The 57,671-nt window shown below is 68.1% G+C and carries 50 protein-coding genes (2 of these 50 cut by a window edge); 23 read left to right on the top strand and 27 right to left on the bottom strand.

Annotation, left to right across the window (positions count from 1 at the left end; all coding sequences use genetic code 11):
• From LK10_RS17395 to nirB, 3 genes are all read right to left on the bottom strand, one after another.
• Positions 1-280, bottom strand: partial view of a uroporphyrinogen-III synthase gene (locus LK10_RS17395; protein WP_231567819.1) — the 5' portion only. The gene continues 851 nt to the left of window position 1, outside the view; only the first 280 of its 1,131 coding nucleotides appear in the window; the start codon lies at positions 278-280; its stop codon lies off the left edge, out of view.
• 85 nt (positions 281-365) lie between these two features.
• Entirely contained in the window at positions 366-1,433 is a 1,068-nt protein-coding gene (gene cobA / locus LK10_RS17390; protein ID WP_043126408.1) for a uroporphyrinogen-III C-methyltransferase, read from the bottom strand.
• A gap of 1 nt (position 1,434) precedes the next feature.
• Entirely contained in the window at positions 1,435-4,116 is a 2,682-nt protein-coding gene (nirB, locus tag LK10_RS17385; RefSeq protein WP_231567818.1) for a nitrite reductase large subunit NirB, read from the bottom strand.
• A 204-nt stretch (positions 4,117-4,320) separates the two neighbouring features.
• Between nirB and nirD the strand changes: the two genes are divergently transcribed.
• A complete protein-coding gene (gene nirD, locus LK10_RS17380; protein ID WP_043126405.1) occupies positions 4,321-4,716 on the top strand; it encodes a nitrite reductase small subunit NirD in 396 nt (131 codons plus the stop codon).
• 40 nt (positions 4,717-4,756) lie between these two features.
• Here nirD and LK10_RS17375 read toward each other — a convergent pair whose 3' ends face one another.
• Positions 4,757-6,523 carry a phospho-sugar mutase gene (locus LK10_RS17375; protein ID WP_043126403.1) on the bottom strand — a complete coding sequence of 589 codons (1,767 nt, stop codon included), beginning with the start codon at positions 6,521-6,523 and terminating at the stop codon, positions 4,757-4,759.
• A gap of 9 nt (positions 6,524-6,532) precedes the next feature.
• Complete coding sequence (locus LK10_RS17370) at positions 6,533-7,336, bottom strand: purine-nucleoside phosphorylase (protein WP_043126401.1); 804 nt, start codon at positions 7,334-7,336, stop codon at positions 6,533-6,535.
• 123 nt (positions 7,337-7,459) lie between these two features.
• On the opposite strand from LK10_RS17370, the gene LK10_RS17365 reads away from it, so the two are divergent.
• Together LK10_RS17365 and LK10_RS17360 are read left to right on the top strand one after the other, a co-directional pair.
• Entirely contained in the window at positions 7,460-8,869 is a 1,410-nt protein-coding gene (locus tag LK10_RS17365; RefSeq protein WP_043126399.1) for an NAD(P)H-quinone dehydrogenase, read from the top strand.
• Between the two features lie 44 nt (positions 8,870-8,913).
• Positions 8,914-9,387 carry a hemerythrin domain-containing protein gene (locus LK10_RS17360; RefSeq protein WP_043126397.1) on the top strand — a complete coding sequence of 158 codons (474 nt, stop codon included), beginning with the start codon at positions 8,914-8,916 and terminating at the stop codon, positions 9,385-9,387.
• A 189-nt stretch (positions 9,388-9,576) separates the two neighbouring features.
• Here LK10_RS17360 and LK10_RS17355 read toward each other — a convergent pair whose 3' ends face one another.
• The 3 genes from LK10_RS17355 to LK10_RS17345 are packed head-to-tail and all read right to left on the bottom strand — an operon-like array spanning position 9,577 to position 14,724.
• A complete protein-coding gene (locus LK10_RS17355) occupies positions 9,577-11,178 on the bottom strand; it encodes an FAD-dependent oxidoreductase (RefSeq protein ID WP_052207516.1) in 1,602 nt (533 codons plus the stop codon).
• A gap of 5 nt (positions 11,179-11,183) precedes the next feature.
• Positions 11,184-13,304 carry a molybdopterin oxidoreductase family protein gene (locus LK10_RS17350; RefSeq protein ID WP_043126394.1) on the bottom strand — a complete coding sequence of 707 codons (2,121 nt, stop codon included), beginning with the start codon at positions 13,302-13,304 and terminating at the stop codon, positions 11,184-11,186.
• Position 13,305: 1 nt separating this feature from the next.
• Entirely contained in the window at positions 13,306-14,724 is a 1,419-nt protein-coding gene (locus LK10_RS17345; RefSeq protein ID WP_043126393.1) for an MFS transporter, read from the bottom strand.
• Positions 14,725-14,986: 262 nt separating this feature from the next.
• Between LK10_RS17345 and LK10_RS17340 the strand changes: the two genes are divergently transcribed.
• Positions 14,987-16,402 carry an MFS transporter gene (locus tag LK10_RS17340; protein WP_052207515.1) on the top strand — a complete coding sequence of 472 codons (1,416 nt, stop codon included), beginning with the start codon at positions 14,987-14,989 and terminating at the stop codon, positions 16,400-16,402.
• Between the two features lie 113 nt (positions 16,403-16,515).
• On the opposite strand, the gene LK10_RS17335 is transcribed toward LK10_RS17340, so the two are convergent.
• From LK10_RS17335 to LK10_RS17300, 8 genes are all read right to left on the bottom strand, one after another.
• Positions 16,516-18,357 (bottom strand): acetyl/propionyl/methylcrotonyl-CoA carboxylase subunit alpha, encoded by a 1,842-nt coding sequence (locus LK10_RS17335; protein WP_043126390.1) that lies wholly within the window; start codon positions 18,355-18,357, stop codon positions 16,516-16,518.
• Positions 18,358-18,438: 81 nt separating this feature from the next.
• The gene (locus tag LK10_RS17330) at positions 18,439-19,068 is read right to left on the bottom strand and encodes a Maf family protein (RefSeq protein ID WP_043126500.1); all 630 of its coding nucleotides are present in this window, start codon (positions 19,066-19,068) and stop codon (positions 18,439-18,441) included.
• Positions 19,069-19,167: 99 nt separating this feature from the next.
• A complete protein-coding gene (locus tag LK10_RS17325) occupies positions 19,168-21,678 on the bottom strand; it encodes an MMPL family transporter (RefSeq protein WP_043126387.1) in 2,511 nt (836 codons plus the stop codon).
• A 52-nt stretch (positions 21,679-21,730) separates the two neighbouring features.
• On the bottom strand, positions 21,731-22,351 hold the full coding sequence (locus LK10_RS17320) for a TetR/AcrR family transcriptional regulator (protein WP_043126385.1): 621 nt from the start codon (positions 22,349-22,351) through the stop codon (positions 21,731-21,733).
• A 283-nt stretch (positions 22,352-22,634) separates the two neighbouring features.
• Positions 22,635-24,056, bottom strand: a complete 1,422-nt coding sequence (locus LK10_RS17315) for a dicarboxylate/amino acid:cation symporter (RefSeq protein ID WP_043126382.1) — start codon at positions 24,054-24,056, stop codon at positions 22,635-22,637.
• Positions 24,057-24,208: 152 nt separating this feature from the next.
• Positions 24,209-25,960: a DUF885 domain-containing protein gene (locus LK10_RS17310; RefSeq protein ID WP_081998637.1), complete on the bottom strand. Its 1,752-nt coding sequence runs from the start codon at positions 25,958-25,960 to the stop codon at positions 24,209-24,211.
• Between the two features lie 378 nt (positions 25,961-26,338).
• On the bottom strand, positions 26,339-26,614 hold the full coding sequence (locus LK10_RS17305; RefSeq protein ID WP_043126379.1) for an acyl-CoA carboxylase epsilon subunit: 276 nt from the start codon (positions 26,612-26,614) through the stop codon (positions 26,339-26,341).
• Positions 26,611-28,206: an acyl-CoA carboxylase subunit beta gene (locus LK10_RS17300; protein WP_043126376.1), complete on the bottom strand. Its 1,596-nt coding sequence runs from the start codon at positions 28,204-28,206 to the stop codon at positions 26,611-26,613. Before LK10_RS17300 ends, LK10_RS17305 begins: the two co-directional genes overlap by 4 nt.
• A gap of 224 nt (positions 28,207-28,430) precedes the next feature.
• Between LK10_RS17300 and LK10_RS17295 the strand changes: the two genes are divergently transcribed.
• Genes LK10_RS17295 through LK10_RS17260 form a run of 8 tightly spaced genes read left to right on the top strand, consistent with a single transcriptional unit; the run spans position 28,431 to position 36,502 of the window.
• Positions 28,431-29,306, top strand: coding sequence for an SDR family oxidoreductase (locus tag LK10_RS17295; RefSeq protein ID WP_043126374.1), 876 nt, complete (start codon positions 28,431-28,433; stop codon positions 29,304-29,306).
• 50 nt (positions 29,307-29,356) lie between these two features.
• On the top strand, positions 29,357-30,253 hold the full coding sequence (locus LK10_RS17290) for a biotin--[acetyl-CoA-carboxylase] ligase (protein WP_043126372.1): 897 nt from the start codon (positions 29,357-29,359) through the stop codon (positions 30,251-30,253).
• A 22-nt stretch (positions 30,254-30,275) separates the two neighbouring features.
• The gene (locus tag LK10_RS17285) at positions 30,276-30,848 is read left to right on the top strand and encodes a PH domain-containing protein (RefSeq protein ID WP_197061980.1); all 573 of its coding nucleotides are present in this window, start codon (positions 30,276-30,278) and stop codon (positions 30,846-30,848) included.
• An 11-nt stretch (positions 30,849-30,859) separates the two neighbouring features.
• Positions 30,860-32,032, top strand: a complete 1,173-nt coding sequence (locus LK10_RS17280) for an adenylate/guanylate cyclase domain-containing protein (protein ID WP_156144234.1) — start codon at positions 30,860-30,862, stop codon at positions 32,030-32,032.
• A 23-nt stretch (positions 32,033-32,055) separates the two neighbouring features.
• On the top strand, positions 32,056-32,844 hold the full coding sequence (locus LK10_RS17275) for a PP2C family protein-serine/threonine phosphatase (protein ID WP_052207514.1): 789 nt from the start codon (positions 32,056-32,058) through the stop codon (positions 32,842-32,844).
• Between the two features lie 6 nt (positions 32,845-32,850).
• Positions 32,851-35,139 (top strand): NAD-dependent DNA ligase LigA, encoded by a 2,289-nt coding sequence (gene ligA, locus LK10_RS17270; RefSeq protein ID WP_052207513.1) that lies wholly within the window; start codon positions 32,851-32,853, stop codon positions 35,137-35,139.
• Positions 35,139-35,975 (top strand): inositol monophosphatase family protein, encoded by an 837-nt coding sequence (locus LK10_RS17265; protein WP_043126367.1) that lies wholly within the window; start codon positions 35,139-35,141, stop codon positions 35,973-35,975. Before ligA ends, LK10_RS17265 begins: the two co-directional genes overlap by 1 nt.
• Complete coding sequence (locus LK10_RS17260; protein ID WP_043126365.1) at positions 35,972-36,502, top strand: GNAT family N-acetyltransferase; 531 nt, start codon at positions 35,972-35,974, stop codon at positions 36,500-36,502. Before LK10_RS17265 ends, LK10_RS17260 begins: the two co-directional genes overlap by 4 nt.
• A 105-nt stretch (positions 36,503-36,607) precedes the next feature.
• Here the strand turns inward: LK10_RS17260 and LK10_RS17255 are convergent, their stop codons facing one another.
• Both LK10_RS17255 and LK10_RS17250 read right to left on the bottom strand, forming a co-directional pair.
• Positions 36,608-37,267, bottom strand: a complete 660-nt coding sequence (locus tag LK10_RS17255) for a response regulator (protein WP_043126362.1) — start codon at positions 37,265-37,267, stop codon at positions 36,608-36,610.
• The gene (locus LK10_RS17250) at positions 37,264-38,985 is read right to left on the bottom strand and encodes a sensor histidine kinase (RefSeq protein ID WP_197061979.1); all 1,722 of its coding nucleotides are present in this window, start codon (positions 38,983-38,985) and stop codon (positions 37,264-37,266) included. The genes LK10_RS17255 and LK10_RS17250 overlap by 4 nt, the downstream gene beginning before the upstream one ends.
• 154 nt (positions 38,986-39,139) lie before the next feature.
• On the opposite strand from LK10_RS17250, the gene LK10_RS17245 reads away from it, so the two are divergent.
• From LK10_RS17245 to LK10_RS17220, 6 genes are all read left to right on the top strand, one after another.
• A complete protein-coding gene (locus LK10_RS17245; RefSeq protein WP_043126360.1) occupies positions 39,140-40,567 on the top strand; it encodes a CitMHS family transporter in 1,428 nt (475 codons plus the stop codon).
• A gap of 157 nt (positions 40,568-40,724) precedes the next feature.
• A complete protein-coding gene (gene gatC / locus LK10_RS17240) occupies positions 40,725-41,021 on the top strand; it encodes an Asp-tRNA(Asn)/Glu-tRNA(Gln) amidotransferase subunit GatC (protein WP_043126359.1) in 297 nt (98 codons plus the stop codon).
• 8 nt (positions 41,022-41,029) lie between these two features.
• Positions 41,030-42,565: an Asp-tRNA(Asn)/Glu-tRNA(Gln) amidotransferase subunit GatA gene (gene gatA / locus LK10_RS17235; protein ID WP_197061978.1), complete on the top strand. Its 1,536-nt coding sequence runs from the start codon at positions 41,030-41,032 to the stop codon at positions 42,563-42,565.
• Positions 42,565-44,070 carry an Asp-tRNA(Asn)/Glu-tRNA(Gln) amidotransferase subunit GatB gene (gatB, locus tag LK10_RS17230; RefSeq protein ID WP_408021467.1) on the top strand — a complete coding sequence of 502 codons (1,506 nt, stop codon included), beginning with the start codon at positions 42,565-42,567 and terminating at the stop codon, positions 44,068-44,070. Before gatA ends, gatB begins: the two co-directional genes overlap by 1 nt.
• A gap of 86 nt (positions 44,071-44,156) precedes the next feature.
• Positions 44,157-44,528, top strand: coding sequence for a VOC family protein (locus LK10_RS17225; RefSeq protein ID WP_043126355.1), 372 nt, complete (start codon positions 44,157-44,159; stop codon positions 44,526-44,528).
• 93 nt (positions 44,529-44,621) lie between these two features.
• Positions 44,622-45,122, top strand: coding sequence for a hypothetical protein (locus LK10_RS17220; protein ID WP_043126352.1), 501 nt, complete (start codon positions 44,622-44,624; stop codon positions 45,120-45,122).
• Here the strand turns inward: LK10_RS17220 and LK10_RS17215 are convergent.
• From LK10_RS17215 to LK10_RS17185, 6 genes are all read right to left on the bottom strand, one after another.
• Positions 45,070-46,032 carry a LysR family transcriptional regulator gene (locus tag LK10_RS17215; RefSeq protein ID WP_043126351.1) on the bottom strand — a complete coding sequence of 321 codons (963 nt, stop codon included), beginning with the start codon at positions 46,030-46,032 and terminating at the stop codon, positions 45,070-45,072. The two genes, LK10_RS17220 and LK10_RS17215, sit on opposite strands and share 53 nt — an antisense overlap.
• Before the next feature lie 40 nt (positions 46,033-46,072).
• Positions 46,073-46,642, bottom strand: a complete 570-nt coding sequence (locus LK10_RS22410) for an ABC transporter ATP-binding protein (protein ID WP_197061977.1) — start codon at positions 46,640-46,642, stop codon at positions 46,073-46,075.
• Between the two features lie 17 nt (positions 46,643-46,659).
• The gene (locus tag LK10_RS22405; RefSeq protein ID WP_197061976.1) at positions 46,660-47,361 is read right to left on the bottom strand and encodes a hypothetical protein; all 702 of its coding nucleotides are present in this window, start codon (positions 47,359-47,361) and stop codon (positions 46,660-46,662) included.
• Positions 47,362-48,552: 1,191 nt separating this feature from the next.
• On the bottom strand, positions 48,553-48,984 hold the full coding sequence (locus tag LK10_RS17195; RefSeq protein WP_043126345.1) for a hypothetical protein: 432 nt from the start codon (positions 48,982-48,984) through the stop codon (positions 48,553-48,555).
• Between the two features lie 165 nt (positions 48,985-49,149).
• On the bottom strand, positions 49,150-49,704 hold the full coding sequence (locus LK10_RS17190; protein WP_043126342.1) for a stage II sporulation protein M: 555 nt from the start codon (positions 49,702-49,704) through the stop codon (positions 49,150-49,152).
• A gap of 15 nt (positions 49,705-49,719) precedes the next feature.
• On the bottom strand, positions 49,720-49,989 hold the full coding sequence (locus tag LK10_RS17185) for an uberolysin/carnocyclin family circular bacteriocin (protein WP_197061975.1): 270 nt from the start codon (positions 49,987-49,989) through the stop codon (positions 49,720-49,722).
• A gap of 596 nt (positions 49,990-50,585) precedes the next feature.
• On the opposite strand from LK10_RS17185, the gene tdh reads away from it, so the two are divergent.
• The gene (gene tdh, locus LK10_RS17180) at positions 50,586-51,632 is read left to right on the top strand and encodes an L-threonine 3-dehydrogenase (RefSeq protein ID WP_043126337.1); all 1,047 of its coding nucleotides are present in this window, start codon (positions 50,586-50,588) and stop codon (positions 51,630-51,632) included.
• A gap of 32 nt (positions 51,633-51,664) precedes the next feature.
• The gene (locus LK10_RS17175; protein ID WP_043126336.1) at positions 51,665-52,900 is read left to right on the top strand and encodes a glycine C-acetyltransferase; all 1,236 of its coding nucleotides are present in this window, start codon (positions 51,665-51,667) and stop codon (positions 52,898-52,900) included.
• Between the two features lie 7 nt (positions 52,901-52,907).
• On the opposite strand, the gene LK10_RS17170 is transcribed toward LK10_RS17175, so the two are convergent.
• The gene (locus tag LK10_RS17170) at positions 52,908-53,216 is read right to left on the bottom strand and encodes a transcriptional regulator (protein ID WP_231567815.1); all 309 of its coding nucleotides are present in this window, start codon (positions 53,214-53,216) and stop codon (positions 52,908-52,910) included.
• Between the two features lie 111 nt (positions 53,217-53,327).
• Here LK10_RS17170 and LK10_RS17165 point away from each other — a divergent pair, with 111 nt between their 5' ends.
• A complete protein-coding gene (locus tag LK10_RS17165; protein WP_043126331.1) occupies positions 53,328-54,452 on the top strand; it encodes an NAD(P)/FAD-dependent oxidoreductase in 1,125 nt (374 codons plus the stop codon).
• 11 nt (positions 54,453-54,463) lie between these two features.
• Positions 54,464-55,708, top strand: a complete 1,245-nt coding sequence (locus LK10_RS17160) for an amidohydrolase family protein (RefSeq protein WP_043126329.1) — start codon at positions 54,464-54,466, stop codon at positions 55,706-55,708.
• Here the strand turns inward: LK10_RS17160 and LK10_RS17155 are convergent.
• Positions 55,705-56,385 carry a histidine phosphatase family protein gene (locus LK10_RS17155; protein ID WP_043126326.1) on the bottom strand — a complete coding sequence of 227 codons (681 nt, stop codon included), beginning with the start codon at positions 56,383-56,385 and terminating at the stop codon, positions 55,705-55,707. The genes LK10_RS17160 and LK10_RS17155 overlap by 4 nt on opposite strands.
• A 29-nt stretch (positions 56,386-56,414) precedes the next feature.
• Here LK10_RS17155 and LK10_RS17150 point away from each other — a divergent pair, with 29 nt between their 5' ends.
• A complete protein-coding gene (locus LK10_RS17150) occupies positions 56,415-57,200 on the top strand; it encodes a CPBP family intramembrane glutamic endopeptidase (protein ID WP_043126322.1) in 786 nt (261 codons plus the stop codon).
• Positions 57,201-57,314: 114 nt separating this feature from the next.
• Here LK10_RS17150 and LK10_RS17145 read toward each other — a convergent pair whose 3' ends face one another.
• Positions 57,315-57,671, bottom strand: partial view of a VOC family protein gene (locus LK10_RS17145; protein WP_043126320.1) — the 3' portion only. 282 nt of this gene lie beyond the right edge of the window; the window shows 357 of its 639 coding nt (coding positions 283-639); its start codon lies off the right edge, out of view; the stop codon is at positions 57,315-57,317.

Genomic DNA, 57,671 nt, shown 5'->3' with positions numbered 1-57,671 from the left:
GGTCGTCGCCGAGCCCCGCAGCGTCGGCGACGTCCAGCCACCGCCGCATGCCGTAAGCCGTGGTGACGATGCAGATGTCAGGGCGAACGGCGATGGTGCGCCTCGTATCCTCGATGACGCCGAGGTCCTGGTCCACGGGCGCGATCGTGAGGACCGGCGCGTGCAGCACTTCGGCGCCCCGGCGCTCGAGCGCCTCGATGAGGTCTTCCGCGCGCCGGTGGGCCGTGACCCCGACTCGGAAGCCCTTGAGCAGGGTCTCGAGCTCGGCTTCGCGTGTCATGCTCTCATCCCCCGCTGCGGCGTGCATCGCCCGTGCTGCTCCCTTCATCGGCAGTTCGCTGTCCCCTCCCATGCTCCCAGCCCCATCACCCATCTGCGAGCGCGTCAGCGAGTTCCCGCAGGCCCCGGCCACCGACGTCCTCTCCGAGTGCGCTCGCTAGGCGGACGACGTCGCCGATCACGATCACCGCCGGATTGCCGCAGCCGGAGGTATCGGCCTCGGCACGGGCGAGGCTCGTCACAGTAGTCCGCTGCCCGGGTTGGTGCCCGCGTTCGACGACGGCGAGCGGGGTCGAGAGGGGGAGGCCGGCCCGGCGGAGGCCAGCGGCGAGGTGTGGGAGGTTGGCGATGCCCATGAGGACCACGAGGGTGCCGCCGGCGGCGCCGAGGCCCGCGAGGTGGTCGTGTTCCTGAGAACTGAGCGGCGCGTGGCCGGAGACAACTGTGAAGCAGTGGCTCTTGTCCCGGTGCGTCACTGGGATGCCCGCCGCGGCGGGAACCGCGATCGAGCTTGAGATGCCTGAGATCATGCGCACGGGCACTCCCGCCGACGCGCATGCTGCCATCTCCTCGGCGCCACGGCCGAACACGAAGGGGTCGCCGCCCTTGAGCCGGACGACGTTGAGGCCGCGCCCACCTCCGCCGGTCTGAGCGTAGTCAACCAGGAGGCGGTTGATCTCCTCCTGCGGCACCTTGTGGTGCCCCGGGAGCTTTCCCACGTCGACGAGCTCCGCCGTCGTGAGTCGCTCAAGCTCGCGCCACGGCGCGAGCCGGTCGAACAGGACGACGTCGGCGTCCCGCAGCGATTCGACGGCGTCAACGGTGAGGAGGCCCCGGGAGCCGGGTCCGCCGCCCACGAGCGTGACGTGCCCGCGTCGCCCAGCGGGAGGCTCCTGCACGATCGGCACGCGCGCACTCCGGTAGTGCTCGAGCACGGGTGCCCATTCGCCGTCGTTCTCCGCCTCAGAAGAGCGCACGACGGCGATGAGCCCCGGACGCGCGGGCAGCTCACCTGCGGCGCGGAATGCGGCAGGCGATTCGAAGTGAGCAAGGTCCGCGCCGGCCCGACGGTAGCGCAGGACGGCTTGGCGGGCCGTGTCGCGGCCGCCGAGGAGGACGACGGCGGTCCCATCGAGGGCGATTTCGAGTTGCATGCTAGACGTCCTCAGACTGCGTGGAGGAGACGGTGCGGACAGGAATCGTCGCTCCGAGGGCGACCCGCTCGGCAGGGGTGGCGGGCCGGATCTGCTCGCGCTCGGGGACGTGGACGATCGACCCGTCGACCGCGTCGGGCGCGTTCACGAACGAGCGGAAGCGCCGCAGCCGGTCGGGATCCTTGAGTGTCGCGGCCCACTCGTCCTCGTAGGACTCGACGTGCTTGGCCATGGCCTCCTCAAGGTCCGCGGCGATGCCGAGCGAGTCCTCGACCACCACCTGGCGGACGTGCTCGAGGCCTCCGTCGAGCTCCTCCTGCCAGCGGGCGGTGCGCTGGAGGCGGTCCGCGGTGCGGATGTAGTACATGAAGTAGCGGTCGATGTACCTGATGAGCGTTTCGTCGTCGAGGTCCTTGGCCAGGAGCTGCGCGTGCGCTGGCGTCGCGCCGCCGTTGCCGCCCACGTAGAGGTTCCAGCCGTCTGCCGTCGCGATGACCCCGACGTCCTTGCCCCGCGCCTCAGCGCACTCCCGCGCACAGCCGGAGACGCCGAGCTTGAGCTTGTGGGGGCTCCGCAGTCCGCGGTACCGCAGCTCGAGCTGGATCGCCATCCCCACAGAGTCCTGCTGGCCGTACCGGCACCACGTCGACCCGACGCAGCTCTTCACCGTCCGGAGGCTCTTGCCGTACGCCTGGCCGGACTCCATGCCCGCCTCGATGAGTTCCTCCCAGATCTCGGGGAGCTGCTCGAGCCGGGCACCGAACAGGTCGATGCGCTGGCCGCCCGTGATCTTCGTGTAGAGGCCGTACTTCTGGGCGACGGCGGCAATCACGGCGAGCTTCTCGGGCGTGATCTCGCCGCCCGGAACGCGGGGAACGACCGAGTATGTGCCGTCCTTCTGCATGTTCGCGAGGGCCCGGTCGTTGGTGTCCTGGAGGGCGCCGCGGCCCTCGTCGAGCACGTAGGCCGAATGCTGGGAAGCCAGGATCGAGGCGATGGTCGGCTTGCAGATGTCGCAGCCCGCACCCTTTCCGTAGCGGGCGAGGATGTCCTCGAACGAGGTGAGCTGGAGGACGCGGATCGCGTCGAAGAGCTCCTGCCGGGAGAGCTCGAAGTGCTCGCAGAGCGCCTTCGAGACGGTGACACCCGACTTCTGCAGCTCCTTCTCGAGGAGCTTCTTGATCATCGGCACGCATGAGCCGCACTGCGTTCCCGCTCGCGTGCAGGACTTGAGCCCGGCGACGTCGCGGACGGGCTCTCTGCCTTCGCACGTTCCGCACCCGTTCACGGCGTCGCGAAGTGCCCCTGCAGCGACGTTGTTGCACGAGCACAGGATGGCCTCGTCGGGGAGCTCGGTCTCTGGGACTTCGCCCCCTCCGGCGGCAGTGAGGAACGCCCCCGGCTCGGCGGGGAGTTCACGGCCGAGGAGCGGCCGCAGGCTCTGGTAGGGCGTCGCATCGCCGACGAAGATGCCCCCGAGAAGGGTCCTCGCGTCGTCGGTCGTCACGACCTTCTGGTAGACGCCCCGGGCCGGGTCGGCGTAGACGATCTCGAGTGCGCCCGGCTCCTTCGCGAACGCGTCGCCGAAGCTCGCGACGTCCACCCCGGAGAGCTTGAGCTTTGTGGCAGTGTCGAAGCCCGGGAATGTGGCGTCCCCGTCGTGGAGGCGGTCGGCCACGATCTCTGCCATGGTGTTGGCCGGCGCGACGAGCCCGAGGCACATCCCGCCGAAGGACGCGACCTCTCCGATCGCCCACACGCCGTCGACTCCGGTTGCGCACGCCTCGTCGATCACGACGCCGCCGCGTGGGCCGATCACGAACGTCGTCTTTCCGGCCGCACCCGCCTCTTCCACGGAGGCCCGGACCAGCTCGTCGCGCGGCCGGACTCCGATGGCAACGATGACGAGGTCCGCGTCGATGACGCGGCCGTCCGCCATGAGTACCCCGGTGACCCGGCCGTCGTCGGCTCCTTCTGCCCGCGCGACGACCACCTCGGACGGGAACACCCCGCCGTGCACGTCGAAGCCCTTCGCCTCGATGAGCCGCCCCAGTGCCTGGCCGGCGCCCTCGTCGAGCTGCGTGTTCATGAGCCACGGCGCGCCGTTGACGACGACGGCCTTGGCGCCCAGCTCCTGGGCGCCCGCCGCTGCCTCGAGCCCGAGGAGGCCGCCGCCGATGACTGCGACGATGGGCCGCCGGCCGAGTTCTTCGGCAAGCCGCCCGATCTCTCGCCGCAGGAACCACACGTCGTCGAGCGTGCGGTACACGTAGCTCTTCTCGGCGCCGGGGATCGGGAGGCGGGCGGCGTTGGAACCAGTCGCGAGGACAAGCTCGTGGTAGGGGTGCTCACTGAGTTTTCCGGCGGCGTCCTCCGTGTAGACGACGCGGGTCTCCGTATCGAGGCGGACCGCCTTCGCCCCGGTGCGGAGCACGACGCCGCTCGTTTCCCACATCGTCGCCTCGCCGAGAGTGAGGTCGACGTCGTCGAGGAGCGCCTTTGACAGGGCCACGCGGTCGTAGGGGAGATGGGCTTCCTCGGTCAGCACCGTGACCTCGAATCCCTCGAGGCCGCGGGCGGCCATGGCGTCCACGAAGCGGTGGGCCGCGGGACCTCCGCCGACGACGACGATTCGCCGCGGAAGGCTCGAGGGGGTGGGTTCAATGGGCCTGGGCATGCTCATGTGGTGCCTTCCGTTGAAGGGCGCCGGGCAGTCCGGCGAGGTTTCCTCCAGCGTAGGAAGCGGCGATTTCGCATCAGTTGCCCTCGTGTAACGGCGGATTAACTTCACTGTCACGGGCAGGTTTCGGTATTCGTGAGGCCGGTTTTACTTTCGCGTGACGCAGGTTCAACCCGAGCGAAACGCGCGCCTCCCTAGCGTTGAGGCATGACGATCACAGCTCCCGCACTGGCCCTCTCGGACGAAGCAGACAGCCTCGAAGCGCTCGGCGGATACGTTCTGCCGGTCTGGCACAGCGTGTGCAATCTGAATGACCTCGAGCCCAACTGGGGCGAGGCAGCGCTTGTCGCAGGCCGGCAGGTCGCCGTCTTCCGCCTCGACTCGGGCGATGTCTACGCCGTCGATCAGAAGGATCCCGCGACGGAAGCTCACGTCATGGCCCGCGGCATCGTCGGTTCCCGGGGTGACCGCCCGACGATTGCCTCCCCGCTGCACAAGCAGGTCTACGACCTCCGCACGGGTGAGCGGCTCGATGACGAGGGGACCCCGCTCGCCGCGTTCCCCGTACGCGTCGTGGACGGGATAGTGCAGATCGCGGCGTGAGCCCCGGCTCTGATTCGAGCCGCTCTAGAGCCCGAGGGCTCTAGAGCCCCAGCGCCTCGCGCACGTCCTCGAGCGCCGCGTCCATGGCCTGGCGGGCGGCGGCTTGGGCCTCGGAGAGCTCGGCGGAGCTCTCGACCGGCCGGATTACCTCGATGTAGCACTTGAGCTTGGGCTCGGTACCGCTGGGCCGTATGATCACGCGCGTCTCGTCCCGCGTCATCCAGATCAGCCCCTCGGCCGGCGGCAGGCCGACCGAGCCCTCGGAGAGGTCGATCGTGGTCTCGACCTGGGAATCCGCGAAGGCGGCAGGCGGATTCTCGCGGAGCCGGACCATCATCGCGTTCAGCAGCCCCAGATCGGCGACGCGCACGCTCAGCTGGTCGGTCAGGTGCACCCCGTGGAGCACCTGCAGCGCCGCGAGCCTATCGAAGAGGGTCTCCCCGTGAGCCTTCGCGTCCGCGGCGACCTCCGCGATGAGCAGGGCTGCCGAGATGCCGTCCTTGTCCTTCACTAGCTCTGGCGCGACACAGTAGCCGAGCGCCTCCTCGTAGCCGTAGGTCAGGCCCGGGACGCGGGAGATCCACTTGAATCCGGTGAGAGTCTCGCGGTGCTCGATCCCGGCTGCCTGAGCGATGCGCCCGAGGAGACGCGAGGAGACGATGGAGTTGGCGAAGACATAGCGCGCGGCCTCGGCGTCGTCCGCAGGCTGGCGCGCGCCGTCCCCGAGGCCGAGGCGGCGCACGAGGTGCGCCCCGAGCAGGGCGCCCACTTCGTCGCCGCGCAGCATGCGCCACTCCTGTGTCACGGGATCGGGAACCCCTACAGCACACCGGTCCGCATCCGGGTCGTTCGCGATCACGATGTCCGCTTCCAGCCGCTGCGCCGTCTCGAAGGCGAGGTCGAGGGCGCCCGGCTCCTCAGGATTCGGGAACGCGACGGTGGGGAAGCCCGGGTCGGGAAGCGCCTGCTCCTCGACCACGGTCACGTCCGGGAAGCCGGCTTCCCGGAGGAGTCCGAGGGCAGTCGTTCCACCTACCCCGTGAAGCGGCGTCAAGACGATCTTGATCCCGCGCGCGGGGAAGAGATCCGGCCGGGCGAGCCGGGCGACGCTCGCGCGGTACTCGGCGGCGATATTGGGGGTGAGGACGGTCCAGCCCGACTCGGCAAGCGCAATGTCCTCCAACGCGCCGACAGCGTCGATGTGCTCGGCGATCTCGGCGTCGAGCGGCGCCACGATCTGCGCGCCCTGCCCGGCGTCGTCGACCGCGCGGCCGCCGAGGTACACCTTGTAGCCGTTGTCCTGGGCGGGATTGTGGCTGGCCGTCACCATGATGCCGCCGTCGCATTCCAAAGCCCGAAGGGCATAGGCGAGCACCGGAGTCGGCAGGGCTGCGGGCAGGAGGAACGTCTGGATCCCGGCGGCGGTGAAGATCGCCGCGGTCTCGAGGGCGAAGGCGTGGGAGTTCTTCCGCGCGTCGAAGCCGACGACGGCGCGTGGCCGGTCCCCGGACGGGTCCCCGCTCACGCGCTCGAGGAGGAACTGCGCGAAGCCGGCTGCGGCGCGCCGGACGACGACCCGGTTCATTCGGTTCGGTCCCGGACCCATCGCGGCGCGCAGCCCCGCGGTGCCGAACTCGAGGGTGCCGCCGAAAGCGTCGGCGAGTTCTTGGGACGCGGCGGCCTGTCCCTCGGCGGCCTGCTCGAGGATGGCGCGGAGCTGGGCTGCCGTCTCTGGATCAGGGTCGGAAGCCGCCCACGCTTCGGCGCGGGCGCGCAGCTCTTCGAGTTGTGCGGGGGAGGTGGTCATGGGAACCCTTCAGATCTTCGCGATGACGTCGGCGAGCAGCCGTGAGATGCGTGGGCCGGCGGCCTCGCCGGCGTCGAGCACTTCCTTGTGGCTCAGCGGGGTGGGGCTGATCCCGGCGGCGAGGTTCGTCACGAGCGAGATGCCGAAGATCTCCATGCCGGCGTGACGGGCGGCGATGGCCTCGAGTGCGGTCGACATGCCGATGAGGTCGGCCCCGATCCGGTGCGCGTACTGCACTTCGGCCGGAGTCTCGTAATGCGGGCCGGGGAACTGCGCGTACACGCCTTCGTCGAGGGCGGGGTCGATTTCGCGCGCGAGTTCGCGGAGGCGGGGCGAGTACAGGTCCGTGAGGTCCACGAAGGTGGCCCCCTCGAGGGGGGATGCTGCCGTGAGATTGATGTGGTCGCGGATGAGGACGGGGGTCCCGGGGCGCCACGCGGGGTTGAGGCCACCACAGCCGTTCGTGAGGACGACGACGGCGCAGCCCGCCGCTGCCGCCGTGCGCACTCCGTGGACCACGGAGCGGACGCCCTTGCCCTCGTAATAATGCGTCCGCGCGCCCAGGACGAGGGCACGCTTCCCGTTCGGCAGGAGGATCGAGCGGATGGTTCCGACGTGTCCCACCACTGCAGGGGCGGAGAAGCCCGGGACCTCGCTGGACGGCAGGGTCGCCGTGACCTCGCCGATGAGGTCCGCCGCGCCGCTCCAGCCTGAGCCGAGAACGAGCGCGATGTCGTGCGAGTCCACGCCGGTGGCCTCGGCGATGTAGCCCGCGGCGGCTTGGGCCAGCTCGAAGGGCTCGGAAGTGGTCACAGGTAGAACCTACCAACGCCGAGGCGGGCGAGGCACGCCGCACGCTCAGCCGTGCGCCACATCACGTGCATGTGTGCTGTGGATGGTGGTGGAGCCGTGGACAGGCAGGCAGAATGGATATCCGTGACGACGAACCCCGACTTCAGCGTGCCTCACATCGCGATCCTGGGAGGCGGTCCCGGCGGCTACGAAGCTGCCTCCGTTGCGGCCTCCCTCGGAGCCCGCGTGACCGTCGTCGAGCGCGCCGGGCTCGGCGGCTCGGCCGTGCTGACGGACGTGGTGCCGTCCAAGACCCTCATCGCGACCTCTGACCTCATGACGCGCGTCGAGGAGGCCACCGCGCTCGGCGTCCGCTTCGGCGAGCACGAGGGGGAGGCGATCAAGCGGGCCGACATCCGCGCGGTGAACGCGCGCCTGCTCGGCCTTGCCCGCCAGCAGTCCGAGGACATCCGGGCCGGCCTCGAGCAGCTCGGCGTCCGTCTTGTCATGGGCGAGGGACGCCTGGTGGAGCAGCACACGATCGAGGTCGCAACGGAGGACGGCACCGAGCGCATCGAGGCGGACGCGGTGATCCTCGCCGTCGGAGCCCACCCGCGCGAGCTCCCGACGGCGCGCTACGACGGCGAGCGGATCCTCAACTGGACTCAGATCTACACGCTTGAGGAGATCCCCGAGCACCTCATCGTCGTCGGCTCGGGCGTCACTGGAGCCGAGTTCGCCTCGGCGTACAACGGTCTCGGCGCCAAGGTCACGCTCGTGTCCTCGCGCGACCGCGTTCTCCCCGGATCAGACGAGGACGCTGCTGAGCTCCTCGAGAAGGTCTTCGCGCGGCGCGGCGTCAACGTCCTCTCGCGCTCCCGCGCTGCCGCCGTCGAGCGCACGGGCGACGGTGTCGCCGTCGTCCTCGGGGATGGCACCAAGGTGACGGGGTCGCATTGCCTCGTGTGCGTCGGCTCGATCCCGAACACGGCGGGCATTGGGCTGGAGGAGGCGGGCATCGCCCTGTCGGAGAGCGGGCACATCAAGGTCGACGGCGTCTCCCGCACGACGGCGATCAACGTCTACGCCGCGGGTGACTGCACGGGCGTCCTTGCGCTCGCGTCGGTCGCGGCGATGCAGGGCCGCATTGCCGTTGCGCATTTCCTCGGCGATCAGACGACGCCGCTCAACCTCAACTACGTTGCCTCGAACATCTTCACATCCCCCGAAATCGCCTCGGTGGGCGTTTCGGAGGCCGACGTCGCGAGCGGGAAGGTCCCCGGCGACGTCGTCACGCTGCGACTCAAGAGCAATGCGCGCGCCAAGATGCGCAACACGACCGACGGGTTCGTGAAGATCATCGCCCGCAAGGGGACCGGGACGGTGATCGGCGCCGTCGTCATGGGCTCCAACGCCTCCGAGCTCATCTTCGGCCTCGCCCTCGCCGTCGAGCAGAAGCTCCACGTCGATGACATTGCCGGGACCTACGCCGTGTACCCCTCGCTCTCGGGCTCGATCTCGGAGGCCGCGCGCCGCCTGCACGTGCACATGTGACTCAAGCCTTGAGGGTCTCGGCGAAGCCGGGTGATGATGGCGCCATGGCATCTCACCTCTCCGCGGGACAGGCGCTGGCCGCCGTCCGGAGCCACCACGCTGACATGCTCGACCGAGCCTCCGCGCTCTCCCAGGCCCTCACGGCCGCCGTGGAGGCGGGAGACAGCGGGACGGCGTACGACGAGAAGGGCAACCTGATCGAGTGGTGTGCCGACGATCTCGTGCCGCACTGCGTCGCCGAGGAGGGCAGGATCTACCCGGCCGCCGCCGGTGTCGCCGAGGCGCAGCTTCTCGCTGAGGGCCTCCGGCACGACCACGAGGCGCTTGCCGCCCTCGTCGAGGAGCTGCGGGTCTCGGATGGGGTCCGGGCAGCGGCAGTAGGGCAGGCAATCGTGAGGGCCTTCGCTCTCCACGCCGACAAGGAGGACGCGCTCCTGTTCCCCGCGCTCGCCGAGGCTCCGGGATCCGGATTCTCGGAGGCTATCGAGGGCCTCGAGGAAGTCGTGGGGGCGGCCTAGCTCGTTTGGTGGTCACCTTTGGCGGGTGCGGGCTCGTTTGGTGGTCACCTTTGGCGCCGAGAGGGCGCATGACATGACGCTTGGATGGGCGCGCACGCGCGGGAGGTGACGCTTGGATGGGCGCGCACGCGCGGGATGTGACGCTTGGATGGGCGCGCACGCGCGGGAGGTGACGGTTGGATGGGCGGACTAGGCTCCCACACCCGCGAAGTGCTGCTCCACGAGTCGGCGTACCGAGTCGCGGCAGCCTCCGCAGCCTGTCCCGGCGCGGGTCGACTTCGAGACCTGCTCGACGGTCGCGCACCCCCCGAGGATCGCTTCCTCCACAGTCCCCCTGCTCACCCCAGCACAACGGCACAGGGTCGACTCCGGCCCCGCAGAGGAGCCGGGCGCGCCGAGGGAGCTCTCTGGGCCGTCGAGCCGGAGCAGCACCGAGCGGTCGGCGGGCAGCTCCGCCCCACTTTCGAACAGGAGCGTGAGCTCGGCCGCAGCGCGCGGCATGCCGAGGGCGACGAACCCCTCGAGGACGCCCTCGCGGGTGCACATCTTCACATAGCGCCCGCGTGCCGGGTCCGCCCAGAGGGAGACGTCGATGGGGGCGCGCCCGCCGTCGCCGGCGTCCCACGCGACCGACTCCCACGGCTCCCGCTGCACGTTGCCGGCCAGCGCGAGGTTGACCGCGCGGGCCTTGAGGAGGATGACGCCCGGCCGCTCCACGGTAAGGGGCAGCGGCGTGCTCTCCCCGAGGAGCCGCGAGCGGAAGGAAGCGGCGAGCCAATCGGCCTGGCGCCACCCGGGGGCGATCAGACCGCTCGGGCCGTCAGCACGCGCACACTCTTCGCACGCCGCGTCAGGGCACCGCACTTCGGCGCAGTCGCCGATCGCGAACACATGCTCGGTGTGGAGCGCCGCGAGCCGGTGGTCCACGAGGATGCCGTTGCCGGTCGCGAGCCCAGCCCCCTCCGCAAGCTCACGCCGGGCCCTCGCGCCGCAGGCTAGGACGAGCAGATCGCCGTCGACCGCCGAGCCGTCCTCGAGGAGGAGCGCGCGGAAGCTTCCGTCGTCGTCTGCTTCGATGCCGGTGGCGCGGGCATTCGGGGCGAGCCGCAGCCCGCCGCCGCGTAGGACGGCGGAGAGCGTTGCCCCGCCGCCGGCGTCGATCTGCCGCCCGAGGGGCCGCCCGCCATGGTGGACGACCGTCACGGTCGCTCCCTCTTCCGACGCCGCGAGGGCCGCTTCGAGGCCCAGCACTCCGCCGCCGAGGACGACGATTCGCTTGCGTCCGCGCACAGCCGCCGAGAGCCGTTCGGCATCGGCGAGGTCGCGCAGGGCCGTCACGCCGCGGGGGAGGACTGGATGAAGAGGGTCGGGGTTGAGACCCGTGAGGTTGGGGATCGCAGCACGGGCGCCGGTTGCGAGGATGAGCCGATCGTAGGGGAGCGGACCCCGCTCTGCCGTATGCACGATTCTCCGGCTCCTGTCTATCCGCGTGGCGTGGGTCCCGAGGAGAACGCGGATCCCGTCGAGCGCGAGTTCGTCGGGATCCGCGAGCTGCATCGAGGCGAGCGTCGTCCGGCCGACGCCGAGGTCTGCGACAAGGACCCGGTTGTACGCGGGCTGCCCCTCCTCCCCGATGACCGTCACCTCAGCGACTCCGGCCGCGGCGGCGGGCTGCAGCTCATCGACGAAGCGTGCGGCGACGGGCCCGAAGCCGACGACGACGATGCGTTCGGGAACGCTGTGCGCTGGGGTCGCGGGTGTTGGGGTCGCGGGTGTTGGGTTCGCGGGCATCGGCCTCAAGGGGAGTCCTCTCGCATTGCAGGCTGGACGAGGACCCGGGTCGTCTTGAACTCCGGCATGCCGGAGATCGGGTCGGTGCGTGCCTCCGTGACCTGGTTCGCCGCAGCGAGGCCCGGGAAGTGGAACGGGAGGAACACGGTGTCCGGCCTTATCCCGACGCTCAGCTCCGTGCGGCACAGGACCTCGGGAACGGCAGAGCCTGGGCGCGTCACCCGGGCCCATGCCCCGTCCTCGAGACGCAGCCGTTCGGCGGCCGCGGGGTGGATCTGCAGCCTGGGCTCTGGCTGGGCATCGTTGAGTGTGGAGACCCGCCGCGTCTGGGCTCCGGACTGGTAATGCTCGAGCAGCCGCCCGGTCGCGAGCTGGAACTCGTCGAGCCGGGGCCGCGCGGACGCCCAGCCACCCGTGGAGGCCCGGACCGCGACAAGCCGCGCGCGCCCGTCGTCGTGAGCGAACCGCTCCCGGAACAGCCGCGGTGTTCCGCGGGAGCCTTGCGGGTACGGCCAATACGCCTCCTCGCCGGCGTCGAGCATCTGATACGAAATCCCCGAGTAGTCCGCTGGGCCGCCTGACGAGGCCGCACGCAGCTCTTCGAAGACGGCTTGCGGGTCCGTGGGGAAGGACGAGGGCGCTTCGAGCAGCTCGGCGAGACGGTTCAGGATCCAGAGCTCGGACCGCGCCCCCGGCGGCGGCTCGACGGCCCGGCGCCGGCGGAGCACGCGCCCCTCGAGGTTGGTCATCGTGCCTTCCTCCTCGGCCCACTGGAGGACGGGCAGCACGACGTCCGCTTCGCGCGCCGTCTCGGAGAGGAAGAAGTCGCACACCGCGAGGAAGTCGAGCCGGCGCAGGCCTTCGCGGACCGTCGAAGCGTCCGGCGCGGAGACCACGACGTTGGCGCCGTGCACGAGGAGTGCCCGCACGCCGTCGTCCATTCCCAAGGTGCGCAGAAGCTCGACGGCGGGCAGCCCCGGACCGGGGATACTCGCCTCAGGCACGCCCCACACCTCCGCGACGTGCGCGCGGGCTGCCGGGTCCGTGATCTTGCGGTAGCCGGGGAGCTGATCGGCCTTCTGCCCGTGTTCCCGGCCGCCCTGCCCGTTGCCCTGGCCGGTGAGGGTGCCGTAGCCCCCACGCGCCGAGCCGGGGAGGCCCAGCAGGAGGGCGAGGTTGATCGCTGCCGTCACGGTGTCGGTCCCGTCGGCGTGCTGTTCGACGCCGCGTCCCGTGAGGATGTAGCAGGAGCCCGTGCGGGCGGACTTCGCGAGACGCTGGGCTGCCGCGCGGATGAGCTCCGCCGGAACGCCGGTGGCCCCTTGCACCCGTTCGGGCCACCACGGCGCAACCGAGAGGATCACGGACTCCAGCCCGCGAGTCCGCTGCGCGAGGTAGTGCGAATCGAGCAGCCCGTCATTCACGACGACGTGCGCGAGGCCCAGGAGCAGGATGAGGTCAGTGTGCGGAGCCGGCGCGAGGTGCCTTCCCGCGCCGTCGTCAGTGAGCTGGGCGGTCGCCGAACGCCGAGGGTCGACGACGATGAGCCCACCGCCCGCGCGGGCCCGCTCGAGGTGCTGGACGAACGGCGGCATCGTCTCGGCGACGTTCGAACCGAGGAGGAGGACCGCGTCGGCGGCATCGAGGTCGGTGAGCGGGAACGGAAGGCCGCGGTCGATGCCGAACGCCCGGTTCCCGGCGGCGGCAGCTGAGGACATGCAGAACCTGCCGTTGTAGTCGATGCGCGAGGTGGCGAGTGCGACCCGTGCGAACTTGCCGAGCAGGTACGCCTTCTCATTCGTGAGACCGCCGCCCCCGAAGACGCCGACGGCGTCCGGTCCGTGGACGGCCTGGATGCGCCGGACTTCGGAAGCAACGCGTCCGAGCGCCTCGTCCCAGGTCGCGGTTCGAAGCGCGCCACGCTCGTCCCGGACCAGCGGCTCCGTGACCCGCTCGGGGTGCCGCAGGAGCTCGGCGGCCGTCCAGCCCTTGCGGCACAAGCCGCCACGGCTTGTCGGGAAGTCGCGGCCGGACACGTTCACGGGTGCGGGGCCATCCGAGCTGGGGGCGAGGGCCATCCCGCACTGGAGGGAGCAGTAAGGGCAATGGGTCGCGGTCCCCGCCACGTCAGGCGCCCGTCCGGGCCACTGCGCTTCCGCGGCGCAGATAGCAGGCCCACGAGACGATCAGCATGAGGGCGTACGCTCCGACGAAGCCGAAGAACGCGGGCACGTACGAGCCGGTCGCGCTGCTCGACGCGCCGAGCAGCTGCGGGATCACGAACCCGCCATACGCTCCGATCGCCGAGATCAGGCCGAGGGCGGCCGAGGAGAGGCGTGCGGTGTACGACGGCGTAGCCCCGGAGTGCGCGGCCCGGCTCGCCCGCGCGAAGATCACCGGGATCATGCGGTAGGTCGAGCCGTTGCCTACGCCGCTCGCGGCGAAGAGCACGAGGAAGAGGGCGAGGAACAGCCAGAAGCTCTTGAGGGGAAGCGTCGCGATCAGCGCGAGCGTCGCGACTGCCATGACCGCGAACGAAGTGACCGTGATGCGAGCGCCCCCGAAACGGTCCGCAAGCCTGCCGCCGTAGGGCCGTGAGAGCGAACCAACGAGGGGGCCGAGGAATGCTAGCGAGAGCGCAGCGGGCCCGAGCGCAAAGGCCGAGTATGCCGGGAAGATGTCGTGGATGAGCTTCGGGAACACGCCGCCGAATCCGATGAACGAACCGAAGGTGCCGATGTAGAGGAACGCCACGATCCAGAGGTGCGGTTCCTTGAGGGCCGCGAGGGAGCCGGCGAGGTCGCCCTTGGCGTTCGAGAGGTTGTTCATGTTCCGCCACGCCCCGAATGCGGCGATGAGGATGAGCGGGACCCACATGAGTCCGGCCATCGCGAGGGCGCCGCTGGTCCCGTTGGCGCCTGTCCCACCGATCATGACGACGGCGGTCAGGCTCACCACGACGGGCACGGCGAGCTGCGAGACGGCGGCCCCAAGGTTGCCGCCGGCGGCGTTGAGGCCGAGGGCCCAGCCCTTCTCCTTGGCGGGATAGAAGAAGGTGATATTGGCCATCGAGCTCGCGAAGTTGCCGCCGCCGAAGCCCGAGAGGCCCGCGACGAGGAGCATGAGCCAGAACGGGGTCGACGGGTTGGCGACGCAGGCGGCGAGCCCGAGCGTGGGGATCAGGAGCAGGAGCGCGGAGACAACAGTCCAGTTGCGTCCGCCGAAGCGGGACACCGTGAACGTGTACGGAATCCGCAGCGTGGCACCGATGAGGCTCGGCATCGAGATGAGCCAGAACGTCTGCGACGTGTCGAACCTGAAGCCGGCCGCGGGCAGCTGCACTACGACGATCGACCAGAGCTGCCACACGACGAAGCCGAGGAACTCCGCGAAGATCGACCAAGAGAGGTTTCGGCGGGCGATGGGGCGGCCTTCGCGTTCCCACTGGCCGGGATCTTCGGGGTTCCAGTGCTCGATCCAGCGGCCGGCGCGGAAGTCGAGGCTTACCTGCTGCTTGGTTGCTGCTGTTTGGGGTTCGGTGCTCATCGGCCCTCCTGGGATCGGCGTGGGGTCTGGTTCCACGCTAGGAACGCCTCGTTTCGGGAAGCGTCGCGGGCCGTAAACGGTCAGTGACATCGGCCTCTCAGCTCGACCAAGGCCATGGTGAGCCGGAGTGTCGGGGCAGCGCCATCTCATTATTCGGACCAAGTGTCCGATAATCGGACGCGATTCATAGGATCAGGCGTACTGAGATTTCGGACCCACTTCTCAGCTTGGGTCCAGCATTTTGCGAAAGGCACTGAGCACCATGGCCACAAGAGCGGTCGCCGAAGCAGCGAAGCCGCAAAACACAGGGAGCGGCGCGAACACCCGGGGGCGCGTGATCTTCTCGAGCCTCATCGGGACGACGATCGAGTTCTTCGACTTCTACGCCTACGCGACTGCGTCGGTTCTTGTCTTCCCCAAGCTCTTCTTCCCCAGCGCGTCGGACATCAACGCGATCCTGAGTTCCTTCGCGATCTTCGGTGTCGCGTTCGTGGCTCGTCCCGTCGGCTCGATCATCTTCGGCCACTTCGGCGACAAGCTCGGGCGCAAGGGCACTCTTGTCGCCTCGCTCCTCACCATGGGCCTCGCGACGTTCTTCGTCGGCATCCTCCCGCCTGCCACGACGCCCGGATGGATGGTCCTCGCCCCGCTGCTCCTCGTCGTCCTCCGCTTCCTCCAGGGCCTCGCCCTCGGTGGTGAGTGGTCCGGTGCCGCGCTGCTCGCGACTGAGAACGCACCCGCCAACAAGCGCGCCGTGTGGGGAACCTTCCCCCAGCTCGGCGCGCCGATCGGCTTCATCATCGCGAACACCATGTACGTGATCATGAACACCTTCCTCACCACGAAGCAGTTCGAGGACTTCGGCTGGCGCATCCCGTTCCTGTTCAGCATCGTGATGGTGGCGATTGGCCTGTATGTCCGCCTCAAGCTTGTCGAGAGCACCTCGTTCCAGAAGGTCATCGACGAGGACAAGGTCGCCAAGCTCCCGCTCGTGGCAACGTTCAAGCACCACTGGCGCGCCGTGATCGCGGGAACGTTCATCATGCTCGCGACCTACGTGCTCTTCTACCTCACGACCAGCTTCACCCTCACGTACGGGACCGCGACGAACAAGCTCGAGGTGGCTCGCGCGGCGGCCGAGAAGGCGGGCCAGAAGTTCAACCCGTCGTCATTCGTGCCGGGGCTCGGCATCGATCGCGGCCTGTTCCTCTGGATGCTCATCATCGGAGTCGTGTTCTTCGGCGTGTTCACCGTGGTGTCCGGGCCGCTCGCCGAAAAGTACGGACGCCGGAAGTTCCTCATCTGGGTGACCGTCGGCATCCTCGCGTTCGGTCTTCTGTGGGGCCTCATGTTCGGGCCGGGCACAGCTGCGGCCATGGTCCGCCTCATCGTCGGCTTCACCCTCATGGGCGCCACATTCGGGCCGATGGCCGCGATTCTGCCCGAGCTCTTCCCTGCCAACGTCCGCTACACGGGCTCGGCGATCGCGTACAACCTGTCCTCGGTCATCGGCGCGGCGCCGGCCTCGTTCGTCGCGATCGCGCTGTGGCAGGCAGGCAAGGGCAGCACGGTGCTCGTGGGCGTGTACCTCGCCGTCGCTGCCGTCCTCACGCTCGTAGCCCTGCTGCTCACCCGAGAGACGAAGGATCGCAACTTCGAGGACAACATCTCGGCCTGAGTGCGTTTTCGCCGAGATCCGGCCCCTCGTTCTCCGAGATGTGGCCCTCGTCGGTACGAAAGTGGCCCCTCGTCGGCGTTCCGACGAGGGGCCACTTCTCGCTCGACGAGTGGTCAGTCCTCGATCGTCGCGATGACCGATCCCGCGGACACCGTCTGCCCCGGCTCGGCCGTGAGGCCGTGGACGGTTCCCGCTCGGTGCGCCGTGAGCGGCTGCTCCATCTTCATGGCCTCGAGCACGACGACGAGATCGCCCTCCGCGACCTGCTCGCCGTTCGCGACGGCGACCTTGACGATCGTGCCCTGCATGGGGGCCGTGAGGGCATCGCCGCTCGCGACGGCGGCCGAGGAGCCTGCCCGCGAGGAGCGGCCCTTCTTCGACTTGGTCTTCCCGACCTTCGCCACGCCGCCGAGGCCAGCCGGGATCGTCACCTCGAGGCGCTTGCCGCCCACCTCGACGACGACGCTCTGCCGCTCGCCGGCGTCGTCCGCTGCGGCGCCCGGGGTTCCCGACCAGGCCGGGATCGTGTTCTCGAACTCGGTCTCGATCCACCGCGTGTGCACCTTGAATGGGCCGGAAGCCGGCGCGAAGGCGGGGTCGCGGACGACGGCGGCGTGGAACGGGACCACGGTGGGCATGCCGGTGATGACCAGTTCGTCGAGCGCGCGGCGCGAGCGTTCGAGGGCTTGCTGCCGGGTCGCACCGCTCACGACGAGCTTCGCAAGCATGGAGTCGAAGTTGCCGCTGATCACCTCACCGGCCTCGATGCCGGAATCGACTCGAATGCCCGGGCCGGCCGGGTACTTGAGGGTCTCGACGGTGCCGGGAGCCGGCATGAAGTTCCGCCCGGGGTCCTCGCCATTGATCCGGAACTCGAACGAGTGGCCGCGGATCTCGGGGTCGTCATAGCCGAGCTCCTCGCCGCGTGCGAGCCGGAACTGTTCGCGCACGAGGTCGAGCCCCGTGACCTCCTCCGACACGCAGTGCTCGACCTGGAGGCGCGTGTTGACCTCGAGGAAGCTGATCGTGCCGTCCTGACCGACCAGGAACTCGCACGTGCCAGCGCCAAGATAGCCGGCCTCCTTGAGGATCGCCTTCGAGGATTCGTACAGCCGCTTCGTCTGGTCCTCGCTCAGGAACGGCGCTGGCGCCTCCTCGACGAGCTTCTGGTTGCGGCGCTGGAGCGAGCAGTCGCGGGTCGATACGACGACGACGTTGCCGCGCGAGTCCGCGAGGCACTGGGTCTCGACGTGACGGGGGGAGTCGAGGAAGCGCTCGATGAAGCATTCGCCCCGCCCGAACGCCGCCGTCGCCTCGCGGACGGCGGACTCGTAGAGGTGGGGGATCTCCTCGAGCGTTCGCGCGACCTTGATGCCGCGCCCGCCGCCGCCGTAGGCAGCCTTGATCGCAACCGGGAGGCCGTACTCGCCAGCGAAGGCGAGCACTTCGTCGGCTGAGTTGACGGGGTCCTTCGTGCCCGGGACGAGAGGTGCGCCCACCTTCTCGGCGATGTGGCGCGCCCTCACCTTGTCGCCGAGCGCCGCGATCGCCTCGGGGGAGGGGCCAACCCAGGTGAGGCCCGCATCGAGGACGCGACGCGCAAACTCGGCGTTCTCCGAGAGGAAGCCGTAGCCCGGGTGGATCGCGTCGGCGCCGGAGGCGCTCGCCGCCTCGAGGATCTTGTCCATCATGAGGTACGACTCGGCGGCGGTCGTCCCGCCCAGCGCGAACGCCTCGTCAGCGAGACGCACGTGCAGCGCGTCCCGGTCCGGGTCCGCGTAGACGGCCACGGACGCGATGCCCTCGTCGCGGGCGGCGCGGATGACGCGCACGGCGATCTCGCCGCGGTTCGCGATGAGGACCTTGGTGATGGGGCTGCTTCCAGCGTTGGGGGACAAGGTTTCTCCGTTCTGTGCTCCCCGTGAGCCTAGCGCTCCTTTGGTGGAATCGCCCATATTGATGGCGCATTCAGCGGGGGAGACGGCGATCCTTTGTGGAGGTCCTACAAATCAGTGGCCGGCGGCGCGGGCGTCGGCTCAGCGGGCGACGACGGCGGGTCGCCAGAAATCCGTCACCGCGACTCCGGCTCGTGCCAGGAGCGAGCGGAGCGTCGAGATCGAGAGGCCGATCACGGTGTGCGGGTCACCCTCGACCCGGGCCAGGAACGCTCCGCCGAACCCGTCGATCGTGAACGAGCCCGCGCAATGCAGGGGCTCGCCGGTCGCGACGTAGGCTGCGATCTCGTCGTCGGACATCACCGTGAACTCGACAAGGGCCGAGGAGAGCTCGCCCTCGTCCGAGAGCACGCCGTCGCGGCAGTCCACGAGCCAATGGCCGGTGTGCAGGGTGCCGGTGCGGCCGCTCATCGCCCGTAGGCGTTCGATCGCGACCTCGGCCGTGTACGGCTTGCCGAGGGCCTCGCCGTCGAACTCGAAGACCGAGTCGCAGCCCAGCACGAGTGCGCCCTCGGCCTCGGGGAGGGTCGCGACGGCCTCGGCCTTGGCGCGGGCCAGCAGGAGTGCCGTCTCACCCGGAGTGGCGTCGGGGTGCGCCGCTGCGACCGCCTCTTCGTCGACCGACGAGAGAACGATGCGGTGCGGAATCCCAGCCTCGGTCAGGAGCTTCGTCCGCGCCGGCGACTTGGAGGCGAGGACGAGCGGGGCCAGCTCTTCGCGAGCGGATCCGGAGGGCGAGAAAGGGCTGGGCGGCGTGGTAGTCACGCCGCCCAGCCTAGCCCCGTCTCCGCCTTCCGGCGCCTGAGGTGCTTACAGCGCGGCGCCGGCGGTCTCGCGCGGCGCGCTTTCCGCCGTCGTCCGCTCGAGCTTCGCGCCCTCGATGTCGAGGTCCGGCAGGAGCCGTGCAAGCCACCGCGGCAGCCACCAGGCGCCGCGCCCGATGAGGCGCATGACGGCGGGGACGAGGGTCATGCGCACCACGAAGGCATCGAGCAGCACGCCCAGCGCCAGGGCGAAGCCGAGAGGCCGGATCATCGTGACATGGCTGAAGATGAAGCCGGCGAACACGCTCACCATGATGATCGCGGCCGCGGTCACGACGCGGGCAGCGTGCCGGAACCCCGTCTGCACGGCGAGGTGCGCCTCCTGGCCGTGGACATACGCCTCGCGGATCCCGGAGGTGATGAACACCTGGTAGTCCATCGCGAGCCCGAACAGGATGCCGATGAGCAGGATCGGCAGGAAGCTCAGAACTGCGCCGGGATGGGTGACGTCGAACACAGGCCCGAGCCAGCCCCACTGGTAGACCGCCACGACAGCTCCGAACGCCGCGCCGAGGGAGAGCAGGAAGCCTCCTGTTGCGAGCAGCGGGACCAGGAGCGAGCGGAATACAAGGAGCAGGAGCACGAGGGAGAGCCCGACGACGATCGCGAGGTACGGCGGGAGGGCGTCAGCGAGCTTCGAGGAGACATCGACGTTCGCGGCGGTCTGGCCGGTGAGGCCGATCGTGACCCCGGTCTGGGACCGGATCTGCGCGCCCTTGGCCCGCAGGTCGCTGACCACTTGGACGGTGCTCGCGCTCGCCGGGCCGTCCGTCGGGATGACCTGGAAGACGGCGGTCTGGCGATTCTCGCTGAGGGCCACCGGCACGGCGGCAGTGACGTTCGCGACGGAGCGGAGCTGGTCGGCGACGTCGTATTCCTTCGTCTTCGCAGCTGTCGCGTCGAGGCCTGCGGGCAGCTCGCCCACCACGATGATCGGCCCGGTCATGCCTTGGCCGAAGTATTTGCCCGTGGCCTCGTAGGCCTTGTACGCGCTCGAATCCACCGGCTCGGAGCCGCCGTCGGGAAGAGCGAGGCGGAGCTGGGCCGCCGGCAGCGCAAGCGCGCCGAGGACGACGATCGATGCGACGAGCGCGATCCACGGATGCCGCGTGACCCAGCCGCCCCAGCCCCGCTGGGACTTGGCAGCGTCCACGCGCGCCTCCTCGGCGCTTCTCGCTGCGCCGCCTTCGCCTTCGTTCGCGCTGGCGAATCGGGCGTTCTCGGCGTCGGCCTTCGCCCAGCGTCGCTTCGAGATGATGCGCCGGCCGGCGAAGGCGAGGACGGCTGGAAGCAAGGTCACGGCCACGAGGACAGCCACTGCCACGGTCGCGGCCGCTGCGATGCCCATGACGCTCAGGAACGGCAGCCCGGGGACCACGAGGGCCGCAAGGGCGATGATGACCGTGATCCCCGCGAACAGGACGGCGTTGCCCGAGGTTCCGATCGCGAGGGCGATCGACTCCCTGGGCGGCATGCCCCGAAGGAGCTGGGTGCGGTGGCGGTTGACGATGAAGAGCGAGTAGTCGATGCCGACGGCGAGGCCGAGCATGAGGCCGAGCATCGGGGTGGTCGAGCTCATCTGGACGAGGCCCGTGAGCGCGAACGTGCCGCCGACGCCGACGCCGACCCCCACGAGCGCCATGAGCAGGGGAAGGCCTGCTGCGACGAACGTTCCGAGCATGACGAGCAGGACGATCGCGGCGATGATCACGCCGGTCGCCTCAGACGTGCCGAACAGCTGGGAGATGTCCTGGGTCAGCTCCTTGCTCGCATAGGAGTTGACGCCCGGGACCTGGGCGAGGCTCTGGACCTCGTCGCGCAGGCTGCTCGGCAGCGCATCAGTGGACTTCGTGAACTGGATCGTTGCGATGGCCGCCTTGCCGTCCGTCGAGACGAACCGCAGGCCCTGCGAGGCCTGCGCCTGCCGCTCGCCGAGCGCAAGGCTCGCCTTCTGCTGCGCGAGCTGCGCAGCCCCGGAGTCGAGCTTGGCCTGGGCTCCCGCCGTCGCACTCGTGATCGCGGACTGCGGGAGGCCGCTCGCGGCGAGCTGCTTGCGCTCCGCATCCAGCTGCTGCTGCCCGGCGGTGAGCTGGGCCTCGGCCGCGGCGAGCTGCTTCTGGCCCGAAGCCAGCTGGGTCGTCGCGTTGTCGAGCTGCGCTTGCGTGGCGAACGGGTCGGTGACGTTCTGGACGCCGTCGAGCCCCTTGATCTTGGCCAGCGCATCGGTGATGCCTTGCTTCTGGTCTGCCGTGAACGCGGAGTTGGGCGATTCGAAGACGATCGTCGCGCTGCCGCCTGCAGAGGAGGGCAGGTCGGTCTGGAGCTTGTCGAGCATGCGCTGAGTCTCGGTGCCGGGGATCTGGAACGAGTTGCTCAGGGCCCCGTGGAACGCGGCAGCCGACCCGCCGACGGCGAGCAGCACCACGAACCAGAGCGAGACGACGAGCCAGCGGCGGTCGTAGGCGAACCGGCCGAGGCGATAGAGGAGAGTAGCCATGATGCCTTCTCGGGAGGGTTTTTGTGGAAGGGGAAGGAATGGGCCGCGCGGCTCAGGGGGCGGCGAAGCCGGACTTCAGGTGCTCGAACGAGGCCATGAGCAGCCCGCGCAAGCGGTCGAGGGACGACGGCGAGAGGTCGGCTCCGCGTTCGGCGAGCCACACCTCGAGCGCGGCTTTGCCGCAGGACATGACCGAACCCGCCAGCGCATGGACGTAGACGTCGTCGAGGGAATCGCCTTCGCGCTCGCGGATCGCCGTGACGATCTTGTCGCTGCATTCGTCGAAGGCCTGCAGCTGGTACCGGATCGCGGGCTCGTTTCCATGCGAGACGAGGAACGACTGGGCCATGGGCTCGATGAACTCGTTGTCAGCCAAGGCCAGCAGGATCTGGATGACCGACTCGAGGAGCGGCTCGCCTTTGGGGCGATCGCGGAACCGGTCGAGGGCGGCGTCGAGGAAGCCGAAGGTCGGCGCGGCGATGGCTTCCTCGGCGCTCGAGAAGTAGTTGAAGAACGTCCGGCGCGAGATGCCAACTGCATCGGCGATCTCTTCGACCGTGAAGCCACCGAGACCGCGCTCCTGGGCAAGCTGCATCGCGGCGAGGACGATCGACTGTCGCGTCGCGGCCTTGTTGAGCTCGCGGCGGGACGGGGTCTCGAGGGAAGATGTCACCCCATTACACTAAGTGCAAGTTTGCACTCTGTGCAAATTCGATACGAAGGCTCTCGCCTCCTTGGCGGCTTCGCTTCCGAGGATCGGCCACTTCTTCCCCCGACGAGTGGCCACTTCTTCCCCCGACGCGTGGCCATTTCTCTCGCGCCGACTCGCCACTTATGCGCCAAGGAGAGGCCAGATTCAAGCAAGCAAAGGCCGTTGGGCCGCGCCCATGCCGAGCGCGACCCAACGGCCGGAGATGAAGCAGGTGTTGTTCGCCAGAAGTGGCCTCGCGGGGAGGTCAGCGGGCGGCGACCAAACCGCCGTCGTTTGCGGTCTGAGCGCCCTGCTCGTTCCCGCGCGCACTCTCTTCGTTCTCGGTGTCGTCAGAGAAGGCAGTCCGCGAGCGCTTCGCGTTGTAGAGGTCGAGGTCGAGGATGCGCTGGCGCTTCGCGACAATCGTCGGCACTAGGGCCTGGCCCGCGACGTTGACTCCGGTCCGGCCCATGTCGAGGATCGGGTCGATGGCGAGCAAGAGGCCGACGCCGGCGAGCGGCAGGCCGAGCGTCGAGAGCGTCAGGGTGAGCATGACGACGGCGCCCGTCGTCCCAGCGGTGGCGGCCGAGCCCAGGACGGAGACGATCACGATGAGCAGGTACTGGCTGAAGTCGAGGTGCAGTCCGAAGAACTGCGCCACGAAGATCGAGGCGACGGCCGGGTAGATCGCGGCGCAGCCGTCCATCTTGGTGGTAGCCCCGAGCGGCACGGCAAACGATGCGTAGCCCTGTGGCACGCCGAGGTTGCGCTCGGCCACGCGCTGCGTGAGCGGCAGCGTGCCGATCGACGAGCGCGAGACGAACCCGAGCTGCACGGCCGGCCATACCCCCGAGAAATACTGCTTGATCGAAAGGCCATGGCTCTTGACGAGGATCGGGTAGAACACGAAGAGCACGAGCACCAGGCCCACGTAGATCGCGAGGACGAACTTCCCGAGGGCGCCGATCGTGTCCCAGCCGTAGGAGGCCACTGCGTTGCCAAGGAGGCCGATCGTGCCGAGCGGCGCGATGCGGATGATCCACCAGAGGACCTTCTGGATGATCTCGAGAGCCGAGCGCGTGAACGAGAGGAACGGATCAGCCTTCGCACCGATCTTGAGCACGGCGATCCCGACCGCGATCGCGATCACGAGGATCTGCAGGACGTTGAAGCTCACGCTTGTGGTCACGGCACCGCCGTCGGCCACCGTCGAGCTGGCGGTGAGGCCGAGGAAGTTGTGGGGGAACAGGCCCGTGAGGAAGGCCCACCAGTCGCCGGTCTTGCCCGAGTACTTCGCCTGCTGGGTGATGCCCGTGTTGGCGCCCGGCTGGAAGAGGACACCGAGACCGATGCCGATCATGACCGAGACGAAGGCCGTGATGGCGAACCAGAGCAGCGTGTTCCAGGCAAGCTTCGCGGCGTTCGATACCTGTCGCAGGTTGGCGATCGAGCTGACGACCGCGGTGAAGATGAGGGGGACGACGGCGGTCTGCAGCAGGGCGACATAGCTGCTGCCGATTGTCGAGAGGGTCGCGCCGAGCCCGTTGGGCTTCGCGGACGTGCTGCCGGTGAACTTGGCCAAGAGGCCGAGGATGACGCCGACGAAGAGCGCAGCAATGATCTGCGTCCCGAACGACGTCGCCCACGCCGGCAGGCGGCGGGTGCGGGTGCTGGTTGATGTGCTCACCCGAGCACCTTAGAGGAGCGGTTTATAACACACAGAATCCTTGTTGAGAAATATTACAATACCCAGAGGCGCGGCATTCCGCGGATCTCGCGGAATGCCGCGCCATGTCTGGGAATTGTTACGTTATTCCCGCGGCCGCTGTGAAGTATCTCTCATCCGAGGAGGGCCCTCCGAAGGGTGTCGAGGCCGACAGACCCAAGGTTGAGGGCTCGCGTGTGGAACGTCTTGAGATCGAACTCGCTCCCCTCGGCAGCAGCCCGCTCGGCCAATTCCGCCCTGATCTGTTCCCAGAGGCGCTGCCCGACCTTGTAGGAGGGAGCCTGCCCCGGCCACCCGAGATAACGGTTGTACTCGAAGTCGAGCTGACCGTCCGAGATCGCAAGGTTCTTCCGCAGGAAGTCATAGCCCTTCTCGGGGGTCCAAGTGCCCGAACCCCAACGCTCGGGAACCTCGAGCTCGAGGTGCACGCCGATGTCGAACACGACGCGGGCGGCGCGCATCCGCTGAGCGTCGAGCATGCCCATCCGATCGCCGGGATCGGAGAGGTATCCGAGCTCGTCCATGAGGCGCTCGGCGTAGAGGGCCCAGCCCTCCCCGTGGCCGGAGACCCAGCAGATGAGTCGGCGCCAGCGGTTGAGCAGATCGCGGCGATAGACGGCGGTCGCACACTGGAGGTGATGCCCTGGGACGCCTTCGTGGTACACCGTCGTCGTCTCGGACCACGTCGTGAACGAATCCTCTCCCTCTGGTACGGACCACCACATGCGGCCGGGGCGGGAGAAGTCGTCGGAGGGCGCCGTGTAGTAGATGCCCCCGTCGTGCGTCGGAGCGATCATGCACTCGAGCTTGAGCATCGGCTCCGCGATTTCGAAGTGAGTGCCGGCGAGATCGGCGACGGCGCGATCTGCGAGTCCCTGCATCCACGCCCTGAGCTGCTCGGTTCCCTTGAGCTGGCGCGCAGGATCATCGTTGAGGGCCTTCTTGGCCTCCTCGACGGTCGCGCCCGGCTTGATCTGCTCGGCGACCGCCTCCTGCTCGGCGATGATCCGGTCGAGCTCGGCGACGCCCCACGCATAGGTCTCCTCGAGGTCTACGGTGGCTCCGAGGAAGCGGCGTGACGCTCGCGCATACCGCTCCCGGCCCACGGCGTCCTTTTCGGGCGCCTGCGGAAGCAATTCGTCCTCCAGGAAGTCGGCGAGCTGGCGGTAGGCGCCTGCAGCGGCGCGGCAGCCCTCGGCTAGCGAGCGGGCGACGTCGTCGGGCAGGCTTGCCCCGCCGTCGAGCCTCGCGTTCTCCGCCAGTCGGGCGAAGAAGCCGTTGCCTTCGGCCCCGTACTGGCGCGCCTGTCCGACGACGACGCGCACCTGCCGCGCGGCCGCAACCTTGCCGTCGGCGGCGGCTGCGCGGAGCGATGCAACATAGCCCTCGATCGCTGCGGGCACGTTGGCGGCTCGGCCGGCGATGTTGCTCCAGTCTTCCGCCGAGCCCATGGGCATGAGGTCGAAGACTGCACGGATGTGCTGCGCGGGGGAGTCGATGTTGTTGAGGTCGGCGAGCGTCCAACCGCTTTCGATTTCCTCGACGTCGAGGCCGAGGCGTTCGCGCATCGCGTCGAGGGTGACTTCGTCGACGTCGTCGGTGGGCTCGAGCGTTTCGAGCAGCGTAAGCGTCTCCCGGAAGAGTGCCAGGCGGGCTTGGTGCCCGGCTGGTGAATAGTCCGGGTATTCCGTCTCGTGGCCCGCGAAGCCGAGCTCCGTCGCGAGCGACGGGTTGAGCTCGAGGTGCCGATCGGTGAAGGTCTCGGCAGCTGCGTCGACGATCGAGGGTGCTCGCTGCGGGGTCTCGGTGGAGGCGTTCGAGGTGTTCTGAGTCACGCCTCCGAGCCTAGCCTCCGGGACCGACATCTGAAAGAACCCCTGCACACTTCGGCCCCCCTCCTCCGTTTGTTGGTCACGTCCCGCCAGTGGTGGGGCGTTTGGTGGTCAGGTCCGGCGGGTGGTGGGGCGTTTGGTGGTCAGGTCCTGCGGGTGGTGGGGCGTTTGTTGGCTCCTGCGCGGTTCTTGAGCTGCAACCGTCGGGAGGTGACTTCTGGATGGGTGGGCACCGTCGGGAGGTGACTTCTGGATGGGTGGGCACCGTCGGGAGGTGACTTCTGGATGGGGTGGGCACCGTCGGGAGGTGGCTTCTGGATGGGTGGGCACCGTCGGGAGGTGACTTCTGGATGGGTGGGCACCGTCGGGAGGTGACCCTTGGACGGAGGGGGGAGGGAGGGGCGGAGCGCCTTAGAACCGTCCCCGCCGCTGGTTCATCATGTGTCGCGGCCGGAGGGTCGCCCGGCGGATCCGCTCTCGCCGGCTCAGGGAAGTCGACGCTTCGGCAGCTTCCTCGGCCTCCTCTGAGGCCACGGCGGCGAGAACCGCCGTGAGTGCCGCGAGTTCCTCAGGCGTGGGGTTGCCCTGGGTGACCGAGAACAGGGGGGAGAGGACGACGGCGGGTGCGTCGCCGTCGTCGTTCGCTCCCGGGCCCCCGGTGCCGGGCGCGGCAGTTGACGGGCTCACAGCGGGATGTTCCCGTGCTTCTTGGCGGGCATCGAGGCGTGCTTGTCGCGGAGTGCCCGCAGTCCGCGCAGCAGCTGGACCCGGGTTTCGGAGGGGGCGATGACGGCGTCGATGTAACCGAGTTCGGCTGCCTGGTAGGGGTTGAGGAGCTCCTCCTCATAGTGGCGGATGAGCTCGGTCCGCTTCGCCTCGACGTCGCTCGCCGTTGCGCCCGGCTGCTCCGCAACCGCAGCGAGGTCACGCCGGTACAGGATGTTGACCGCACCTTGAGCGCCCATGACTCCGATCTGCGCCGTCGGCCAGGCGAGGTTGAGATCCGCGCCGAGCTTCTTCGAGCCCATCACGATGTACGCCCCGCCGTACGCCTTGCGGCAGATGACGGTGAGCTTCGGGACCGTGGCCTCGGCATACGCGTAGAGGAGCTTCGCTCCGCGCCGGATGATGCCCTGGAACTCCTGGTCCTTGCCCGGAAGGAAGCCGGGGACGTCGACGAGAGTGACGATCGGGATGTTGAACGCGTCGCAGTGCCGCACGAAGCGCGCCGCCTTCTCTGAAGCAGCGATGTCCAGCGTGCCGGCGAACTGGATCGGCTGGTTGGCCACGATCCCGACGGTGTGCCCCTCCATGCGCCCGTAGCCGATGATGACGTTCGGCGCGTAGAGGGCCTGCATCTCGAGGAACGCGCCTTCGTCGACGATGCCTTCGATGACCGTGCGCATGTCGTAGCCGTGGGTCGGCGAGTCGGGGACGAGGGCGTCGAGGGCGAGGTCCTCGTCCGTCTCTTCCAGTTCCTGGTCAGAGTCGAGCACGGGGGCCTCGACGAGGTTGTTCGACGGGAGGTAGTCGAGGAGTTCGCGGACGAATTCGATCGCGTCCTTCTCGTCCGAGGCGAGGTAGGTCGCGGTGCCGGTCGTCGCGTTGTGCTGCCGCGCGCCTCCGAGGGTCTCCATATCCACGGACTCGCCCGTGACCGTCTTGATGACGTCCGGCCCGGTGATGAACATGTGGCTCGTCTTGTCCACCATGACGACGTAGTCGGTCAGTGCGGGGGAGTAGGCCGCCCCGCCAGCGCACGGGCCCATGATGAGCGAGATCTGCGGGACGACCCCCGATGCGGCGACGTTGTTGCGGAAGATGTCCGCGAACATCGCGAGCGAGGCGACGCCTTCCTGAATGCGGGCGCCGCCGCCGTCGTTGATGCCGACCACGGGGCAGCCGTTGCGGAGCGCGAACTCCTGCACCTTGACGATCTTCTCGCCGTTGACCTGGCTGAGCGACCCGCCGTAGACCGAGAAGTCCTGGCTGTAGACGGCAACGAGCCGGCCGTCGACCGTGCCGTAGCCGGAGACCACACCGTCGCCGAGCGGCTTCTTCTTGGCCATGCCGAAAGCGGTGGAGCGGTGGACGGCGAGGGCATCGAACTCGACGAACGAATCCTCGTCCAGGAGCATCTCGATCCGCTCGCGCGCCGTGCTCTTGCCCCGCGCGTGCTGCTTCTCCACGGCTTCGGGGCCGGACGGAAGGAGCGAAGCGGCGCGCCGCTCGCGGAAGTCCGCGATCTTGCCGGCGGTCGTGGTCAAATCGTGGGTCACGCGGGCTCCAGCTCTCGGTCGAAGTCGGATTTGTCTCTGTCGATCTCGGATGTAGGTTCCGCACAATCAGCGGAGCCATTACCACAGTCTAGTGAGGCTAGCGCGGCTCCCATGTGTAGGAACCCTACAATTTCTGGTGCCCCTTGGGAGTACGACGACGCTCGTCGCCGAGTGCTTGCCCAGGCACCTTGTTACCGGTGAGTAACATTGCCTATGCTGTCCCCATGACCACCATCACATCGGGTGACGCCGCGTCCGCGAGACGCCCCGGGCTTGCTGGACGCACCCTGCTCATGAGCGGCGGAAGCCGGGGAATCGGCCTCGCTATCGCGAAGCGCGCGGCGGTGGACGGTGCGAACATCGTCATGCTGGCCAAGACCGGCGAACCTCACCCAAAGCTCCCCGGCACGGTCTTCAGCGCGGCGGAGCAGATCGAGGCGGCAGGCGGGCGCGCCCTCCCCATCGTGGGGGACGTGCGCCGCGACGACGACGTCGCCCGGGCTGTCCGGCAGGCCCTCGAGACATTCGGCCGCATAGACATCGTGGTGAACAACGCGTCCGCCATCGATCTCTCCCGCACCGACCAAATCGACATGAAGCGCTACGACCTCATGCAGGACATCAACGCGCGCGGAACCTTCCTCCTCTCCAAGCTCGCGCTGCCCGCCCTCCGGGAGGCGGCCCGCGGCGGGTCGCCGGCGCACATTCTCACGCTGTCCCCGCCCCTGAACCTGGAGCCCAAGTGGGCCGGCGCCCACCTCGCGTACACGATGGCCAAGTATGCGATGAGCCTCGTGACCCTGGGCCTCGCGGAGGAGCTCAAAGAAGAGGGCATCGCCGCGAACTCCCTGTGGCCGCAGACCCTCATAGACACCGCGGCGATTCGGAACCTCCCTCACGGCGGGGTGAACCCGGGGGCGTCGCGCAGCCCTGACATTGTCGCGGACGCGGCACACGCCATCCTGACGAGCGATCCCCGCACAACAACCGGCCACTTCTTCACCGACGAAGAGGCACTCCGCCGTGTGGGTGTCACGGACTTCTCCCGCTATAGCCTGGGGAAGCCCGAAGAGGCGCTCGAGCGTGACATCTTCCTCTGACGTGGGGTTTCGCCCAGCTTCCCCCTGACGCCGATCGCTAGGATTCCGGTATGGATCAGGACACGTCTGCGCATTCCGAGGCCCGCGGCCCCCTCGACCGGGAACGTCTGGGAACGGAGTTTGCGGACCAGGCCGGGCTCTCGCGGATCGAGGTCCTCGACGAGATTGGCTCCACCAACACGGAGCTGACCCGTTTGGCCAGCGACGAGCCGGACGCGTGGGGAGACCTCGCCGTTCTCGTCGCGGAGCGGCAGACCGAAGGGCACGGTCGCCTGCATCGGCCTTGGGCCTCGCCCGTGGGTGCCTCGCTCACGGTCTCGATCCTCCTGCGTCCGCACAACGCCGCCGGGCGCCCCCTGCCGACGCAGTCCTATTCGTGGTTCTCGCCCCTTGCCGCCCTCGCGCTCCGAGAGGCCCTCGCCCAGATCGCGGGGATCGAATCGGCGCTCAAATGGCCGAACGACGTCGTCGTCGACGGGCTCAAGATCTCTGGCATCCTTGCCCATCTCGCCCCGGGCGCGCATGGCGAGCCGCCCGGCGTCGTCCTCGGGACGGGTGTCAACGTCTCGCTGCGCGAGGACGAGCTCCCGGTTCCAACCGCGACGTCGGCGAGCCTCGCCGCAGGCCGCCCCGTCGACCGCACGGCACTTCTCGCGAGGTACCTCGAGGAGTTCGCGCGGCGCTATCGCGCCTTCTGCGCCGTGAACGGCAATGCGGACGCCCCGCTCGACGGCGGTCGAAGTCTGCTCTCGCGCGTTCAGGACGCGACCATCACCTTGGGCCGGCGAGTGCGTGTCGAGCTCCCGGGCGGCCGCCGGCTCGAGGGCCGTGCCACGGGCTTGGATGGGCACGGCTCGCTCCAGGTCGTCGAGGACAGCGGCGAGCGGCACGCCGTGTCCGCGGGCGACGTCGTCCATCTCCGCCCAGCCGACGGCGGCTATGCGTAGGCAGCTCTCCCCAGGGGAGCAGGTGATCGTCGACACACGGCGACATGGGTCCCTCCTCGTGTTCCCCGCCGTCGCCACCGTGCTCATCTGCGGGCTCGCGGCGTTCGCCGCCGGATGGCTGTCTCGGGGACGCCTAGACGCCGTGCTGCCATGGGTCCCGGAGGGATCGGGGCCTTGGCTCGCCCTGGCTCCCGCCGTTCTCGCTGCGTGGATGGTCGTTGCGTACCCGGTGCGGCGTCTCTTGGCGTGGGGAGCGCTCCGCTACACCCTGACGAGCCGTCGCATCCTCCGGCGCCAGCGGGGATTCCGGCGCAGCGAGCGTGAGCTCCCGCTTGCCATGGTGAGCGACGTCGCGGTTCATCAAACTATCCTGCAGTCGCTCGTGCACTCGGGTTCGATAACCTTGACGACAGGGCAGGCCGCGAGCCTACGGCTCGACGACGTGCCCGAGGTGCGCAGCTTCCGACAACTCGTGCTGGACGCGATCGATGAGCTGCCGCCGGATCAGGGCTTCGCGGACGACGGCGGGCTGCCGCGTCTTGACGGACGGGCGGGCTGCCCGGACGCACCGCCCTGGGAGCTGAGAGAGTACTGATGGAGGGCGACATGGACGACGAGCTGCCTCCTTCCGTGCCAGCAGACGTCGACGACGATCCGGCCGCGCCGAACGCGGCGGCCGTTGAGGCCGCAGCGGAATCTGTGGAAACCGGGCCGACTGAAGCGGAGAGGCGGGCGGTGGGCGATTACCGGCGCGCCGCGAAGTCGCTCGAGAATCTCCTGCTCGGAGGCGAACGCACGCTCAAGCGGCGCGAAGTCGCCCAAGGGGTCGGTCTCTCGCTCTTCTCCGCCCGCAAGCTCTGGCGGGCGCTTGGAATGCCGAACTTCACGGACGACGATCTCGCCTTCACTACCGAGGACCTCGAGCACCTCAAGCTCATGCCGAATCTCGTCCGGAATGGTGTGCTCACGGAGGACGCCGCGCTCTCGGTGACCCGTGCGATCGGCCAGATGACGGACCGCATGGTCGTCTGGCAGGTCGAGGCGCTCATCGAGGACATGGTGGCGACGCAGGGAATCTCGGACGCGGAGGCACGCGTCCGTCTCGTCGAGGAACTGCCGAACCTCATCGAACCGCTCGAGGAGATGCTCGTCTATTCATGGCGGCGGCAGCTGAGCGCAGGCGTCCAGCGTCTCGCGGTCCGCGCTCGGGAAGGGCTCGAGGCGAGCGAGGAGGGCCGGACCGGCGGCGAGGACGACGCGCCGCTACCCCTTGCGCGGTCCGTTGGATTCGCCGACCTCGTCTCCTACACGAGCCTCTCCCGCCGAATGAACGAGAAGACGCTCGCCCGGCTTGTCCAGACCTTCGAGAACACGTGCGCTGAAGTCATCTCCGTGGGGGGCGGCCGGCTCGTCAAGACGGTCGGGGACGAAGTCCTGTACATCGCCGAGACTCCGACGGCGGGCGCCGAGATCGCGCTTGCGCTCTCCCGCGAGATTGCGGCGGACGAGCGTCTCCCCGAGGGGCGCGTGGCGATGGTGTGGGGGCGCGTGCTGAGCAGGCTGGGGGACATCTACGGCCCGACGGTGAATCTCGCGGCGCGCCTCACGGCGATCGCGGCCCCCGGGCAGGTGCTTGTGGACGAGCTCACAGCCGGTGTCCTCGGGAGCGATGCACGGTTCGTTCTGAGTCCCCTCGAGGCCCAGAATGTGCGCGGATTCGGCGAAGTACGGCCGGTCGCGCTGAGCAGGGGCGAGGGCACGGGTATCGTGCTCGACTGATGGCTCACACAAGGGGGATACCTATGGCCGGCGGCGAGGAGACTCCCGAGCAGCAAGCGAGACTCGTGTTCGATGTCGGTGCGGCAACAGATCGTGGCCTTGTCCGTGAGCTCAACGAGGATTCGTATCTCGCACGTGAACCGGTGTTCGCGGTGGCCGACGGAATGGGCGGGCATGAGGCAGGGGAGGTCGCGAGCGGCCTCTGCATCGAGGCCCTGGCTGACAAGGAGATGCTGCCCGCGGGGCAGCCCGTGACGATGCTCGACGTCGTCCTTGCGGTCCGGCGCGCGGACTGGGCGATCCGGGAGGCCACCGGAGCCCGGGCGGGCACGACGCTCGCCGCAGCTTTCAGCGCGAACGACGACGACGGCGCCCCCGCTTGGATCGTCGCCAACGTCGGCGATTCGCGAGTGTACGCAGCCGACCACGGCGAGTTCGACCAGATCACAGTCGATCACTCCGAGGTCTGGGAGCTCATGGCGAGGGGAGAGATCACGCGCGAGGAGGCCCGGGTGCATCCGCGGCGCAACGTCGTGACGCGCGCCCTGGGCACCGGCTTCGACGCGGACCCCGACCTGTGGCTGCTCCCGGCCTTCCCCGGCCAGCGCCTGCTCGTGTGCTCCGACGGGCTCACGACCGAGCTGGAGGATCTGGAGATCGCGGCCATCCTGCGGGAGAACCCAACCTCGCAGGCAGCCGCGGATGCTCTTGTGGCCGCGGCGCTCGAGGCCGGTGGCCGCGACAATGTCACGGTCGTCGTCGTCGGGGTCGAGTCGGCAGACGAGGGCCCCCTTCCCGTGTCGGAGGGGTAAGGCAAGATAGGACACGTGAGCGCAGAATCCGTGACCCCCGAAGCCGCCACCCCGTCTGCGACCCTCCGGGAGGAGTACGAGTCTCTCGCCGAGGAAGTGCGGCGGCACCGGGCGCTCTACTACAACGAGGATGCGCCGGTCATCTCGGACGCGGAGTACGACGCGATGTTCCGCCGGCTCGAGGAGTTCGAGGCGCTCCATCCCGAGCTTGTCTCCAACGATTCCCCTACGCAGGAAGTCGGCGGCGAGGCCACGGCGGCGTTCGCCCCCGTGACGCACCTGAGCCGCATGTACAGCCTGGAGGACGTCTTCTCGATCGAGGAGCTCGACGCGTGGATTACGCGGGCCGAGGCGAGCATCGCCGGCTTTGGAAACCTCCCGCCGGTCCGGTGGCTCACTGAACTCAAGATCGACGGCCTCGCGATCAACCTGCTCTACCGCCGGGGCGAGCTCGTACGGGCTGCGACCCGCGGCGACGGCAGGACGGGTGAGGACGTGACGCACAACGTCTTCACCATCAAGGACATCCCGCGTCGGCTGGCCGGGACGGACCACCCCGAGGAAGTGGAGATCCGGGGCGAGGTCTACATCCCGACGAAGGCGTTCAACGAGTTCAATGAGGCGCTCATCGCCGACGGCAAGGCGCCGCTGGCCAATCCTCGCAACGCGGCCGCCGGATCGCTGCGCCAGAAGGACCCGGCCGAGACGGCGAAGCGCCCACTCAGCATGTTCGTCCACGGGGTGGGCGTGCGCGAGGGGATACCGGCCAGGAGCCAGTCGGAGACGTACGAACTCCTTAAGTCGTGGGGACTGCCGACGAGCCCGTACTACGAGGTGTTCGAGAGCTACGGGAAGGTGCTCGAGTTCATCGAGACCTACCGCGAGAAGCGGCACAGCCTCATCCACGAGATCGACGGCATCGTCATCAAGGCCGACGACTTCGCGACGCAGCGCGCACTCGGTCACACGAGCCGCGTGCCCCGCTGGGCCGTCGCGTTCAAGTACCCGCCGGAGGAAGTCCACACGAAGCTCCTCGATATCGCGGTGAACGTGGGCCGCACCGGCCGTGTGACGCCGTTCGGCGTCATGGTTCCCGTCAAGGTTGCGGGCTCGACCGTGGAGATGGCGACCCTGCACAACCAGGACGTCGTCAGGGCGAAGGGCGTCAAGATCGGCGACATCGTGATCCTCCGCAAGGCGGGCGACGTCATCCCGGAGATCGTGGGCCCGGTCCTCGCCCTGAGGGACCAGCAGGATCCGCCCGTGCGGGACTTCGTGATGCCCACCGAGTGCCCATCGTGCGGGACGCCGCTCGCGCCCGCGAGGGAGGGCGACGTCGACATCCGCTGCCCCAACGCCCGCTCGTGCCCCTCCCAGCTCCGCGAGCGGGTCTTCCACCTCGCCGGACGTGGGGCATTCGACATCGAGGCGCTCGGCTGGGAGGCTGCGGTCGCCCTGACCCAGCCTGCCGAGCCCGAGGTTCCCCCGCTTGAGAACGAGGCGGGGATCTTCGACCTCACTCCCGAGGTCCTGCGCGACGTCAAGATCCGCCGCCAGAAGCGCACCAAGGGTGTCGCCTCGGGCGAATGGGAGCTCGTTCCGTACTTCTGGAACAAGACGCAGACCAAGCCGACCGTCAACACCGAGCGGCTGTTCCGGGAACTCGAGAAGGCGAAGAGCCAGCCCCTGTGGCGCGTCCTCGTGGCCCTCTCCATCCGGCACGTCGGGCCGACGGCGTCCCGTGCCCTCGCGACACGGTACGGCTCGATGGACGCGCTGCGCGAAGTCCTCGCAGCCCCGGATGCGAGAGAGCAGCTTGCCGAGGTCGACGGCGTCGGGCCGATCATCGCGGACGCAGTCATCGAGTGGTTCGCCGAGGACTGGCACCGCGAGATCGTAGACCGGTGGAAGAACGCCGGCGTGCTCATGCGGGACGAGCAGCACGCGTCCACGCCGCGCACGCTCGAGGGCTTGACGGTCGTGGTCACTGGCTCGCTCAAGAACTTCAGCCGGGACGAGGCCAAGGAGGCCATCATCATCCGCGGGGGGAAAGCTTCCGGTTCAGTGTCCAAGAACACCGACTACGTGGTGGCGGGGGAGAACGCCGGCTCCAAGCTCGACAAGGCAGAATCGCTCAACCTGCCGGTGCTCGACGAGGATCGTTTCCGGATCCTGCTCGAGCAGGGACCCGCGGGTCTAGGCGATGCGCCAGCCGTCGAGGAAGGGCAGGCAGGGGACGACGAAGCGGAGACTTCGGAAGTCCTCGCGGCAATCGCGACGGACGAGGACGAGTGATGGACTACACCGAGGACTTCCTGGCCGATCTCCTGACTACAGCTCGACGGGCGGCCGCCGCCGGCGCAGCCGTGCTGGCCGGACGGGACGGGGCGCAGCTGAGCCAGGAGACGAAGAGCTCCGGAAGCGACTGGGTCACGGAGTTCGATCTCGCTGCGGAGCGCGCCGTCCGGGCGGTCCTCGCGGATGAGAGGCCGCGCGACATCGTGACCGGTGAAGAGCAGGGGACTACGATCGTCGACTCGCCGAGCGGCTTCCGGTGGTCAATCGACCCGCTCGACGGCACTACGAATTTCATCCGGGACATCGTCTACTACGCGACCAGCGTCGCAGTCGCCGACGAGCACGGCAGGTGGCTAGCCGGCGTCGTCCGTGCCCCCGCGCTCCGCCGGGAGTACTGGGCGGTTCACGGGGGCGGCGCCTTCAGAGCGGACGACGGCGGTGAGCCGCGAGCGCTCGACGGTCCCCTTCCGGGCCGGGACACCGCGGGTTCGGCCCTGCTCGCGACGGGCTTCAGCTACGATCCGGCCATCCGGGCCGAGCAGGCTCGTGCGCTGCCCGGGCTCATGGACGGGTTCGGGGACATGCGTCGCCTCGGCTCGGCCGCCCTGGACCTGTGTCTAGTTGCAGACGGCACCCACGACGCCTACGGGGAGCGCGGCCTGAACGAGCACGATTTTGCGGCAGGAGCACTCATCGCCGAAGAGGCCGGCTGTTGGGTCAGGCGCCCGCAGCTCACGAGCCCGCTCGAAGGCGGACCCTCGGCCGAGGAGCGCCTCGCCCTGTGGACCTGCGCCGGCGGCATCGAGTTCTCGGGACGGTTCCCCGTCGAATGAGCGCAGCGCGAACGGGCACACCTCGAGTGAGCGGAGTCGTGATCCGTGAGGCCACCGCGGTCGACTTCCCAGAGATTGCCCGGATCACCCGTGAGGCGTATCTGGGGGCCGGCTATTTCGAGGACGCCGAACATCCTTACATGCGGCAGGTCGTCGACGTGGCGTACCGGGCCAAGCGTGGCACGGTGCTCGTGGCCGAGAGGGACGGACGGCTTGTCGGCTCCGTGACTCTCATGGCGCATGGCGACGGCTTCGACCAAGTGGCGCGCAAGGGCGAGTTCGAGTTCCGCCTCCTCGTCGTTGACCCCGCGGTCCAACGCACCGGGGCGGCGACCGCCCTCGTAGCCGAGGTCGAGGCGAGGGCACGACGCGCGGGCGCGACCGCCGTCGTCCTCACCACGGGCATCGACTGGGTTGCCCCGCACGCCCTCTATGCGCGCCTCGGCTACGAGCGCGCGCCCGAACGGGACTGGCCGATCGAGGGGACCGACATCTGGCTGCCCGTCTACCGGAAGCCCCTCACCTAGGCCCGTCCAGGGGTCACCTCCCGTCGGTGCACGCCCGTTCAGGGGTCACCTCCTGTCGGTGTGTGCCCGTTCAGTGGTCACCTCCCGTCGGTGCGTGCGGCTGGATCAATCGCACAGCTCGTACCGGTGTTCGGGACGCCCTGTCGCGCCGTAGCGGAGCCGGATCTCGATCGAGCCGTCGTCCGCGAGCGCGGCAAGATACCGCTGGGCGGTCGCGCGCGAGACACCGACGACGGCGGCGACCTCGGCGGCCGAGAGGAGACCGCCGGAAGCGAGGGCTTCGAGCACTGCGGTCTCCGTGCTCGAGCGTGGGCGGCCCGGCGCGCTCGGTTCCCGCGTGCCGAGCAGGGACCGGCGTGCGCGGTCGAGGCTGGCCTGATCGAGGTTGCCCGGCGTGCCTAGCATTCGTCGGAAGCGTGAGTAGCCGCGGAGGACGGTCTCGAGTTCGTCCGCCCCGAAGGGCTTGATGAGGTAGCCGAGGGCGCCTCGCCGCAGGGCGTAGCGGATCGAGTCTGGATCGGCCGCTGCGGTGAGCATGATCGTGTCGGCGTCGAGACTGGGAAGGAGCTCGAGACCGGGCGTGTCGGGGAGGTACACGTCGAGCAGCACAAGGTCGGGCCGGAGCGCGTGCACGGCCTGCAGTGCCAGTGCGGCGGTCCCAACCGGGGCGAGAGCCGCGAAGCCCGGGATTGCTTCCACGTACGTGGCGTGGACGCGCGCGACGTGGAAGTCGTCGTCCACAATGAGGACTCTGAAGTCGGTCATGGCTCGGTCCTCCCGACTACCCGAGCGCCAAAGACCGCGCCTGGTCCACCCGGGCGACCTGGCGAGATGACCCACACTTCTCCGCCGCGGCGCCGAGCGAGCTGGCGGGCGAGGGGGAGGCCCAGACCGTGCCCGGCGGGCGGTTCGAGGTCTGCTTCGTACGGCGCAGAGGGCGTCGTTGTGTACCCGGGCTCGAAGAGGCGCGGCGGAGGCACCGGACCGATCCCATCCCCCGAGTCAGAGACAACGAGGTGCAGTGTTGGGCCATCGTCGAGGAGTTCGACCTCGACCCAACGCTCCCCGTTCCCGTCCTGGGAGCCGGCGACGGCGGCACGAACCGCGTTGTCGACGAGGTTGCCGAGGACGGTTGTCACGTCCTGTGGGGCTGAGACGGGCCGGCGCACGAGCGTCGAGTCGCCTAGCCGGAGGACCACTCCACGCTCGGCGGCCTCGATGCCCTTTGCTCCGAGGAAGGCTTGAAGCCCGGGGTCGCCGAGGAGCTCTGCCTGCTCCAGGGGATAGTCGAGCGGACCCGAAGAAGCCAGCTGTCCGAGGTAGGCGCGGGCCTGCGAGGCCTCGCCGATGTCCAGAAGCCCTGCGACAGCGTGGAGCTGGTTGCTGAACTCGTGCCGCTGGGCGCGTAACGCCTCGCTCAGCGCCCCGACGGCATCGAGTTGGCGGGTTAGGCTCTGCAGCTCGGTCCGGTCACGGAGCATGACGACCCACCCGAGCGATCGGAGACCATGGATGACGCGCCGAGCGGTGGCGACGAGGACCCGCTCCCCAACCACGAGCTCCCGGGCAGGTTCGTCAGCGGCGCTGGCCGTGGTGAGCGACTTCAGGACGTCGGGGACGTGCGCCGCAGCCCAATCGGAACCTGTGAAGTCGGGTGTGTCTCCGAGTAAACGCCGAGCTGCTGCGTTGACGACCGTCACCCGTCTTGTCCGCGAGATCCCGATGACACCTTCGTCGATACCCCGCAATACGGCTTCCTGGTCCTGGACGAGTGTTCCGATGTCCTCTGGCTCGAGCCCGAGGGTGAGCTGGGAGAGCCGACGGCGGAGGGCGAGCGAAGCGAGCGTACCGACGGCAAGGGCCAGAGCTGCGGTTCCGGCTACAGCGAGAGCGTCGGCGCCGAGGCTGTCGCCGACACTTGAGCGCGCGAAGCCCGTGCTGACCTCGCCGACGACCGTACCGGGGGCTTGGCGGGCACCGATCGGTGCGAAGATCGGCACCTTGGCGCCGACCGACGGGCCGAGCGTCCCTGTATTTCGGACAGTCTCCTCGTGTCCGGCGAGGGCGACGTCCGGCGCGGTGCTCACCCGTTCCCCGAGCCGTGCCGGATCCGGGTGCGCGAGGCGGAGGCCCTGCTCATCGGTCACGACGACGAAAAGGGCCCCGCTGCGCTGGCGGATCGCCTCTGCTGCGGCCATGACTGGCCCAGCGGCCAGTTCGGCCGGTGGCGGGGTGCCGCCCTCCGCCGCGACTGCGGCTACCTCTCGCCGCAGAGCAGGGTCCGCGGCGGCGGCGCGCGCGAGGGTGAGGGCATTCTGCTCGGCCTCGGTCCAGAGTCGCTCGTACGCGAGCCATAGGTGAGCGCCCGCGGCAAGGGCGACAGCGAGCAGGACGGCCGCCAGCTGGAGCAGGAGGATCCTCGTCGAGAAGCGCAGGGCGCGGCGACCTTTCCGGCTTGGGGCGCGCTCCGTCGTCGTGCTCATGAGCCCATGCTAGGGCTGCGCAAAACGCGCAAAACCCGGAAAATGCGCACTACCCACGGCAACTTCGGCAAACCCTTCTCTCGTTCCACCAGGCCGCTACGGTCTGTACCGCGCATCACACCGTGGTGATGCCCTTCACAGAGAGGAGTCAGCGATGCTGGTACTGCTCGGCTTCGCGATGATCGCCGTCTTCATGGCGCTCATCATGACCAAGAAGCTCACACCGGTGCTCGCGCTCATCATCGTGCCGACAGTCTTCGGACTGTTTGCCGGAGCCGGTCTCGGCATAGGCGACATGGTCATCACGTCAATGAAGTCCATGGCTTCGACCGCCGCCCTGCTCATGTTCGCGATCGTCTACTTCGGGCTCATGATCGACGTCGGCCTCTTCGACCCGCTGGTGAGGTTTATCCTCCGAAAGCTCGGCAATGACCCCGCCAAGGTCGTCTTTGGCTCCGCCCTGCTCGCTGCAGCTGTCTCGCTCGACGGCGACGGTTCGACGACATTCATCCTGACGACAGCCGCCATGCTCCCCGTTTACCTCCGTCTCGGACTGAGCCCCGTCGTGCTCACATGCGTCGCGGGCCTCGCGAACGGGACGATGAACATCCTCCCGTGGGGCGGCCCTACGGCGCGTGCTGCGGCCGCGCTGAAGATCGACGTCAACGATGTGTTCGTTCCCATGGTTCCGTCGCTGCTGGCCGGCCTCGTCCTCGTCTTCCTGTTCGCGTGGCGCCTCGGCCTCCGCGAACGGCGTCGCCTTGCCGTGGAGCGCCCCGAGGTGTGGGGGCCGGGAGGCTCCGGATGGGCTTCCGACCGCGGCGCCCGGACCGGGAAGCGGACGACGCCGGGTGGCGGCCTTGCGCTCGCAGACTCACCCCTGCCGGTGACCACCTTGGTGGACGATGACTCGATGGCGGGCACGGCCCTCGACCCCACGCGGACCACCCTCCGGCCGAAGTTGTTCTGGTTCAACCTCGCGCTCACGATCGGGATCATGGTGCTCCTCGTTGCGAACATCCTCCCGCTGCCGTATGTGTTCATGGTGGGAGCCGCCGTCGCCCTCGTGGTCAACTTCCCGCGGGTCAAGGACCAGGCGGCGCAGCTCGTCGCCCACGCGCCGTCGATCGTCGCCGTCGTCTCCATGGTGATCGCTGCCTCGGTGCTCACTGGCGTACTCACGGGCAAGATCGGCGGGACCACGATTGTGCAGTCGATGTCCTCGTGGCTCGTCTCGATCATTCCCGCAGACGCTGGGCCGTTCATGGCGGTCATCACGGGCATCCTTTCGATCCCGATGACGTTCTTCATGAGCAACGACGCGTTCTACTTCGGAGTCCTGCCGCTTCTTTCTGAGACCGCCAGCCACTACGGGGTCAGTGCCGCTGAGATGGCGCGAGCCTCCATCACCGGACAGCCCTTCCACCTGCAGAGCCCGCTCGTCCCGGCGATCCTCCTGCTCGTGTCCCTCGCCAAGGTCGAGCTCGGCGATCACCACAAGCTCGTCCTGTGGCGGACTGCCGTGATCTCCCTCGTCATGCTCGCGGTCGGCGTGCTCATCGGGGTCGTCGGCATCGGCTAGTCGCGTCCCCTCGTCCCTCCGCCCGTTCAACCGTCACCTCCCGACGGTTGAACGGGGCGCGGGTCCCGGGCGCTGCCGGGAGGGGCGACGCAACGCCGCGAGCCCGCCGCACGACTAGACTGGACGGCGATACCTAACCACCGCACAGGGGAGATCCATGGCTGAGATCACTCGGGATGACGTTGCGCATTTGGCGCAGCTTGCGCGCATCGAGATGAGTGCACATGAACTGGACCGGATGGCGGGGGAGCTCGCCCACATCGTCGACGCCGTCAAATCGGTGAGCGAGGTGGCCGCCCCGGATGTTCCTGCGACGTCCCACCCGATCGCCCTCAGCAACGTCTTCCGCGAGGACGTCGTGGGCCATGTGCTCACACCCGACCAGGCGCTCTCCGGCGCCCCCGACGCCGACGACCATCGGTTCAAGGTCCCGGCCATCCTGGACGAGGAGTGAGCGCCGCGATGAACGAGCTGATTACGAGCACGGCCAACGAGCTGGCCGAGAAGCTGTCCGCCAAGGAGGTCTCCTCCGAGGAGGTCACCCAGGCGCACCTCGATCGAATCTCGGAGGTCGATGAGCAGGTCCACGCGTTCCTGCACGTCAACACGGAGGAGGCGCTCGCCGTCGCCCGCGAGGTCGACTCGATCCGTGCGGCAGGCGGGGACGACGCCGCGGCTCTCCATCCGCTGGCCGGCGTCCCGATAGCGATCAAGGACCTCATTGTCACGGTGGGGCAGCCGACGACGGCCGGATCCCGCATGCTCGAGGGCTGGATGAGCCCCTACGACGCGACGGTCATCAAGAAGATCCGGGCGGCGAAGCTGCCGATGCTCGGCAAGACGAACCTCGACGAGTTCGCCATGGGCTCCTCGACGGAGCACTCGGCTTTCGGGCCGACCCGCAACCCGTGGGACCTCGAGCGCATTCCGGGCGGCTCCGGCGGCGGGTCGGCGGCCGCGGTCGCCGCGTTCGAGGCGCCGCTCGCGCTCGGCACCGACACCGGCGGCTCGATCCGTCAGCCCGGCGCGGTCACGGGAACGGTCGGCGTGAAGCCGACCTACGGCGCTGTGTCCCGCTACGGCGCAATCGCCATGGCGTCGAGCCTCGACCAGATCGGCCCGGTCTCCCGCTCGGTGCTCGACGCCGCGCTCCTCCAGGAGCTCGTGGGCGGCCACGATCCGTTCGACTCGACTTCCCTCACGGACTCGTTCGACACGCTCGTCTCGGCGGCCCGCAACGGCAGCGTCGAAGGGCTCCGGATCGGCGTCGTCAAGGAGCTCGGCGGTGAGGGCTTCCAGCCCGGCGTGGAGGCTCGTTTCCGTGACGCCCTCGAGATGCTCCGCGGAGCGGGTGCCGAGGTCGTCGAGGTTTCGTGCCCGAATTTCCGATACGCGCTCGGCGCGTACTACCTCATCATGCCGTCCGAGGTCTCCTCGAACCTCGCAAAGTTCGACGGCGTGCGTTATGGCCTGCGGGTCCTGCCGAAGGAAGGCCCCCTCACGATCGAGCGAGTCATGGGCGCCACGCGCGCCGCAGGGTTCGGGGAAGAGGCGAAGCGTCGCATCATCCTCGGCACGTACGCGCTCTCGGCGGGTTACTACGACGCCTACTACGGCTCTGCCCAGAAGGTCCGCACGCTCATCCAGCGTGACTTCGACGCCGCTTTCGCAAAGGCCGACGTCCTCATCTCCCCGACGGCCCCCACGACAGCGTTCCGCCTCGGCGAGAAGCTCGACGACCCGCTCGCCATGTACCTCAACGACGTCGCCACGATCCCCGCGAACCTCGCGGGGGTTCCCGGCCTGTCCCTCCCGGGCGGCCTCGCCGACGAGGACGGCCTGCCCGTCGGCATCCAGCTCCTCGCACCTGCCCGCGAGGACGCGCGCCTGTACAAGGTGGGTGCTGCGCTGGAGTCCCTGCTCGAAGCGCAATGGGGCGGCCCGCTGCTGTCCAAGGCGCCGGTCCTCGGGGCCGCGAAGACCGGAGAGGTGAACTGATGTCTGATCCCACGCTGTCCTTCGACGAGGCCATGGAGCAGTTCGATCCCGTCCTCGGCTTCGAGGTCCACGTCGAGCTCAACACAAAGACCAAGATGTTCTCCTCGGCCCCGAACGCTTTCGGCGACGACCCGAACACGAACGTCAATGAGGTCGATCTGGGCCTCCCGGGCGTCCTCCCGGTCGTGAACAAGGCGGCGGTCGAATCGTCGATCAAGATCGGCCTGGCGCTCAACTGCGAGATCGCCGAGTCCTGCCGCTTCGCGCGGAAGAACTACTTCTACCCCGATACGCCGAAGAACTTCCAGACCTCCCAGTACGACGAGCCGATCGCCCACGACGGCTGGATCGACATCGAACTCGAGGACGGCGAGGTGTTCCGCGTCGAGATCGAGCGTGCCCACATGGAGGAGGACGCCGGAAAGCTCACTCACATGGGCGGGGCGACTGGCCGCATCCAAGGTGCTGAATACTCGCTCGTGGACTACAACCGGGCAGGCGTCCCGCTCGTCGAGATCGTCACGAAGCCGATCGTCGGCGCCGGACGCCGCGCCCCCGAGCTCGCCCGCGCCTACGTCTCCGCGATCCGGGAGATCGTGAAGAACCTCGGGGTCTCCGACGCGCGGATGGAGCGCGGCAACGTCCGCTGCGACGCGAACGTCTCCCTCATGCCCAAGGGCGCTACGAAGTTCGGCATCCGGTCCGAGACGAAGAACGTGAACTCGCTGCGCTCTGTCGAGCATGCCGTCCGCCATGAGATCCAGCGCCATGCCGCGGTCCTCGCGGGTGGCGGGACGGTCACCCAGGAGACGCGGCACTGGCACGAGGACACGCGGACGACGACGGCGGGTCGCCCCAAGAGCGACGCCGACGACTACCGCTACTTCCCGGAACCCGACCTCGTCCCGGTCGTCGCAACGCGCGAGTGGGTCGAATCCATCCGCGCCCAGCTCCCCGAGCCGCCGGCTGAGCGACGCAAGCGTCTCAAGGCCGCGTGGGGGTATTCGGACCCGGAGTTCCGCGACGTCGTCAACGCGGGCGTGGTGGACGCCATCGAGGAGACCATCTCTGCCGGGGCTACTCCGGCCGCCGCCCGGAAGTGGTGGATGGGCGAGATCGTGGGCCGCGCGAAGGTCGCCGACGTCGAGCCTGCTGAGCTCGGGGTCACGCCCGAGGCCATCGTCGAGCTCAACGGCCTCGTGGAGGGCGGAAAGCTCAACAACAAGATGGCCGCGCAGGTGCTCGACGGCGTGATCGCGGGCGAGGGAACGCCGACTCAGGTCATGGAGGCCCGCGGACTCGTCCTTGTGTCCGACGACGGCGCCCTCCTCGAGGCGATCGACTCGGCTCTCGCAGCACAGCCCGAAGTCGCCGAGAAGATCCGCGGCGGCAAGGTCCAGGCCGTCGGCGCGATTGTGGGCGGGGTCATGAAGGCCACCCGTGGTCAGGCCGACGCGGGACGCGTGCGCGAGCTCATCCTCGAGAAGCTAGGGGTCAACGCGTAGGGGCTGCCCGTCGTCGTCCTCTCTGCCGCTACACCGCCGGGCCCGGACCTTCTGGGCCCGGCGGTTTGCGTTCTACTCTGGGCCCCATGACCTCACCCATCCACCTCCATTCCACCGTCCTCGGAGCGCCCGACCCGCAGCAGCTCGCGCGTTTCTACGCGAATCTCCTCGGCTGGGAATTGGGTGACGACGATCGGGAGTGGGCCACGATCGCGAGTCCGACGGGCGGAGGGAAGCTGTCATTCCAGCTCGAGGAGAACTTCGAGCGCCCGGTGTGGCCGGAGGAGCCGGGCCGGCAGCAGATGATGATGCACCTCGACCTCAAGGTCGATGACCTCGCGAGGGCAGCCGCGCATGCAGCAGAGTGCGGAGCCAAACGGGCCAGCCATCAGCCGCAGGACGATGTCATCGTCTTCTTCGACCCGGCGGGCCACCCGTTCTGCCTCTTCGAGAACTGATCGCGGCGTAGTCCCCGGAATTCTTAGGGTCTTCTTAGACGCCGTTTCCTACTCTGGATTCAGTACCGGAACGTGTCCAGACGAAGGAAGCACATGCCTGCACAGTCCTCCACCCGCCCCGAAACCGCGGCCGCGCGTGTTCTCGGCCTCGACTTCCCGGCTGGTGGCCACCAGCCCTCGGCAGTGCGGTGGATTGCGGCGACCATCGTCGCAGTCGTCGGCTCCGTTGCGGCCTGCGCGGCTCTCGCTGCGCTCGGCGTCGCGATGTTCCCCGCCACTGCCGGCTACGAGCACTTCCGCTTTGCCGACTACACGAAGCTCACCGTCATCGGCGTCGTCCTGGCGTGCGTGGCCTGGCCCATCGTGACCTGGTTCTCGACGCGCGCGTGGAAGCCGTTCCTCGTGCTCACGGTCCTCGTCACGCTCGGCGGCCTCGCCCCCGACGCGTGGATTCTCTACAAGGGCCAGCCGGCCGATGCCGTCGGCGTTCTGGTCCTCATGCACATTGCCCTGGCGCTCGTCACCTATCCTGCGCTGGTCCTCATCGCGCCTCAGCGGAAGTCGGCGCAGCGCGCTGTTCCGCTTGAGCGATAAGTTCGCCGACCAGCTCTCGGAGCACGTCCGCGACGATCTGCACGGAGTGTCGTCTCGCGTTCTCCGGCCGGATGAGCAGGTCAATGCTTCGCCGAGTCGCAATCCCTTCGAGGGGGCGGAGCACGACGCCGGGCGGCAGCCCGACCGCGGCCGTGTACCGCGGGAGCAGTCCGAGGACGCCTCCGCCGGCCACGACGGAGGCGACAGAGGAGTAGTCGTTGATCCGGTGGGCCACTTCAGGCGCTCGGCTCGCGACCGCGCCGATCGCCGCAAGCACGTCCGCGGGGGAGTAGCCAGCGCGGCTGGAGACCCAGGATTCGCTTGCCACGTCTTCTGGCCGGAGCGAGGTACGCGCGGCAAGTGGATGTCGGGCTGGCACAGCGACGTCGAAGGGCTCCCGCGCGAGCGGCACTACGACGAGCCGGTCCTCGGGCCATTCGTCGCTATGAGCCATGCGGTGCGCGAGGACGACGTCGTAACGGCCGGTCAGCGCCGGGAAGCCGTGCTGGGGCACGTCCTCGTCGGCGAGGCGTAGGCGTGGGGAGGCGCCGCCGTCGGCCGCTCCCACTGCGAGACGGGCGGACAGGCGCCCGAAGAGCGCCTGTCCCGCGGAATGGAATGCGCTCACCGAGACCGTCCCGACTGGGTCGTCATGAAAGGCGCCGATGGCAGCGCGGGCATCGGCCATTGCGCGGACGACGGCGCCGCCAGCCTCCGCGAGGACCTTGCCGGCGTCTGTGAGGACGAGGCTGCGGCCCTCCTTGCGCGTGAGCGGAACGCCTGCGCTGCGGGTCAGGAGGGCCAGCTGCTGGGAGACGGCCGACGGCGTGACGAGCAGCTCCTCCGCAACGGCCTTGACGCTCCCGAGCTCGCCGAGTTCGCGGAGGATCTGCAGTTGCCGGACATCCATGAAGAAATCCTAAGGGTTCATGGGGCATACGCTAATCTTCCTAATTCGACTTTTGCGGCGTGAACTCCGATATCTGGATGACTCGATCGGGCTTGAGCCCGGGTTGGAGTGCATGGGTGATCAGGACAATGCAAGCGCTCTGCGACCATTCGGTCATTTCTTCGGCCATTACGGCAACACTCTGGGCGTCGACACCGTTGAAGGGCTCGTCGAACACCGCGAGATCGAAGCTTCCGAGGGTATTGATGACGTACCAGAGCTTTTTGGCCGTCCCGGTGGACAGGTTTCCAGCGTTTTCGTTCAGCCAGGGGGTCAAGCCGAGAGTCGTGGCGCGACGGAGCCCCGTTTCACGGTCTACGCGGCGAGCTGTCGACGCCAACGCGATGTGGTCGTGGACGGTCAGGAGGGGAAAATGCGACGGCTCAGCGCGGCAGACCCGACGCCGTGCCCGCGTCCGTGCCTCGTGCGCGTTCACCCCTGCAATATGGACCTTCCCCGACCACGGTCTCAGGTATCCGCTTACGAGCTCCGCGAAAGTGGATTTCCCGGAGCCATTCGGTCCTGCGAGGAGAATGAGTCCAGGGGCTTCGACGGCAAGGCTGGCATCCACAACGATGGGTGCGCCCTCTACATGGCCGGCTGTGACCTTGATGAACTCGATGGCAGGTGGAGAATCCGACGGCGCAGGCACAGGGCAGCGATTCCTATCAAGACGAGGGTGTAGAGGACACTTCCGATGAGGCCGATGTTGCGCGGAGCGAGGGCCGTCCCCGCGGCAGGGACCGCGCTCAGGAACGTTATGAGCGCAGAAGCCAGAGATGGTTCGGCCGAGCCATCCGCCTGACTGAAGGTGGTTCGGCTCAAGCTCCCGCCGAGGATTGTGGCCGCCGCAGTGGAGGCGACAATCGGGGCCGCCATCCAGAACGGCACTCCGTCAACGGCCCATCCGAGGAGGATGGCTCCAGGAGACACGAGGGTGACCGCGAATGCCGTCTGGCCTATGAGGACGGCAGCAACAACCGTCCTGACGTCGGCCCCGCTTTCCCACATGAATCGAAGCCTAGGTATCAGGACGACGGCGCCGTTGTCTCGGGAGACGAAGTCAGCCACGGTCAGCCCCGCCATGAATGCGAGCCATGTGAGGAGACTGTCGATATTGCGGCCGAGTGGGAATTCCTCGACGCGTAGGCCCCCGATCCTAAGAGCCGCAACCACCACCGACCCGGTGATGAGGAGCCAAGACACATTCGCCGCCATTCGTAGATAGCGGGAATGCGTGAGATGGATCCACAGGGCGTTGGAGATGCTGTCAATTCCGCGACGCGGCAAAGGCAGGATTTTGCGGGAATGAACAAAGGATTCGCGGGACATCTTTATCCAGGATCTCCTGAGGACGATTACGCTGGCGACATCAATCCCCAGGCTGACGAATCCCACTGCGACATCCCAATGCTCTGGAAACACCGTGGGCGGCCACCAGCTCTTCTCGCGGCTTACCGCGCGGGCGGTTGCATATGCAGGAACGGAAATCAAGACGGCCGCGAATCCGTGGAGAATGATCTGCCGCGAGAGAACCGAGGGCCGGGGTGCGTGAATCGCCAGCCACGCGCTGAGTGCGAGAACGGGCAATGCGGAAGCCAGTGGGGCGCCCGCGAGAGTCATGACAAGGAAGGGACTCAAATCTCCCGAACACACGCACAGGGCACTCGTTGAAACGGCGGCCGTGAAGACGGCAACCAGAAGGGATCGTGGCGCAGCGTGTACTAGGAAGTAGTGCCGCTTTTCGACATCGAGGGCCCGGAAGAGTGATTGATTGGGGCTGCGCTGAACTGCGAGGCGGCGGGGTCCTAAGACCTCTCGAAGCAATGCTGCGACTGAGACATAGACGTTCAGCAGGATGGCTCCAACTGCTACAAGCGTGCCCGGGTCCGCCCTTGCGGTGACCGTCGCTTCCATCGGGAGTGTACGCAGCAGCGTAAAAATGACTAGTCCGATCGTGAACGTCACGAAGCCGAGCAGCAGCACCGCTGTAGCGGCTACCCATGTGAGTGCTCGAAGGGGCATACTCCAGCCCATGGAAGCCAAGAAGCGGACTCGCTCGAAGGTCAGCGCGGCGATGAAGCTAGGGGGCATCACAGTCGGTTCTTCGGTTTGGATTGGGTGATCTCGGCGTCTTCCAAAAGGCCCAGAGTCGCCATCACGAAGGCCAGCGCTACCCACGCCCATAGGGGGAGCGAGGCTGGCAACTCGAGTTTGCTACTGGACGCTGAGATGACTCCGCAGAGTCCGACCACGATTGCACTGACTGCACCGAGACGCGCAGATACCGGCCGCAAGATGAGGACCAGGAGAAGCAGGAGGGCTACTGCTGCCGCTAGCAACAGGATCCAGCCTAGGTCGTCTCCACGCCGCGATGCGGCTCCGAGAAACGAGTCCAGGGCCACGCTTGTCAGGCAGAAAAGTGCGGTGGCGATGGCAGCATTCCGTCGGTACTTCGAGAACATTCCCAGAAGCCTTTCCTCAGAGCAGCAGTGCAGATGCCGCGACGCCGGTTGAAAGCGCGAAAATCGAGATCTTGGTGCGAGCGCTCCCCTGTATCCATTGCCGCCTGAAGAGGAGCGGAGCGCACAGTCCCACGAGTGCCACCACGATGAAGCCCGGCCATTCACCCTTTGCCGTGGGAACGGCTAGGAGTATGGCGAGGAGGTGGAGGTAGAGAACGGAACCGATCGATGCGATCGCTAGTGGACCGAGCGTCAACCTGCCGAAACCCAGCCGGAGCGATGGGAGGAGCCGCGATTCCAAGATCGACGCGAGCGAAAAGTAGAGGGCGCTCACGCCTAAGGAGAGGACGAATCCGAGCAGAGAACCGACTCCGACGGCGAGTTCAACGGCTGGCCCTTTCTCCATCGAGGCGAATTCGGGCGTGGCTTCCAGACGATCCAAGATCATCGGTCGGAGTTGTTGAAGACGAGTCCAGAGACTGACTCCGACCATGGCCAGAGCCAGCATCCAGAGAAGACTGGAGGTACTACGGGAGTGCGATGGGCGAACTTCATCTGGATTCGCGGGCAGGGTTGGAGGTGCTGTCATGATCGAAAGGGCCCTTGTTCGATTTCAGAATGCGATGACAGCCGCTTCGACAGCAGCAGCCAGCGCGATCAGGGTCAAGGATGCAAGGAAGACTTTGAGCGTCGAAGGAATCTCACGAGCGTATGCGCGGGCGGGCCCGACGCTTTGCGGCTCGAAGGCTGCCCGAAGACCTGACACAAGCGGCATGAGCCCTGCGGCTGCCGCGAGGCACATTCCCACGAACTCCAAGGGTGCGTACGGCCAGATCGTTCCGACGACGTTCTCGACTCCGACGGCTCCCGCGCTCGCACGGAAGGTCGCTCCTATATAGGCAGCGACGATGGGCCACACGATGAGGGTGGCCGTCCCGGCCGTGGCTGCTCCTGCATACAGTAGTGCTCCAGTCGACGCGTTGTTCAGGAGGACTTTCACGAACGCCTCCGTCCATTCGGTTCCCTGAGGATCAGGCGAAGGTGCGTCAAGTGCTAATCCAACGTCCGCTTGAGCGCCGATCGCCGCTCCGGCTGCCAGCAACGCCAAGGAGAGCGCGAGCGCGTACGGCCATGACTGGCTGGCGATCTCCTTGGCGCTGCCCATCATTAGGTGGATCGCTGACTACGCGATGGCGACGGCGCGGCCGAATCGGAGGATGGCCCATCGGGTCGTGGCAACGATGACTGCCGCCGTGCCACCCGAAAGGAGCCCCATGACGACGGCTAGGACCCAGCCGCCGACTGTGACCGCGTCAACGATCTGGGATGCGAAAGCTGAGGACAAGCCGAACATTCCCGCGATGTACATGACTCCTACGCTGCCCAGGGAAAGCCCGATGACGCTGACTGCGGCTGCTGCAACAAGAGGTTTGGAAGAACTGCGAAAATTCATGACTGGCTCCTCTCTCAAGGGACGCTGTGACCGGCGTGGTCACGCCCAGAGAGTAGGCAGCGGACCTCTACTTGTATCCAGTTGTCCCGAGTGCGCAAGGAACGTTTGTGTCCGAGGCCGATGGATGCGGGGCCGGAGGAGCGTCACATTCGGTCATAAGGCTGCTCGGCGGCCTCCACTTGTCGTTGGCAGTCCTCGATGAAGACCTGATTGCGAGGCAAAGGTGAAGGAATGCTAATTCATCTCGCGAGATACCGGCTGTCGTTCTAAGCCATCAGCTCCCGTGAATGGCGATGCAGGCGTAGGTAGGCGGTGAGTTTCGCCGTTGCCGCACGTGGGCAGAGTTCGAAGAGCTGTGCGGACGGCCTGCCGAAAAGCAAGACCTCGAAAAGGCGCGGACTCCGGCGAGCGTCGCAGCTATCGCTCGGACGTCAACGAGGGACAGGCCTCATTGACCCCAGACGTACCTGAATTCATCTGCGCAGACCCTCGCCAGACGACTGCCGTGCCGAAAGGGCTGACAGCTAAGCGTCCCTAAACCGTCCCTTGAGACACCGGCTGTTGTTCTAAGCCTTTGCCTGCTTTTGAATGGCCTCATGAAAGCCCTGTTCAAGCCGGGCCCGCAGGCGGGCTTCGAGTTCGTCGAACGGCCCGAGCCGGAAGCTGGCCCGGCGGATGTGAAGATTCGCGTGCTCGCGACAGGCATCTGTGGGACGGACCTGCACCTTCAGTCTTGGGACGAAGCTGCCCAGTCCATGAGCAACCCGCCGTTCATCCCGGGGCACGAGTTCTACGGCGAAGTCGTCGAGGTGGGGGAGGACGTCCGCGACGTGCGGGTCGGTGACCGTGTGTCAGGCGAGGGCCATATCGTGTGCGGGGTCTGCCGAAACTGCCGTGCAGGGCGCCGCCAGATGTGCATCCACGTCTCGAGTGTGGGAGTCCAGCGCGATGGGGCGTTCGCCGAGTTCGTCGTGATCCCCGAGACGAACGTGTGGGTCCACCACGATCCCTCGATCACCCCCGAGCTCGGCGCGATCTTCGACCCCTTCGGCAACGCCACCCACACTGCGTTGAGCTTCCCGGTGGTCGGCGAGGATGTCCTCATCACCGGGGCCGGCCCGATCGGCCTCATGGCCATTTCGATCGCCCGGCACGCGGGTGCCCGGAAGATCGCGATCACCGACGTCTCCCAGCGCCGCCTCGAACTCGCTCGGGGGATGGGCGCCGACCTCGCGGTCGACGTCTCCACGATGAGCCTGGGCCAAGCCCAGCGAGAACTCGGCCTGGTCGAGGGATTCGACGTGGGCTTCGAGATGTCCGGGCGCCCGGCCGCGTTGCAGGGGATGATCGAGAACATGAACCACGGCGGCCGGATCGCCCTGCTCGGCCTACCCGCTCAATCCGCGGAGATCGACTGGGGCAAGGTCGTGACACACATGCTCACCCTCAAAGGCATCTACGGCCGCGAGATGTTCGAGACGTGGTATGCGATGAGCGCGATGCTCTCGTCCAATCCAGTCCTCCATAGGAACGTTGCCGCCGTCGTCACCGACGTCCTCCCGGCTGCGCGCTGGGAGGAGGGCTTCGACGTCGCCCGCTCTGGCAGCGGCGGCAAAGTGGTGTTGGACTGGTCGGGCGTCTAGGGCGAAGCCGGGAGAGAGGAAGAGGGCAGCACATGTTCGCAGGAGTGAAGGAACAGCTCGCAGCAGAGCTCGCCGAGATCCGCGCGGCCGGGACTTTCAAGGAGGAGCGGCACATCGATTCGCCGCAGTCGGCTCACATCGAGGCCGGCCCCCTCGGCGCGCCGGCCGGGGAGGTGCTGAACTTCTGCGCCAACAACTACCTCGGCCTCGCAGACCACCCGGACTTGATCGAAGCGGCCAAGAAGGCTCTCGACGAGCGCGGCTTCGGCATGGCCTCCGTCCGCTTCATCTGCGGCACTCAAGACACCCACCTGGAACTCGAACGCCGGGTCTCCGAATTCCTCGGCACCGATGACACGATCCTGTTCTCGAGCTGCTTCGACGCAAATGGGGGCGTCTTCGAGGCGATCCTCGGCGCCGAGGACGTGGTCATTTCGGACGCCCTCAACCACGCCTCGATCATCGACGGCATCCGCCTGTGCAAGGCGACCCGGCTCCGCTATGCGAACCGGGACATGGGCGAGCTCGAGACCCGCCTGCGGGAAGCCACTACGCTGAACGACGGCGTCGGCGCCCGACGGACCCTCATCGTCACCGACGGCGTGTTCTCGATGGACGGCTACCTCGCGCCGCTCCGGGAGATCTGCGACCTCGCCGAGCGCTACGGCGCGATGGTCATGGTGGACGACTCGCACGCGGTCGGTTTCATGGGCGAAACCGGGGCCGGAACCCCAGAGCACGCGGGGGTCTCCGATCGGATCGACATCTACACCGGGACCTTCGGCAAGGCGCTCGGCGGCGCGTCCGGCGGGTACGTCTCAGGCAGGGCCGAGATCGTCGCGACCCTCCGCCAGAAGGCCCGCCCATACCTGTTCTCCAATTCGGTCGCCCCGATGATCGTGGCCGCGACGATGCGTGCCCTCGATCTCGTGGCCGGGTCGGCCGAACTGCGGTCGCGGCTGTTCGAGAACGCCGCGCTCTTCCGCAGGCGCATGGCGGAGGAGGGCTTCGAGCTCCTTCCGGGGGAGCACGCGATCGTCCCGGTCATGTTCGGCGACGCCGCCCTTGCAGGCCGCATCGCCGCCGAGATGCTCGCCCACGGCGTGTACGTCACCGCTTTCTCCTACCCCGTGGTGCCCAAGGGGAAGGCCCGGATCCGGGTCCAGCTCTCCGCCGCCCACACTGCGGACGACGTCGAAACCGCCGTGGCCGCGTTTGTCGCCGCACGCTCGACTGTGGGAGAGAGGGAGGAGCCGTCGCGGCATTGAGCGCGGCTTAGGGGGACCGCCTCCGGAGCGCAGTGAACAGGACTGTCGCGAACAACGGCACCACGACGAGGAGCAGGAGTCCCCACTGTGGTCGAACGCCGAACTTTCCGTCCTGGCGGAAACCCTCAAACAGGGGCGCCCCTAGGAACTCCTGGAGGAATGTCGCGTCCTGCCCCCGAGCGCGAGCCGCTTCGCTAGCCGCGACAAACGCGACCGCGCCGACGGTCAGGGCGGCGATCCACACGAGGGTGGCTGCGAGGCCATACCACGTCCAAGTTCGGGTGTTGCTGTTCTTCATGTCAGTCCCCCTTGTCACGAGGTGATCCTTGCGGTTGGATCGACGGTCGTCAAGCGCCCCTTTCCTCCGCTGGAATCAGAACTTCGAATGCGGGAGTGCCGCCACTGTTCGCCGGAGTATGGTGTCGGCATGGCCATCCAGCGCAACACGAACGACGTCGACGTCCTCATTGTGGGCGCCGGGATCGCAGGGCTTTCGCTGGCGTCCCGGCTGGCGGGGGAGTGCAGAGTCGCGCTCGTCGAGGCCGAGCCGAGCCTCGCGTACCACACCTCGAGCCGGTCGGCCCAGCAGCTCATCCCGAGCTACGGCCCGCCACCGGTCCAAGAGCTCACGCGGCGCACGCTGGGGGCGCTTCGGGCTGCCGTGGACGACGACGGCCGCCGGCTCGCGTGGCCGAGCCGCTTCATGCTCGTGGGCACTGGGGGAGATGTTGCGGCGGAAGCCCATGCAGGAATGCGCCATCTCTCGCCCGAGGAGGCTCGCGCGCTCGTGCCCCTGCTCCGCGACGGAGCCTTCGAGGCCGCCGCCCTCGACACGGACTCGGTCCGGACGGACGCGCCCGCACTGCTCGCCTATCACGAGGGCCTGGCGCGCGCCGGGGGCGTCGCCATCTATCCCGGAAGCCCGGTCCACACGGCCCAGCGTGTGGGAGACGGCTGGCTCGTGGGGGCGGGAACGGAGGGGTTTCATGCGGCGTGCGTGGTGAACGCGGCAGGCGCCTGGGCGGACGATCTAGCGATCCTCTTCGGCGTCGAGCGGCTCGGCCTTCAGCCCTATCGGCGCACTGCTGCGCTGGTCTCGCTCTCCGAAGCGCTCGACCCCGAGATGCCGATGGTCGCGGCCGCCGACGACACGTGGTACTTCCGGCCCGACCCGGCCGGCGCGCTCGTCTCGCCGTCCGAGGCCGAGCCGAGCCGCGCGGAGGATGCCGTGCCGCGCCCGGGCGACGTCGAGCGCGCGATTGGCCTCATCCGGGAGGTCGCGGACCTCCCCGTCTCGGGAATCGTGCGGGCGTGGACTGGCCTGCGGACCTCGGCGGCCGACGGAGTTCCAGTCCTCGGCTTCGACCCCGAGGCGCCGGGATTCTTCTGGCTCGCGGGCCAAGGCGGCTACGGCTTCCAGACGTCCGCGGCGATGGCCGAGGACGCTGCGGGGCAGTTGCTCGCAGGGCCGGAGGCGCTGCGGACGGGCGCGCGTCCGGTATCCGAGACGGAGCGGGCCCTCGACCCGCACCGGCTGTCAGTCCGACGCTAGAAGATTGCTGCATGAGCAGTGCGACCCTCCTGATCGACAACATCGGCGAGCTTTCGACGCAGCATTGGCAGGATCGGACTCCAGCCGCCGCGGCAGAAAGTGTGCTCCACGACGCGGCCGTGGTGTTCGAGGGCGAGCGGGTCGCCTGGGTGGGCCCGTCGTCGTCCGCGCCAGCTGCCGACGAAAGGTACGACGCCGGGGGCCGCGCCGCCTTGCCGGGCTGGGTCGATTCCCATAGCCACCTCGTCTTCGCCGGCGACCGCACCGCCGAGTTCGAGGCGCGCATGGCCGGTCAGGCGTACGCGGCTGGCGGCATTGGCGTCACGATGGCTGCGACCCGCGAAGCGTCCGACGACGAGTTGCGGCTCCTGCTCAAGGCACGGGTCGCGGAGGCTGCCGCCGGGGGCACGACGTATCTCGAGACGAAGACCGGTTATGGGCTCGACGTCCCGAACGAGCGCCGCAGTGCCGAGCTCGCTGCGGGCGCCGTTGACGAGGTGACGTATCTCGGGGCGCATCTGGTTCCTGCTGGCACAGATCCGGACGAGTACACCGAACTCGTCTGCGGCGAGATGCTCGAGGCCGTCCGCCCCTATGTCCGCTGGGCCGATGTCTTCTGCGAGCGCGGGGCGTTCACCGAGGAGCAGTCACGTCGCGTTCTCGCCGCGTGCCGCGAGGAGGGGCTCGGCCTCCGCGTCCACGGCAACCAGTTGGGACCGGGAGCAGGCGTGCGCCTAGCAGTCGAGGTCGGGGCCGCAAGCGTCGACCACGTGAACTTCCTCGATGACGCCGATGTCGAGGCGCTCGCCTCGTCATGGGGCGACTGGTCCGGCCCCGGCTCTTCCGAGGGCACGGGCACTGTCGCAACGGTGCTTCCGGCCTGTGACCTCTCGACCCGCGCCCCGTTGGCACCGGCGCGACGGCTCCTCGATGCAGGGGTCGAAATCGCGATCGCCTCGAACTGCAACCCCGGTACGAGCTACACGAGTTCGATCTCGTTCTGCGTCACGACCGGTGTGCTGCAGATGGGGCTGAACGTGCAGGAGGCGATCCGCGCCGCGACCTTCGGCGGAGCCCTCGCCCTCGGGAGGCACGTCGGCCTGGACGAAGACGGCCAGCGCGCTGTCGGTTCGGTCGCGGTGGGCCACCGGGCCGACCTCCAGCTCCTCGATGCGCCCTCGGCCACGCATCTTGCGTACCGGCCGGGGATGCCGCTCACTTACGCCGTATGGCGCGCGGGCGAACGCGTGCGCTAGAGCCGTTCAGAGAGGGTCGAGAGGACGGTGTCAGTCTCGGCCCTCTCCGCCCATTGCGTGAACGGCCGGTCCAGCTGATAGCGGCCATCGGGCTGGCGGATGAGCGTGCGAACCCCGGCGTTCTCGGGATTGTTGAGGGACTCGAAGTACTCGACGGTCCAATGGAACCAGCGCATGCAGAAGAGGCGCATCGTGAGGCCGTGGGTGACCAGAAGCGTGTTAGGGGTGTAGTCGGGCTTGTCCCAGTGGCGGTAGAGGGTCTCCATGAAGCTCGAAACCCGATCATAGACATCGCTGCCTGATTCGCCCTCGCGAAAGCGGAAGAAGAAGTGGCCGTAGGAGTCGCGGAGCTTCTTCTGCTGCTCGATGTCGTGGGCGATCTGGAAGTTCGCCCAGTCCTGCTCGCGCAGCCGGGGCTCCTCGATGACGCGTTCGGCGAGATCGTGGATGCCGAGGGCATCGAACGTCTGGTAGGCCCGCAGGTAGGGCGAGATGTAGACGCTCACCCGCTCGCCTGCGAGCTGCTCCCGCACTATTCGGCCCGCTTCCCGGGCCTCGCTCACCCCGCTGTCGGTGAGCGGGATCCGGTAGTCGGGAACGCGTTCATAGATGCTCGTGTCCTCGTTGGCGGCCGACTGGCCGTGCCGGACCATGATGATCTGCCGCGGCGCGCTCATAGAACCTCAGCCTAGGGCAGGATAAGGACATGCCCGATGCACCCGCCGTCGTCCGTCCCGCCCACCGCACCCGGTGGCGAGCCCAGCTCCTCATTGTCCTCGGGCTCTCGCTCGGACAGTCGGCCGTGTATTCGGTGGTACAGCTGCTCGACAAGGCGACCCAGGCGCCGCTTGCCCAGGGCAAGTCGACCCTCAACGCGACGCTGAGCCCGCGGGAGTACTTCGACCTCGTCTACCAGCTGCTCGACATCCTGTTCTCGCTGGTTCCCGTGGCGCTCGCGCTGTACTTCGTCTGGGAGGCGGTGGGGCGGCGCAGTTGGCGCGCTCCCTTTGCGCGCTTGGGCCTTGACCTGCGCCGCCCGGGGCGAGACGTCCTCTACGGCGTCGGGCTGTTCCTCGCCATGGGGATCCCCTCGCTCGGGCTGTACTGGGTCGGGCGGGTGCTCGGGATCACGACGTCGATCATCCCGAGTGGCCTCGACAAGTATTGGTGGACCGTTCCGGTCCTGATCCTCTCGGCAATCCGGGAGGCGCTGCTCGAGGAGACGATCGTGGTCGGCTTCATGCTCGGGTGGCTTCGGAAGCTCGGCTGGAGCACCGGGGCGGCCTTCGCGGCAAGCTCGATCCTCCGGGGGAGCTACCACCTCTACCAGGGCATCGGGCCCTTCTTCGGCAATGCCGTGATGGGCCTCGTGTTCTGCTGGGTCTATCGCCGCTATGGGCGGGTGATGCCGCTCGTCATCGCCCATGCGCTCCTCGACACCTTCGCGTTCGTCGGGTTCAGCCTCCTGGGCAAGGCCATCGGTCTCGGCTGAGGACCCCGGAAAGCGACCTCCCCGAAAGAGACCTTGGCGAAAGCGACCTGGCCAAAGAAATCTGGCCACTCGCCGACGCTTCGACGAGTGGCCAGATCTTCCGAGACGAGGTGGTCAGATCGTGACGAGCCGTCCGCCCGCGTCGAACGTCACGGACATGATGCCGGGGGTGCCCTTCGGGGCGACCCACTCGACCTCGACGTCTTCGAGCGGCTTCTCGACAGGCTCGCCGAGCCACTCGGTCACGCGCTCGGCGGAGCCAGCGATCGTGAGCTTCGTGACCCCGACCGTTCCCGGGTAGGCGTTCGAGGGGTGCAGCTCGGGGTCGCCCTCCCACTTCAGCATGTAAGGGACCTGCGGGTCGGCGATGAGCCCGAGGATACCGATCTGCTTCCACACGAGTTCCCGCCCGTCGGGGAACTTGCGGTTGCCCGGAACAGCCTTGCGGCCGAGGCGGGTTTCGATGGGGCC

The sequence above is a fragment of the Sinomonas humi genome, assembly GCF_000802235.1.
Lineage (GTDB): Bacteria > Actinomycetota > Actinomycetes > Actinomycetales > Micrococcaceae > Sinomonas > Sinomonas humi.
This window is presented reverse-complemented; position numbering and strand designations above follow the sequence as displayed.

Bases quoted from the DNA above. Each gene is read 5' to 3' on its own strand.
- cobA (WP_043126408.1), bottom strand. From the start codon at position 1,433: ATGCAACTCGAAATCGCCCTCGATGGGACCGCCGTCGTCCTCCTCGGC.
- nirB (WP_231567818.1), bottom strand. From the start codon at position 4,116: ATGAGCATGCCCAGGCCCATTGAACCCACCCCCTCGAGCCTTCCGCGG.
- nirD (WP_043126405.1), top strand. From the start codon at position 4,321: ATGACGATCACAGCTCCCGCACTGGCCCTCTCGGACGAAGCAGACAGC.
- LK10_RS17375 (WP_043126403.1), bottom strand. From the start codon at position 6,523: ATGACCACCTCCCCCGCACAACTCGAAGAGCTGCGCGCCCGCGCCGAA.
- LK10_RS17360 (WP_043126397.1), top strand. From the start codon at position 8,914: ATGGCATCTCACCTCTCCGCGGGACAGGCGCTGGCCGCCGTCCGGAGC.
- LK10_RS17355 (WP_052207516.1), bottom strand. From the start codon at position 11,178: ATGCCCGCGAACCCAACACCCGCGACCCCAACACCCGCGACCCCAGCG.
- LK10_RS17345 (WP_043126393.1), bottom strand. From the start codon at position 14,724: ATGAGCACCGAACCCCAAACAGCAGCAACCAAGCAGCAGGTAAGCCTC.
- LK10_RS17340 (WP_052207515.1), top strand. From the start codon at position 14,987: ATGGCCACAAGAGCGGTCGCCGAAGCAGCGAAGCCGCAAAACACAGGG.
- LK10_RS17335 (WP_043126390.1), bottom strand. From the start codon at position 18,357: ATGGGCGATTCCACCAAAGGAGCGCTAGGCTCACGGGGAGCACAGAAC.
- LK10_RS17325 (WP_043126387.1), bottom strand. From the start codon at position 21,678: ATGGCTACTCTCCTCTATCGCCTCGGCCGGTTCGCCTACGACCGCCGC.
- LK10_RS17310 (WP_081998637.1), bottom strand. From the start codon at position 25,960: ATGTCGGTCCCGGAGGCTAGGCTCGGAGGCGTGACTCAGAACACCTCG.
- LK10_RS17295 (WP_043126374.1), top strand. From the start codon at position 28,431: ATGACCACCATCACATCGGGTGACGCCGCGTCCGCGAGACGCCCCGGG.
- LK10_RS17290 (WP_043126372.1), top strand. From the start codon at position 29,357: ATGGATCAGGACACGTCTGCGCATTCCGAGGCCCGCGGCCCCCTCGAC.
- LK10_RS17280 (WP_156144234.1), top strand. From the start codon at position 30,860: ATGGACGACGAGCTGCCTCCTTCCGTGCCAGCAGACGTCGACGACGAT.
- LK10_RS17275 (WP_052207514.1), top strand. From the start codon at position 32,056: ATGGCCGGCGGCGAGGAGACTCCCGAGCAGCAAGCGAGACTCGTGTTC.
- LK10_RS17265 (WP_043126367.1), top strand. From the start codon at position 35,139: ATGGACTACACCGAGGACTTCCTGGCCGATCTCCTGACTACAGCTCGA.
- LK10_RS17260 (WP_043126365.1), top strand. From the start codon at position 35,972: ATGAGCGCAGCGCGAACGGGCACACCTCGAGTGAGCGGAGTCGTGATC.
- LK10_RS17255 (WP_043126362.1), bottom strand. From the start codon at position 37,267: ATGACCGACTTCAGAGTCCTCATTGTGGACGACGACTTCCACGTCGCG.
- LK10_RS17250 (WP_197061979.1), bottom strand. From the start codon at position 38,985: ATGAGCACGACGACGGAGCGCGCCCCAAGCCGGAAAGGTCGCCGCGCC.
- LK10_RS17245 (WP_043126360.1), top strand. From the start codon at position 39,140: ATGCTGGTACTGCTCGGCTTCGCGATGATCGCCGTCTTCATGGCGCTC.
- gatC (WP_043126359.1), top strand. From the start codon at position 40,725: ATGGCTGAGATCACTCGGGATGACGTTGCGCATTTGGCGCAGCTTGCG.
- gatA (WP_197061978.1), top strand. From the start codon at position 41,030: ATGAACGAGCTGATTACGAGCACGGCCAACGAGCTGGCCGAGAAGCTG.
- gatB (WP_408021467.1), top strand. From the start codon at position 42,565: ATGTCTGATCCCACGCTGTCCTTCGACGAGGCCATGGAGCAGTTCGAT.
- LK10_RS17225 (WP_043126355.1), top strand. From the start codon at position 44,157: ATGACCTCACCCATCCACCTCCATTCCACCGTCCTCGGAGCGCCCGAC.
- LK10_RS17220 (WP_043126352.1), top strand. From the start codon at position 44,622: ATGCCTGCACAGTCCTCCACCCGCCCCGAAACCGCGGCCGCGCGTGTT.
- LK10_RS17215 (WP_043126351.1), bottom strand. From the start codon at position 46,032: ATGGATGTCCGGCAACTGCAGATCCTCCGCGAACTCGGCGAGCTCGGG.
- LK10_RS17195 (WP_043126345.1), bottom strand. From the start codon at position 48,984: ATGATCTTGGATCGTCTGGAAGCCACGCCCGAATTCGCCTCGATGGAG.
- LK10_RS17190 (WP_043126342.1), bottom strand. From the start codon at position 49,704: ATGATGGGCAGCGCCAAGGAGATCGCCAGCCAGTCATGGCCGTACGCG.
- LK10_RS17185 (WP_197061975.1), bottom strand. From the start codon at position 49,989: ATGAATTTTCGCAGTTCTTCCAAACCTCTTGTTGCAGCAGCCGCAGTC.
- tdh (WP_043126337.1), top strand. From the start codon at position 50,586: ATGAAAGCCCTGTTCAAGCCGGGCCCGCAGGCGGGCTTCGAGTTCGTC.
- LK10_RS17175 (WP_043126336.1), top strand. From the start codon at position 51,665: ATGTTCGCAGGAGTGAAGGAACAGCTCGCAGCAGAGCTCGCCGAGATC.
- LK10_RS17165 (WP_043126331.1), top strand. From the start codon at position 53,328: ATGGCCATCCAGCGCAACACGAACGACGTCGACGTCCTCATTGTGGGC.
- LK10_RS17160 (WP_043126329.1), top strand. From the start codon at position 54,464: ATGAGCAGTGCGACCCTCCTGATCGACAACATCGGCGAGCTTTCGACG.
- LK10_RS17155 (WP_043126326.1), bottom strand. From the start codon at position 56,385: ATGAGCGCGCCGCGGCAGATCATCATGGTCCGGCACGGCCAGTCGGCC.
- LK10_RS17150 (WP_043126322.1), top strand. From the start codon at position 56,415: ATGCCCGATGCACCCGCCGTCGTCCGTCCCGCCCACCGCACCCGGTGG.